The following is a 47,131-nucleotide window of genomic DNA, read 5'->3' as shown; positions in this document are numbered from 1 at the left end:
CCCCCCCCCCGCGCGGGCCGCGGCCGCGTCTCCCCCCCCCACCCCCCCCCCCCCCCCCGCCCCCCCGCCCCCCTACCTGGTGAACTGGTTGATCACCGCCCTGTACGGGCTCCGGCGGGAGGACCGGGAGTTGCGCGCCGGCATGGTGGGCGCATTCGCCGAGGGCAAGCGGCCCGAGAGGATTCCTGAGGTGGCCGCCACGATTATCAACCGGCACGCGCCGGTCGCCGCGGCGATGTCCGCGTTCATGCGTGCGTTCCAGCACAAGAGCCGGAGTACCCCGTATCCGGACGAGGAGATCCGCCGCCTGCTGCGCGGCCGGGGCGCTGCACTCCTCGGCTCCGCGGTCAGCGAGCCGGATCCGGATCGCTGACCCGGGTCAGCTTGGCGGGATTGGTCACCGAGTAGACCCCGATCACGGTGTCGTCAGGGGCGATATCGAGCACGACGACCGCCAGCGGGGCGGCACCGTCGAAGATCACCGCGCACGGATCGCCGCTGACGGTGCGCCAACCCACCCGGTAACCGTCCAGTCCCGCTGCGGCAACGGACATGAACACCGCGGCGACCGCGGTACTTCCGTGGACCGGCTGCAAAGAGGTGGCGACTCCGGCGCCGCCGCTATCGGTCCAGAGGGTGACTCCCGGCGCCAGTACCGCGAGTAGTTTCTCCAGGTCTCCGCCCATCGCGGCCTCGACGAAGCGTTCGGTCACCTCCCGGCGGATCCGCGGGTCCACCTGGGTGCGCGGCCTGCGCGCCCGGACGTGGGCGCGGGCGCGATGAGCGATCTGGCGCACCGCGGCCGGTGAGCGGTCGACCATGCCGGCGATCTCGGTGTGCGGGTAGGCGAAGACCTCGTTGAGTACGAACACCGCCCGCTCCAGTGGAGTCAGCGATTCCAGGACCACCAGCATGGCCATCGACGACGATTCCGTCCGCAGCACGCTCGTCGCACCGTCGTCCCCGGTGGTGTCATTGTCGAGTAGTGGCTCCGGGAGCCACTGCCCCACATAATCTTCGCGGCGCCGGGCCAGCGCGGACCGGCGGGCGAGCGCTTGGTTCACCGCCATCCGGGCGAGGTAGGCACGGACGTTGTCGATCGGCCCGGCACCGCGAACGCGCGCCTGCCATGCCAGCCACACCTCTTGCAGGACGTCCTCGGTGTCGGCGACGCTGCCGAGCATGTTGTAGACCACCGAGAACAGCAGCTCGCGGTAGCCGGCGAATGTCTCGGTCGCGTTGTCGATGTCCTCGTGCACGGCAGTCCTCCGGTCCAGCAGGGAGATGGTCTTTCTACGAAGAGGATGGCGGCGACGCCGAGTGTGACAGATACGCCGGAAGCTGTGATCCATCCCACAGGATCGCCATTTCGGAGTCACATTCGGCCCACGTCGCCGACTCCTAGCCGACGAAATCCTTCCCCAGCTTTCCTGCCAGGAGCTCCCATGCGCACCCGCATCACCGATGTCCGCGTCTTCGACGGCGAACAGCGGATCGACCGCACCACAGTCCTCATCGAGGACGGCATGATCGTCGCCGCCGACGACGCGCCTGCCGACCTGGAGATCGACGGGACCGGCCGCACCCTGCTCCCGGGACTGATCGACGCCCACACCCATATCTTCGACGGCGACCTGGCCGCCGCGCTCACCTTCGGCGTCACGACCGAGCTCGACATGTTCTGCCTCCCCGAGATCCTGACGGACCAGCGGGCGGCGGCCGGCCTGCGCGACGATATCGCCGATTTGCGCAGTGCCGCCACCCTGGCCACTGCACCGGGCGGTCATCCGAGTCAACTGCTGGCCGCACCGGATATCGCCGCGCTCGGCCTCCCTCCGTTCGACACCATCTCCCGCCCCGAGCAGGCGGCGGATTTCGTGCGGGCCAGGCTGGCCGAAGGTGCCGACTATCTGAAGATCGTCATCGACGACGGCGCCGTGCACGGCACGGGACTGCCGGTCCTGTCGGCGCAGACCGCGCAAGCGCTGACCTCCCACGCCCATGACGCGGGATTGCAGGTCATCGCGCACGCGATCACCGAGCGCGAGGTGACGATCGCACTCGACGCCGGGGTCGACGGGCTGGCACATGTGTGGACCGATTTCACCGACCACACTCTCGATCTCGCCGATCGGATCGCCGCGCAGGACGTGTTCGTGGTGAGCACCCTCGTGTACTTCGAAGCCATCACCGGGCAGCGCGAGCTCACCGCCGACTGCGCGGTACCCGGCTCGTTCGCCGACGCGATCCGGGTGGCACGGGCGTTGTATCAGGCCGGGGTGGCACTGCTCGCCGGCACCGACGCGACTCCGTATGTACCCGCCCACGGCTCGGGTCTGCATCGGGAAATGGTGCTGCTGATCGGGGTCGGTTTGAGCCCGCTGGAGGTGCTCGCGGCCGCGACGAGCCGGACGGCCGATCGTTTCGGGCTGTCGGATCGAGGGCGCATCGCACCGGGATTGCGTGCGGATCTGCTGCTCGTCGACGGGGACCCGACCACGGATATCACCGCCACTTCCGAGATCGCCGAGGTGTGGCGTCGCGGTGTGCGTCAGGTCCGCCGATGACGGCGGCCGTGGTCGCCCGGTGGCCGCTGCCGCTGTTCCGGGCGACGGTGACGACGGCGGCGGTGCTGGTATTCGCCCAGGCCGCCTTGGCCGGCGGTTTCCTGGCCGGACATTTCGAAGCCTTGGCGATGCACAGCCGCAACGGCGGCCTCGTGGCCCTGGTGTTCCTCGGTCAGCTCGTCTGCGCGGTGCTGCTGTGGCGCAAGGGTGGTGGCCCGGCGTGGCCGGCCCGGACCGCGGTGATCCAGTTGTCGATCGCAGCGGCGCTCATCCCGCTCGGTGAACAACGGGTGCTGGCGGTGCATATTCCGCTCGCGGTGGGGTTGTCCATCGGCTCGGCGCTGCTGGTGAGCTGGGCGTGGCGGTGGCAGCGATGAGCATCAGCAGGCGAGGATTCCTGCGCGCGGGAGCCGCGGCCGGAGCGGCTGTCGCCGTCGGCGCCGCGGGCTGGGCGACGGTGCCGAGAATCGTGCGGCCGGGTGAGCCGGGTTTGCTGCTGCCCAGCGCGGCGCCGCTGCCGCGGCCGTTCCGGGCGCGGCTACCGATTCCACCGGAGCTTGCTCCCGTCGGTTCCGATGCCACCACCGACCACTACGAGATCATCCAGCGCACCGCGCATCTCGATATCCTGCCGGGTCTGCGCACCGAGGCATGGACCTATCACGGCAGCTTCCCCGGCCCGACCATCCGGGCGAGGTCCGGCCGGGCGACCTCGGTGCGCCATCGCAACGAACTGCCCCATCCGACGGTGGTGCACCTGCACGGCGGGCACACACCCGCAGACAGCGACGGCTACCCGATGGACCTGGTCCTGCCGGTCGGCTCGACCGCCGCACCCCAGCACAGCCACGGCAGGCACGGCGTCGCTCCCACCACGGGCGAGCTCTCTCACGGCGAGCGCACCTACCGGTATCCGAACCGCCAACGCGCGGCGTCCCTGTGGTACCACGACCACCGGCACAGCTTCACCGGCCCGGCGGTCTGGCGTGGGCTGGCCGGTTTCCACCTGATCGGCGACGATGTCGAGGATGCCCTGCCGTTGCCACGCGGCGACCGTGACATCCCCCTGCTCATCAGCGATCGTTCGTTCGCCGCCGACGGCTCGTTCGCCTACCCGCTGATCGACCCCGACCTGCACACGCCCGGTGTCACCGACCCATATATGAACGGCGTCCTCGGTGATGTGGTGCTCGTCGACGGCGCACCCTGGCCGCGGCTGGAGGTGTCGCCGGTGCGCTACCGATTCCGGTTGCTCAACGCTTCCAACGCACGCCGCTACCGGCTCACTCTCGAAACGCCTGGAAGTGGTTTCGTGCAGATCGGCAGTGATGGGGGCTTGCTCGACCGACCGGTCCGGCACGACCGGATCGATATCTCCCCGGCCGAACGTTTCGACGTGATCATCGACTTCGGTGCGTACCCGCCCGGAACCTCGGTTCGATTGCGCAACGCCCTCGACACCGGACCGGCCACCGACATCATGCGTTTCGACATCACCGGCCCGCTGCGATATGACGACACCACCGTCCCCGATCGGCTCGCACCCATGGAGCGCCTGGACCCGGCCACCGCGGTCGCCGAACGCACCTTCCTGTTCCAGTTGGGCCCGGCCGGGTGGTCGATCAACGGCGCACCGTACGAACCTGGCCGGGCCTTGGCGAACCCGCGCCTGGGCACGGTCGAGCTCTGGCGCTTCATCACCGATTTCCATCATCCGGTTCACGTCCACCTCGACCCGTTCCAGGTCATCTCCCGCAACAACCGCCCGCCCGGCCCCTTCGACGCAGGCTGGAAGGACACCGTCGATGTCCGCCCTGCCGAAGTCGTCGAGGTGGCGGTCCGCTTCACCGACTACCCCGGCCCGTTCATGCTGCACTGCCACAATCTCGAACACGAGGACATGGCGATGATGGCCGACTTCCTGGTGACGTAGTTCGCCGCCCTTGGCGCAGTCGGGGGCGAGCGATCGCGAGGCTGCCGATGCCGATGTCGGTATCCGCGAGTGAGCGAATTCTCCGGACGAGAACCACTACAGTCCTGAGTGTGGGTCAGCATGAGGAAGATTCAGCGCCACCGACGATATTTCGGGCTTCGTCGGGCGTCCACGTATCGATGGTGGTGCTGGGTCTGATCGGAATCGCGAGCGGCTGCTTGCTGCACGTGATCATGTCCGCCGACACGACGCCGACGTTCCCCGTGGTGGCTCCCATCGTCGCGGGTGCCCTCTCGGTTCTGCTCGGACTGAGCTATTTCATCAGTCCCTCACCGGCTGTGACAGTCGACGATCAGGGGCTGGTACTCAGGCCATTCGGTCGAATCCCATGGGCTGCGATATCCCGCGTCCATCTGGTCACCGCGAGAATCGACCCGAACACGCGATACCTGGCCGTCGAACTCGTCGAACCCCTCCCGAAGTTCGCTGAGAGTCATTGGCCCAGATGGGTCTACGGCCCGATAGGCAAGCTCTTGTCCGGTCATCCGGTGACTGTGCCGGAACGTTCGCTGCGCCCGATATCCCTGGACGAAATCGTCGCCGAACTACGAAGGCGAAACCCGGGCCTGGTCTTTACCAGGTCCGGGCAGCTACCGCCGGCAAGCGACAGTTGCGGTCGAGGTTCCTGAACCAGTTCTGGCTCGCCCCGTGGAAATGCGGCGTCAGCGGGTCATGTATCGGCGGGTGAGACCAGGGTCGTGACCGCGTCCAGCCCCACACACCCGTAGAAGCGTTCGTCGTCCACCCCGGTTCGGCGATGACCGGCCTCCAGCAACACGGCACCGGACCACTGACGCGCCTGTTCACTCCGCTCGCAGCGAGCTTGCTGATGGGTTCCGCCGCCGGCGCCGCCTGGCCCTCCCTCTACGCCGCCACCAGCCCCGATGTCACCACGGGAGAATTCATCGGTCCGGCCGGACGCGACCAGACCTCCGGCACCCCCGAACCCGCGAAACTGCCGAAAGGCGCCGACAATACCGACCTGGGCGCACGATTGTGGGCCGACAGCGAACGACTCACCGAGGTCACCTTCGAGCCCTGACCCTGCTCGGGACGCTACTCGGGGATCACGCCGATCGGCCGGCCTGTACCTGGCTTGTCGGCGGCGGCCAGTTGCAGGATTTATCGATATTTCGTGTGGAGTCGCGATGAGTTCTGCCCTCCGGTGCAGTCTGATCTCCATGGGTAAACTCATCTATGGCTTCAACGTGTCGGTGGACGGGTACATCGCCGACGCGCAAGGCAGTATCGACTGGAGCGATCCGAGCGAAGAAGTGCACCAGTACTGGAACGACTTCGTGCGGGAGACCGCCCTGTCGTTCTACGGGCGGCGGCTCTACGAACTGATGTCCGCGTACTGGCCGACCGCCGACAAGGCTCCGGACGCCACCCCCATGATCGTCGACTACGCCCGCGCCTGGCGCGCTATGCCCAAGGTCGTGTTCTCACGCACCCTGGAGTCGGTCGACTGGAACTCCCGCCTGGAACGCGGTGACCCGGTCGAGGTGGTGCGGAAACTGAAAGCCGAAACCGACGGCAGGCTGGAGGTGACCGGCGCGACGCTGGCCGCACCGATCGTGCAGGCCGGGCTGGTGGACGAGTTCCGGCTCGTGATCGCGCCCACCGCCGTGGGCGGCGGCACCCCGTTCTTCCCCGCGCTGCCGTCATGGATATCGCTGCGACTGCTGGAGAACCGCACCTTCCCGTGCGGCACGGTCCTGCTGCGCTACGAGGCGAAACACGACCGACACCGATGAATTTGTGGCCGCCGGCCGGTCAGAGCTCGTGACACCGTAGGAAAGGACACCGCCATGTCGGAGCTGCTCGTCGACTTCATCACCTCGCTCGACGGCTACGCATCGGGCGAGGGATGGCCCGGGTTCTGGGGCCTCGAGGGCCCGGAGTATCTCGCGTGGCTCGGCGAGCAGCCCGAGGTCACCTACCTGATGGGAGCGAACACCTACCGCCTGATGTCGGGCTTCGCCGCCGGTGAGGTCCCGGATGGTCAAGACGAGTTCAGGCCCGAAGAAGAGGCGTCCGTCGACGAGCTCACGCAGGCGTCCAAGGTGGTGTTCTCCTCCTCACTCGAGGCGCCGCTGACGTGGGCCAACTCCGCGTTGGTCCGCGACGACGCCGTCGAGTCGGTCCGCGCCATGAAGTCGAGCGGCTCGGGGCTCCTCAGTACGATCGGCAGCCTCAGCCTGAGCCGGTCCCTGCTCCGAGCCGGACTCGTCGATCGCTTCCGGGTCGTGATGTTCCCGGTGATCACCGGGGCCACGGGTGCAGAACGCATCTACGACGGCTATCCGGACGTCGCCCTCGAGATGATCGAGCACCGCACCTTCGACGGCCGCATCCAGCTGGTCGAGTACAAGCCCCGCGTGCTCGACCACCCGCCGCTCGGCGCCCCTGCGTGACGTCGCCCCGTCCGCCTGGGGTCGGTGGGTACCAGCGCGAGGCCGACCCGGTCATACCCGAGGTCGAGCTGCATCGAACCGGGCTCTGACGCGAGCCTGTCTCGATTCACCTGACTCTTCTCGGCAGGAACAGATCGGCCGTCGCCGGTATGCTTCGATCTCATCCGGTGTCTTGCCGGGTGAGATCGAAACATTCTCCGGAACAGTGCCGGTGTCAGTCGATACCGGAATCCTTTCCGGTATCGAAAGGTACGACCATGCGAAAAGTATCCCTCGCCGTGGCATTCATTTCCCTGCTGGCCGCCAACGCCGTGGCAGGTGCCGGCGTCGCCGCTGCGGGCCTCGTCAGCGATCGTGAGATCAAGCGGGACGTCACCCCCGTTCGGTGGGACCGCTGAGCTTGATCGGTCGGCTACGGCAGTTGGCGACGAAGCCGACTGCCGTCCGGTCGCCGACTGCCGAGCCGGTGAACGGCTATGACATTCTCGCGACGGTCGCAGAGCTGCCGATCAGTACGTGGCGGTACGAGTGGGAACCCGAGCATGTACGCCACCTGGGCCCGATGGCCCAGGATTGGAAGACCGCCTTCGGGCTGGGCGATAAGGACACGGTGATTCCGGCGGTGGATGCCAGTGGTGTCGCATTGGTGTGTATTCAGGCATTGCATCGGGAGATCGAGGAATTGCGGGCCGAGGTGCAACAGCTCCGATCCCAGCACCCGGGGTAAGCCATGCCGTTCGCGGCCCGGGGTAGGTGGTTGGTGGGGAATCGCGGCTACCAGGAATTCTGCGGGGCGGCCAGTGCGCCATCGCGGTGTCGAGTGCGGTGGTGTCACGCAGCTGCACCACCGTGGGATCCAGCTCACCAGGATCACCGGCGGTGATCCGTTCCTCGCTCCACAGCTCCAGCCACGGTCTCCAGTTCATTCCACGAACGCTACGAGTAGCCGCCGACGATCTCGGCATGCGTTCGTGGGGCGTCACCTGCCGGACCGCACCACGCGCAGTTCAGCCGTCGAGGAAACGCAGTAGTTCCGCGGTGACGAACCGGGGGTTCTCCTCGATGAGCCAGTGCCCGGCGTTCGGGACGTCCATTGCCCGGACGATATCGGCTATCCGCGGGGCCACGGTGGCGCGGACCGGATCGAGCTGTCCGTGGGCGGTCAGCAGCAGCGTCGGGACCCGGACAGGTGCCGCCGCGACAGTAGTGCGGACGTCCACGTCGAGGGTGCGGTACAGCTCGAAGCCGCCGGTCAGCGCCTCGGGGCGGGCGTATGTCCGCGCGTACTCGTCGATCTCGGCATCGGTGAACGGCGAGCGGGTCGACGTACCGCCGAAAGCTGTTCCGCCGAAGGCGACCTGAGGATAGAACAGGGCAAGGTATTCCCGGACGTCGTCGCCCACCACCGTCTCGGGAACCCGCCGCTGGGAATGGAAGGCGATATGCCAGCTCATCGTCCGGTAGGTGCCGGCATCGATCGCGGGGCCGGGTAGCGGGAGATCGAAGTAGCCGAGTCGCGCGGTGTCGTCCGGGAACTGGGCGGCGTACTGGAATGCCACCGCGGCACCGAAATCGTGTCCCACGACGCGCGCGTCGCGTACTCCCAGCCGCTCGGCGATCAAGGTGTGGATGTACCGGGCGAGGGTGGCTTTGTCGTAGCCGGTCGGCGATCCGGTGCTGTCACCCAACCCGGGAAGGTCGACAGCGTAGACGGTGTGGTGTTCGGCGAGGTCGGGCATGATCGGCCACCAGCCGTACCAGGTCTGCGGCCAACCGTGGATCAGCACCACCGGTGTACCGCTGCCGCCTGTCACGTAATGCATGCGGACGCCGTCGATATCGGCGAATTCGTGGCGGAAGGTGCCTTCGAAGTCGGGGTCTTCGTGGGTGGCCGCGGCGTATGGGGGAATCTCGGCGGCGCCCGGCGCGCCGCATGCCGCGGAGAAGAGCGTGAGCAGGCAGGCGAGCGTGGCGGCCGCCGCCATGCGCAGAGCCCGACGTGCAGGTGGTCTGGTTGCGGTGGTCATCGTGATCCGTTCTGTGGAGGTGAAGCCATCGAAGCCCCCTGATAACAGGGCCGGTTCAGTCTCACCGACCATGCCGCCACCTGGCACGAAGTCTTGCGGTTCCGGCAAGATGCCCGGATGGACCGGGAAACCGAAGAAGTACTCGATGTGGTGGGTCCGCGGTTGCGCGCGTTGCGCCGTGACCGCGGTATCACCCTCGCCGACCTGACGGAAAAGACCGGAATCTCCGAGAGCACGCTGTCCCGGCTGGAAAGCGGGCAACGCCGGGCCAGTCTGGAATTGCTGCTACCGCTGGCGCGTACCTACGATGTTCCACTCGACGATCTCGTGGGCGCTCCGCGCACCGGCGATCCCCGGATCCACCTGAAGCCGATTAAGCGATCCGGAATGGTGTACATCCCGCTCACCCGGCGCCCGGGTGGGGTGCAGGCGTTCAAGATGATGATTCCGGCCCGGTCGCAACCGCCGGAACCCACACCGCAGACGCACGACGGCTTCGAATGGCTGTATGTCCTCAACGGCCGCCTGCGGCTGATCCTGGGCGACCGTGACCTGACGTTGCCGGCCGGTGAAGCCGCCGAATTCGATACGTCCCTGCCGCACTGGCTGGGCAGCGCCGACGGGGGTGCGGTCGAGTTGCTGATCCTGTTCGGCCCGCACGGAACGCGCGCGCATGTGCGCCCCGGTTCGCAGCAGTCCCCCTGAGCAGGTTTCCAGGAGGTCTAGAGGTGAACTGGTCGGCGCCGGGTAACGAGCTTCGCGCTGCGAAGCAGCCACACCGCCGGAACCAGGCAGCACAGCAGCGCGAAGAGGCTCGCTTCCGGACCGAACGTCCCACCGGTGAGCACCTCCGGTCCGGAAAGGACGGTGCGCAGCAGGCCGGGTTCGCCGTCGGCGCCGGATACCGCAGTGCCGAACACGCCGGACTCGGTGAAGTTCCAGGCGAAATGCAGCCCGATCGGCAGCCACAGCGACCGTGTGGCGGTGTAGGCAATGGCCAGCAGCGCGCCGCCTTCGACCGCGATGGCCAGAGTGCCCCACAGCGTGGCGTTGCTGTTGACCGCGTGGGTCAGACCGAAGATCAGTGACGAAACCGCGATCGCGACGATGCTGCCGGTCCGTTCCTCCAGGATGCGGTGCACCACGCCCCGGAACAGCAGTTCCTCGGTGACCGCCACCGAGGCCATCGAGCCGGCCACGCCCAGGCAGGCGCCGAACGAGCCGCTGGTGATGTCGGCGTCGGTGAACAGGACCGCGAGCAGCATTGTCGCGAGGAAAGCTCCGGCGCCGACGAGCGCACCGTGCCCGAGCCCGCTCCACCGCCCCGCGGCGGCCAGTTCGGTGACCTCCAACCGGTTCTCGACACGGCGGGAAAGCCACGTGTAGGCGAAGATCGCCCCGGCGGCCGCGCCGATCCCGACGAATAAACGCAGCACAGGCACACCCGAAACGAGCCCGTCCAACCCCCGGGCGGCGATCAGCAACACGACCGTCCCGACGAGCAGAACCGGCACCCGGAACCGCTGCATCGGCGTTCTCCGCCGGGTGGGGATGGCCATGGAAAGTCCTCTCGCCGTTGTGCAGTACGGCGAGACTACGAACGAGCCGAGCCGCGCCACATCACTCCGCGGGAGACATTCTCGGTAGTACTCGAGAGTGACACCGTATTGTCGGCTCGCTCTCCGGTCAGGCCCTCGGGGGCGATGGCGCGCTCGGCACCTCGGGCCGAACTCCACACCGGACAGCGGCGCGACTGTTGTCGATCCCGGATCAACCGATCACGCTCTCGAGGCTTCGCGAGGCGTGCAGGTCCGGCGTCGGCGACACCGGTCGGAACGCCACGACCGCGTGCTGCTCGCTACTCGTAGGAGTGTCGTCGCTATCGTGAACGACGAGGTCACCACTCAGCCGCTCGGATAGTGGACTCGCGAATCGGAAAGACGGCATCGGATCATGGCAGCAGACCTGACCGTGACTCGGACGCTGGTGATACCCGCATCCGAGTTACACGAGCGGTTCTCACGCTCGTCCGGCCCGGGCGGGCAGCACGTCAACACCACCGACAGCCGGGTCGAGCTGTCGTTCGACCTCGCCGGCTCGCCCTCCGTGCCGGAGTGGCTGCGCACCCGGATGCTCGATCGCCTGGCCGGCCGCCTGGTCGGCGGGGTGCTCACGATCGCCGCTTCGGAGCACCGCGCACAGCTGCAGAACCGGGCAGCCGCCCGCGAACGCCTGGCCGCGTTACTCCGTGCGGCCGCTGCCGCCCCGCCGCCCGTTCGCCGCGCCACCAAGCCCTCGCGCGGCGCGAAGGAACGTCGCATCGCCGCGAAGAAGCGGCGCGGCATCACCAAGCGAAACCGTCGTGCCTTTCCCGACGACTAGTGGAAGGTGGGTTGAGCCGGTAATTCGGGCGTCGGCTGCTGCAGTGGTGTGGCGACGAAATCCTGACGTCACTGCGCCTCGGTGAGCGATAGGTCGCATATCCGATGGCGTCGCGATCGGATATGCCAGCACAATGGACCGATGACGCGAATGGAGGCGGTGCGCGGGGACATCACCGAACAGCAGGTCGACGCGGTGGTCAACGCGGCGAATTCCTCGTTGCTCGGGGGCGGTGGCGTCGACGGCGCCATTCACCGCAAGGGTGGACCCGAGATCCTGTCGGAGTGCCGAGACCTGCGCGCCGCGCACCTCGGTAAGGGGCTGCCGACCGGCCGGGCGGTGGCGACGACCGCGGGCCGGCTGCCCGCGCGCTGGGTGATCCACACCGTGGGTCCGGTATGGTCGGCCACCGAGGACCGCTCGGCGTTGCTCGCCTCCTGCTACCGCGAATCCCTGCGCGTGGCAGCCGAACTGGGCGCCGAGACCGTGGCCTTTCCCGCGATCTCCACCGGCATCTTCGGCTGGCCGATGGACGACGGTGCCCGAATTGCCGTCGAGACCGTGCGTACCGCCGAAACGGCCGTCGAATACGTGCGGTTCGTGCTGTTCGACGAGCGAGCACTCGCGGCCTTTGCCGGAGCACTGGAATAGCTCGGGCTGTTGGTGCGGCGACGGTAGGGCAGGCATTTTCTTGTCGCGCAACTCGTCCTCGATTCCCGGTCACCGGGTAGCCGAATTCGGTGGCGATCCGACGCCGTGAAATCTGTGGTCTGAGTAGAGTGATCCTGGGAGTGTGGGTGGCGGAAGGTGCTGAACCGTGGGCGATGTACTTCTGGCGATAGATCCCGGGCGGGGACGAGGGGGTGATCGGCTGGACGAGCTCGTCGGCGAGTTGCAGGCCGATCTGTGCGAGATCAGGGGAGTGGCCGCTCGACGAGTGACGACCGATGCACAACCCGGGGAGAAGTCCGGCGCGGTGGAGCAACTCGGCCAGCTGCTGCTCACCGGCGGTGCCGTCGGAGCGACAGCGTGGGCGATCCGCGATGTCCTGCTGCGGTTCATGGAACGAACCAGGGCGGAATCGGTCACGATCAAGAAGGGGGACCGGGAGATCACCATCGTCCGGCCGGACCGGGGTCAGGTCGATGCGATCGTCGAGCAGGTCGACGCACTGCTGCGTGATGACTAGTCCGAACGGCCGGCGGCTTGCTCTTTTCGTAGCGAACGATACCTACCACTTCGACGGGTTGCCGCGGCTGTATGCACCGATCTCCGATGCCGAGCAGCTTCGGGAACTGTTGCGCGACCCCGAGATCGGTGAGTTCCGGCCGACCGAACTGCTGGTGAACGAGTCCAAGGCGGAAATCGAGCGGAGTATCGAGCGGCTGTTCCGTGGGGCCGAACCGGAGGACGTAGTCCTGTTCTATTTCTCCGGTCACGGCCTGCGTACCCGGCAGAATCTGTATCTGGCCGCCGGTAACACCGATCCGCAGATGCCGAGCAGTACGGCTGTGTCGTCGGCATTCATCCGCGAGTTGATCCGGGAGTCCGCGGCCGCGGCCAAGATCATCATCCTGGATTGTTGCTACAGCGGAGCATTTCTCGGCACCGAAGTGATGAAGTCCGTGCCCAATATCGATGATGTTGCCCAGGATCTCGCGGCAGGCGACGGTATCTGCGTACTGACGGCGTCGAGCGGCGTGGAGACCGCTACCGAGCGACGCGGCGGCGATTCCGCGCCGCTGTCGGAGTTCACCTCGGCACTGATCAAAGGAATCGACACCGGTCTGGCGGATCGCGGCAGCGGAAAAATCGGTGTGCACGACCTGTGGGTGTACGCCAGTGAGGAGGTTCGGAGCCGGACCCACCGGCAGACACCGAACCATTACGGAGTGTTCCGGGACGAGGTGCATATCGCCCGGGTGCGGCGGCGGTACTCCACTATCCTCGAGGTCGGTGACCGGGTGCAGCTCGGCACCCTCGTCGGCCGGCTCGAACAGGACTCGCTCGGCGGATTGCGCGCCGCCAACTGGTGGGGCACGGGGAAATTGAAGATTCCCGTGGGGCAGGAGCGGCGCACCGACGGAGTTCCCGGCGAGACGGTGTGGCTGGATCTGGCGGACGCGGACCGGAACTCGGTCATCATCGGCCGTGCGGGCTCCGGGAAAAGCACCTTCCTGCGTACGCTCGCAGGATCCTTGGCCTTGACCCATTCCTCGGACGAGGCGACGCTATACGTGCTGGAATCCGGAAACCGGCTGGGCTCGATGAGTGCATTGCCGCATATCGCGAGCGCGGTAGGCGATGACGAGCCGGAGAATGTGGAGGCCGTTCTCGACCGGATCGCCGGTGAGATCCGCCGCCGCAGGAACATTTATCGGAAGCACAGTATCGATTCGCCGGCGAGTTTGCGGGCCGTGCGATCCACCCTTGCCGAGCCGGTTCCCGATATTTTCCTGTTCATCGACAGGCTGGAGGATTTTCGAGAGCACATCCCAGAATTCGATCGCCGAGTCAGACATCTCGCGAGTGCGGGTCCGGAGTACGCCGTACATCTGGTGGTGACCGCACGTGACTGGACCGAGGTGCCCGGTGAACTGGCCGACTTGTTCTCGGCGCATATCGAACTGCGCTTGAATCGCCCGAACGATTCTCGCCTGCACCCGGAGCGTGCCGCCCGCCTTCCGGACGGGCCTGGCTGGGCGTTGTTCAGACAGCGGCCTTTTCGAATCGCCATGCCCGATCTGCGGGAGTTGGACCCCGAGCTGCTGGCTTTGTCGGAGATATCCGATGGAGCAGCGGAATTGGTCGAACGGGTCCGAGGGAATCGTCATGTGCCGTACTTGTCCGATGCGCAGTACCCTCGCGCTGAGGCCGAGATCGACTTCGCCGATATGCTCGGACTGGCCCCGGGGGACGAACTCGATATCGCTGTGCGGTGGCAGCCCCGGACTGGGCGCGACCGATTGCGCGTACCGATCGGTGTGACCGCCACCGGCGATATTGTCGAACTGGATCTCAAGGATGCGGCCGAAGGGGGAATGGGCCCGCACGGCTTGTGTATCGGTGCGACCGGTTCCGGTAAGTCCGAGCTCCTGCGCACGCTGGTGCTCGCATTGCTGACCACGCATTCGCCGGACGCGCTGAACCTCGTGCTGGTCGATTTCAAGGGCGGTGCGACCTTCCTCGGCCTGGACTCACTGCCACACGTTTCCGCGGTGATCTCGAATGTGGAAGAAGAGCTCGCGCTGATCGACCGCCTGAGAGAGGCCCTGGCCGGGGAGTTGAACCGCCGGCAGGAGCTGTTGCGCTCCGCCGGTCGATACGCCAATGCCGCCGACTACGAGAGGGCCCGGGCCGCGGGCGCTCCGCTCGAACCGCTGCCCGCACTGTTCGTTGTCGTCGACGAGTTCTCCGAGTTGCTCTCGCAGAAACCCGAGTTCGTCGAATCGTTCGCGATGATCGGCCGGTTGGGCCGGTCGTTACATGTGCATCTGCTGCTCGTTTCGCAGCGGCTCGAGGAGGGCAAGGTCCGCGGCCTGGAATCACTCCTGTCCTACCGAATCGGTCTGCGTACGTTCTCGGCCAACGAGTCCCGGGCCGTCCTGGGCACCCCCGACGCCTATCAGCTGCCCGGTATTCCCGGCTCCGGCTACCTCAAGGCCGGTACCGGCGAGTTGATACGGTTCAAGGCTGCGTATGTGAGTGGGCCGGAGCGGCTCACCCCGGGCGCGGATACCGATAGCTTCGAGCAACGATCGGTACTGGACGCTGTTGTCGCCCGAATACCGAGGGACGGAGCGCCGTCGCATCAACTGTGGCTGCCGCCGCTGGACGAGTCCCCGACGGTCGATATGTTGCTGCCCGATCCGGACCGCTCCCCACCGGTGGATCGGCACGACCAGGTGCGGATAGCGATCGGCGTGATCGACAAACCGTACGAGCATCGCCGTGATGTGCTGACCGTCGACCTGTCGGGCGCACGAGGCAATATCGCGGTGGTGGGCGGCCCGCAGTCGGGTAAGTCGACCACACTGCACACGATCGTCATGGCGGCAGCGGCTCGCTATGCCCCCGAGCAGGTGCAGTTCTACTGCCTGGACTTCGGCGGCGGCACTATGGCCGGGCTGGCCGGGATACCGCACGTCGGTTTCGTGGCCGATCGGCGCGATTCCGAGCGGGTGCGCCGGACGATTGCCGCATTGACCACTCTGCTGCGGCAGCGCAGCGAACGCTTCGCCGAACTCGGCATCGCATCGATGGCGGAATTCCGGCGGCGCACTATCGCCGCACTCGAAGGCGGCGCTCCGCCGGCGGTCGATCAATTCGGTGACGTGTTTCTGGTGGTCGACGGCTGGCGGACGATCCGCGACGAGTACGAACTGCTGGAATCGCAGATCACGGCCCTTGCCGGACAGGGCTTGCCGCTGGGTATCCACGTGATCATCACGGCCGGCCGATGGTCCGAGATCCGGCCGGTGCTGAAAGACCGCTTCGGCACCCGGCTGGAATTGCGGCTCGGTGACCCGTCCGAATCGGACTTCGGCCGGAGTACGGCCCATCAGGTGCCGGCCGGCCGGCCCGGCCGTGGTATCACCGCGGACCAACTGCACATGCTGGTTGCGCTTCCCCGCTTGGATTCCGACTCGGACCCGGACACCGTGATCGATGGGATGGCCCGCGGTGCCGAGGTGCTACGCAGCAGCTACGGCAACCGGCGTGCCCCCGAAGTCCGGATGCTGCCTGCGCATCTCCCGCGCGAGCAGGTGCTGACGGAGGCCCGTGATCTCGGTATCCGATTCGGGGGGAGCAAAGTGGTGGTCGGCCTCGGGGAATCCGAGTTGCAGCCGGTTCTCCTCGATTTCGAGGCCGAACCACATTTCATGGCCTTCGGCGATATGGGATGCGGTAAAACGACGCTGCTGCGCACTATCGTGGCCGGCATCACCGAATCCAATTCGCAGAGTGACGCCGCGCTCATCCTGGTCGACTTCCGGCGCACTCTGCTGGGTGCTGTCCCTCTGGGGCAGCTTGCCGCCTACGCGACCGGTGCCGAGGGTCTCAGAACCAATATGCGCGATCTGGCATCGCTACTGCAGTCGCGGCTGCCCGGTCCGCAGATCACCCCCCAAGAGCTGCGCGAGCGCAACTGGTGGCACGGACCGGAGATCTACCTCGTGGTCGACGACTACGACCTGGTGGTCACCAGTGGCGACAACCCGCTGGCTCCCGTGCTCGAGTACCTTCCCCAGGCCCGCGATGTCGGCATGCACCTGATCGTCGCGCGCCGGATCGGTGGGGTCGCCCGTGCCCTCTACGATCCGATTCTCGGTGCGTTGAAGAATCTCGCGGTGGAAACACTGATCATGAGCGGTTCCCGCGACGAGGGAATCGTGATGGGTGACGTCCGGCCGGCGAAACTACCTACCGGCCGTGGGATTCTCGTTTCCCGCACGCGCGAGCAAGAAATGGTGCAGATCGCCCAGACGCCCGCTGAGTAGCGCGTCGTAGCCACGATCGCGGTCACATCGCGTGCGGCTGCAGCTGGATGATCTGCAGATAGTTGCCGTCGGGGTCTTTGAAGGTCGCGAACTTTCCGGATGGCCGGTCCTCGGCGGCTGCTACCCATTCGACCCCGGCGGCGTTCAGCTGGTCCTCGTAGGTGGCGAAGTCGTCGACGTGGAAGTTGAGGATCGACCTGCCGGGCTGGGGGTTCTGCTCGCTGACGTCGTCGCGCTGCTCGATGACGAGCCATAGATTCCCGGCGACGATCGGACCGTCACCGGTGTGATCGGGTGCTATCGCGGTGCGATACCAGGCGCGCAGGTCCTCAGCTCTGGCGCTTCCGAGCAGGATACTTCCGGCGGGCATCGTAGGCATTTCGTTCACTCTCCATTTCGGTGGTTCTCTTGTGCTCGGTTCGGCTCACGACGTCGAAGACGATTTCCGGCGACGCGTCGATGCTGATCTCGCGCTCCAGGTTTCCGAACTCCATCGCGGACTTCCGAATAAGCAACAATTGGTTGCGTAATACGTTGTCACAGTGTGCGTCGATGCGCAACACTTAGTTGCGTGATCGTTCAGGACGTACCACCTGACATCGACACACCGGAAGGAACTCAATTGCACGAGCTGTTGCAGTCACTGCCCGTCGCGGCACCGGATCATCCCATCGGCAAGGACGGCGCACCGCCCCTGCGCAGCGCCGCCGACGTAGTGGCTGCGTCGATCAGGCCCGTCGCGTTCACCCTCGAGCGCAGCCGAGCCGGTTTCACCCGGCCGGCGGCCCGGCTGAACAAGCTCGGCGGGCGGGGCGGATCGCGATCCCTGCGAGGCATCGCGGTCGTGGGGGCCGTGGTCGTCGGGTGTTGCTCGTGTGGCGGCACAACCGAGCCACAGTATCCGTCCGGATACTCGGCACTACCTGCATCGTGCGCTGAGGTCGGCACTGCGGCGGGCGATACGCTGCACCGATTCGCGGGCGACCTGCCGATCGTGGATGCGCGGCTTGTCACCACGTCCGAGTTCGATACCGGGGTCGGGCAGACGCTCACCTGCACGGTCACCTACGAGGATCCGATTCCGCACCTCGACAGGGTGTCCACCCCCGAGCCTCTTTCGCGCACTGCGAGGATCGATCTCTTGGTGTGGACAAACCCGGCCGTGCTCGGGCAGACCACGACGTCCGCCGAGACCGAACCCACCTCGGCAAGTGAAGCCCCGACACCCATACGCGGCCTCGGTGATCAGGCCGACATCCGTACCCTGCCCATAGGGAAGAACCAGGTCGCGGTGGGGGTGCGGACCATGCTCGGGAACCTCGCCGTCAACGTCCACACCCAAGGGCTGAACTGGTCCGGGGAAAGTGGCACACCGCCCACCGGCGACTCACCGGGATTGCGCAACGACCTCGCCTCCGGCGCCGAATCCATCGCGGCCGCACTCGTCGACAATCTTTCGGTGAGCCTGTCACGCACGACGTTTCCGCCCGAATCCGCGACCGCCTCCGTTGGATCCACGACCTCGACCCTCACGACACCGACTGCGCCCCAACCGATGTGGGATCCGTGTACGATCCCCGACGCCGACGTCGCTGCGGCGGGGCTGAATCCACAGTCCGAGAAGACGGGGACCCCGAATCCGGAGGTGGCACAGTGCCGGTGGACCGGCCCATCGCACGATGTTGCCGTATTCACGCGGAACAGTCGGTACACGGACTGGGCCTACGGGGTCTTCACCCAACCCAGGCCGGTCATGGTAGGCGATCGGCGTGCCCTGTTTGCTGTGCCCGGCGACGTAGCCGGTAATGCGTCGTGCACCCTCCTGTTCGACATCCCTCAGGGCACACAGGACGGCATCGAGACCGGCGTTGTCGAGGTGCAGGCATCGACCGAAACCCCGGGAAACCGGGACGCCTTGTGCGCCGACCTCATCCGCCTGGCAGTTCCGCTGACCCAGCACCTCCCCGCCGGTCGTTGACCCGTGGCATGCTGTCCGCAGAACTCGCCTGATATCGAGAGTTACCAACACATTCAGGGGCATACTCGCGATGTTCTGCCCGGGGTGAACACGGGCCCGACCGGGCTCGACGATCACTACAGTCGAATCTCATGACGACGGTGACAACGCGCACGGTCGAGTACCCGGCCGACGGCCTGACGATGGTCGGGCACCTCGCGCTTCCGGCCGGTGCCGACCGGCGGCCCGCGGTGCTGATCGGCCCCGAGGGGCCGGGGCTCAACGACTTTCAGCGCCGCCGGGCCGACGCCCTGGCCGAGCTGGGGTACGTGGCGCTGGCCTTCGACATCAACGGCGGTCGCTGGTTCACCGACCCCGAGGAGATGCTGGCGCGCATCACCCCCTTGCTCGCCGACCCCGACCGGATGCGGGCCATCGGCCATGCGGCGCTGGATGTGCTGCGCGCCGAGCCGCGAACCGACCCCGACCGGATCGCCGCGGTCGGCTACGGCACCGGCGGCGCGGTCGCGCTGGAACTCGGGCGCGACGGGGTCGACCTGCGCGCGATCGGGACAGTCAACGCACTGACCACGGGCCGGCCGGGCGAGGCCGCGCGCATCCGGTGCCCGGTGTGGGCCGGGGTCGGATCGGAGGATCCGATCATGCCGCCCGCGCAACGGGACGCCTTCACCGCCGAGATGCAGGCCGCGGGCGTCGACTGGCGTCTGGTGGTCTACGGCGGGGCCCTGCACGCCTTCCATCATCCGCCGATCGACCCGCCCCAGACCCTGCTGCCCGGCGTCGGCTACCACCCACGGCACGCGCAGCGAGCCTGGCGCGACATCGTCGACCTGCTCAGCGAGTGCCTGCCCGTAACGAAGTGATCCGGTCGGCAATCACCTGCCCGGTCCTCACCGCCACCGAACCCGTCTGCGGCAACCGCCTCGCCCTGTCCCAGCTGACCGCCTGCACCCTCGGCCACGGCCTCGGACTACTGGGTATCGCCGCGCCGGAGCGGCTCTGACCGCAGGGAGTGACTCTGTCGTGGTCGGGCGGGACTCAGTCGTCGGTGGGCGCCCGTGGGGCGGCGTACCGGGCGGCGATGGTGCGGACGGCCTCGTCGACGACCTGAGCGACGCGTTCGGCGCTCACCTCCCAGCCCGGCACCAGGAGTGTCGGCCAGAAGACATAGTTGGAGATCATGCCCAGGAACTGGGTGGCGGCAAGGTCCACGTCCTCGACCCGCACCGTTCCCGCCTCGTGCTCGGCCAGGAGGTAGCCGCGTACGGACTCGAAGTAGGGCATCTTCCCTTGTGAGAACTGTGCATGGGCCAGCTCCGGGAAGCGCGGCAGCTCGGCGATGACAATTCTGAACAGGTCGGTCATCTGGGGACGGCCCAGCAGCTCGGCGTAACGGCGACCGATGATGCCGAGCCCGTCGACGATGTTGCCTGTCGGCGGAGGATCCTCCTCGTCACCGGTCGACCAGGACTCCGTCACGATGGCGTCGAACAGGGCCGCTTTGCTCGGAAACTGTTTGAACAAGGTGGCCCGCGAAACGCCCGAGCGCTCCGCGATCCGCGCCAGCGACGTGCGGTCGTAGCCCAACTCGAGAAACAGTGCGGTCGCGGCTGCCACGATCAGCGCGCGTTTCTCCTGGGCGACGCGCTGGTGATACGTCGATAGGCCGCTGCTCATGAGTGGAGCATACGAGGTGAGTGGCTTGACTCACCTGTGCCGCCGACCTAGTGTCGGAGTAATGGTGAGTCGCCCGGCTCACCACTGGCCGCCGTTCATCACTGGTGATCCCGGTCATCCAGCCACGTACCGAAGGAACACCTGATGTCCCGCTTCGACAACCAGACCGTGCTCGTGACCGGTGGGACCGGCGGCCAGGGCTCGAGCCACGTGCGCGCGTTTCACGCGGAGGGGGCGAACGTGGTGATCGGCGGCACCGACGCCGAACGTGGCGCCGCGCTCGCCGACGAACTCGGGTCCCGCGCTCGCTTCACCCGCCTCGACGTGAGGGACGAAAGCTCGTGGTCCGCCGCCGTGCAAGCAGCCGAAAACGCCTTCGGCGCCCTGAACGTGCTCGTCAACAACGCGGGCGTGCAAAACCCGCCCGCGACAATCGAAAACACGGACCAGGCCACGTGGTCGCGAATCCTCGACGTCAACCTCACCGGGACCTTCCTCGGCATCAAGGTCGCCGCCCCCGCTCTGCGCCGCGCAGCAGGGGGAACCATCGTCAACATCGCCTCGACCATGGGCCTGGGCGGCACGGCACACTACGCGCCGTACGTCGCCGGTAAGTGGGCCGTGCGAGGCCTCACCCGAACGGCAGCACTCGAGCTCGGCCGCGACAACATCCGGGTGAACACCATCCACCCCGGCGTGATCGCGACCCCCTTCATCCACGAACCAGCAGCGGGCGCCACCGCGGCGATCGCGGACTTCTACTCACCCGAGCCGTTCGCCATCCCCCGGCTCGGGGAGCCGACCGACGTCACCCGGCTTCTTCTGTTCCTCACGTCGTCGGACGCGTCTTTCATCACGGGGTCGGAGTACGTCATCGACGGAGGACTCCTCCTCGGCCCCGCCCTCCAGGCCGAGACCGTATGAGCACTCCAGACACGACCGGGTCGAACGACTCCGCACGGGACAGTTCGCCGGAGTGGGTTCGGCCGAGTTTTCAGGCCAGTCCAGGGACTGGCAGATCAGTCGTACCAGTCAGCAGGCGCTGGAACCGAACTCTTCCAAGCTTTTTCGAACTCCGCCGCGGTGATCTCCTGATCGGCCAGATCCGGATCCCACAGGTCGATCGGCGGGTTGAGCGGGAAATCGTCGAGGCCGGTCCGGACCGCCTCGCCGGTGTCGCGCACCTCGACCTGGCGGGTGCGGTAGCCGTCGGTGATCTCGAGCAGGTAGTCGGCGGCCGAGTCACGGTCCTCGTCCCAGCGCTGACGGACATACAGCAGCTCGCGGCCGGCCAGTACCCCGAAACCCTTCCGCTTCCGCTGGATGTTCCGCTGCGCGCGAAGTTCCTGCAACTGCGAGTCGGCGTGATCGTCGATATCGACATTGTCCAGGTCCCATTCCTGGGCGTCCGCCAATTGCTCCGGATCGTCGATGACCCAGGTTTCGGCGAAGGTCTCGGCGATCTCGCGGGCCGAGCGTGCGTCGACCCACCACCAGCTACCACCCATCCCGTAGTCGTGGCATACCAGGAAACGGTGCTTCGGGGTCGCGTCCACAGTCACGGTCATCAGCGTAGTGAGCAGTTGCGTCGACCGGGATCAATGTCACTCCGGCGGGGTTTTCCGGCGGCGCGGTCGATGGGCGGGGTCAACAGTCGGTGCAGGGCAGTGGGGGTGTGGCCCAGGTGTTCGCGGACGGTGCGGGTCAGGTGTGCCTGGTCGGCGAAGCCGAGGTGGGCGGCGAGGTCGGCGAGGCCGGTTTCTCCGTCGGCGATCCGGTCGAGGGCTTGCCCGACCCGTATTCGGTTGCGGTAGCGGGTCAGCGTCACTCCCATGTGCTGGGAGAACACGCGGCTCAGCCGATACGGCGAAACCTTCAGCAACACGGCCAGAGAGCGCAGCCCGCCCGATTCCGGTGCCCCGTTGATGATCGCCTCGCGGGCCGCGGTGACCAGCATTCGGTCGGCGGGGCGCGGCCGTGAGGTCGGCCGTTCGGCGGCGAGTGCGACGAGCCGGACCAGTTCCTCGGTCACCGCGTAGTCGATATCGCCGCCGGCGGCAGCGGTGAGCATTCGGCGGTGCGCGAGCTCGATCCGCGCATCGACGTAGACAGCCCGCGAGCTCACCTCACCTTCCAGAAGACCGGGCTCGATGGTCACCGCGGTGCAGACGTCACCGCCGGCGGGGTGCGAGAACCCTTCCTCCTCACTCGGTGCGCCGATGTAGCCGACAGTGCGGTCCAGGTCGGCGAGTTCACCGTCGGCCTGGCGCCGGAACCGGCCTCGGCGCACGAGCACGAGACGATGGTCGTCGCGGGCTTCCGGAGCCGAGAAGTGGGTGTGGTCGGAGCGGCAGTTCACGGTGGTCACGGTGAACTCCGGCCGGGCGGCGAGGGTCGTGGCGGACAACACTCACGGGACCGTACGCCCTGGGTACGACAAGAAACTGCCCGCAAAAATCTTCAAGACCTGCACGGGGTCGGGCACGGATGCTGAGACGGCAACACCGACTACGTCAGGGAGATGAACGAAATATGACCGTCCACGCGAACCGTGGACGGTTCTCGCCGATCCCGAAGGTCATCTTTTCTGCCTCGCCGCTGCCTGATCAGGAGGATCCCATGGCATCCATTCACAAAGAATTCGTCGTCGACGCCACCCCCGAGCAAGTCTGGGATGTGCTCGCCGATTTCGGGGCGGTGCACGAGCGTCTCGCCCCGGGCTTCGTCACCGATACTCGCCTCGACGCCGACACCCGCACAGTCACCTTCGCCGACGGCACCATCGTCACCGAACGACTCATCGATCTCGACCCGGCGAGCAAACGGGTCGCCTACTCGGTCGTCGGCGGGCATCTCCACCCCGCCCATCACCATGCCTCGATGCAGGCCCTGCCCGCCGAGAACGGCAGAACCCGGTTCGTCTGGCACACCGATGTCCTGCCCGACGCTCTCGCCGCATCGATGACCGAATCCGTCGAGGAGGGATCAAAAGTCATACACAGGGCGCTGGAGACGGCAGCCACCCTCACCTCGTGACTATCGGCCGGTGAGCTCGGTGACGACGGGAGCAAGACCATCGGCGGAGTCGGCGGCGAAAACGACGTAAGAGAAGCCGCACTCTTCCCGGCGTCGCCCGATTTCCTCGGCCGCGGCTACCGGATCGTGCGGGAGGACGGTCATCGCGTCTGCCGCGCGAAGCGTGGCGGGGTCGGTGTCGGGGCCGGTCGTATACGGAACGACAGAGTCCCCGATCACCGGCACGGCCAGCGCGAGTTCGACGTCGGCGCGGTACTCGCGCGCCATCTGCGCGACTTCGTTTGCAACGTCGATCCGAGGTACAGTCACTTTTGTTCGTTAGTTCGTAATTCCGGAATAAGAAAGAATGCCGATGCGGATTCGGATGGTGCTGGCCACGATGTTGATTCCACTGGCCACGGGATGTTCAGGAACAGAGCAGGCGGCGCAGGCATGCGGACCGCCACCGGAACCGGGCGTCACCTCGGCCGACGGCTGGCTGGGGCGTATCGACGCGGAACCGGAAACCATCTCCGTGTACGTCGACGACGGGCGGGGGCAAGTCGTGCAGCGGCGGGACGGTGAACCGCAACCAACGGCGTCGGCGAACAAGGTGGTGCCGCTGGCGGCTTATGCCCGCGCGGTCGCGGACGGCGAACTCGACCCGCAGGAGCGGGTGCCGGTCGCCGAGTGGGAGCGCTGGTATCTACCGGGAACCGATGGGGGAGCCCACGAGCGGGCACGGGCCCGGCTCGGCGGGGAAACCGTGACACTGGACCAGCTCGTCAGTGCGATGATCCGGGAAAGTGACAATGCCGTACCCGACTACCTGCGCGAACGTCTCGGCGACCAGGCATTGATCGACGCCGCGGCCGCGGGCGGATGGGAGGGGTACCGGCCCTCCAGCAAGCTCGGCGAGATCATCCGGCTGCTCGAGCCCGGCGGCGACGAGTGGGACACCGCCCGCCGCTACGCCGGCGACCCCACATACCGCGCAGATATTCGATCACGACCGCTACCTGCACCGGAAGCGCAAACCCGATGGGCCGAAACCACGGCCACCGCTTCCGCCCGCGAACTCGCGTCCATTCACCGAGCCATCGCCGACGGCAGTTTCGGCACCGGCGCCGACGTCGCCCGGGCCCAACTGGAATGGCAGCAACCGCCACCCGGGTACGAGGCGATCGGTTTCAAGGGCGGAACCTACCCCGGTGTACTGGCCGACGCGATCTACCTACGTGCCGCCGACGGGACGGTGGCCACCGCCGTGTTGCTCGACCATCGCATGTCCATCGACGTATGGGCGGAAGCGATATCCACACTGAGCCAGCAGCAAGTGCTGGTCGGCGCCATGACGGACCCGGAGATGGCGCGCCGGTTAGCATGCGCGGTATGACCGATACACCCGCCGGCCCGGCCGTATCCGCGGCATGTCCCAGGACGGCGCCGTGACGGATGTCGACGCCAAACTCGCCGAGCTGGAGGCGCGGATCGCGGCCCTCGAAGGACCGGCACCCGCCGACCGCGGCGAACAGGGCTTCGTGGAATACGGCGGCAGCGTCGATTTCGGTGGCTCGGTGGACTGGACGATCCGCTACAGCGCCGCCGCGATACGCACGTTGCCCGCGCATGCCCGTGTCGAGGTCCTGGCCGCCCTGGGCCATCCGGTCCGACAGGCATTGATCGAGGCTCTGCTGGACGGCCCACGTACCGGTGCGGAACTCGCGGAGGCGGCGGGCCTCACATCGCAAGGACAGCTGTATCACCATGTCCGCGCGCTGATATCGGCGAAGGTGATCGAACAACACGGCCGCGGCTCCTACCGTATACCGGCCCCGAAACTCGTCCCGACCCTGATCATCATGACCGCCGCCGCAGACATCGCCGAAGTCCTGCGCTGAGCCGACCGCCGATGCCGGGACGAACCTGCGACGGCTAGGAGATGAGCTGGCGGCGAAACCACCGCGTCAGGATCTCGTCGACCGCCTTCGCTTCGGGGCGCTGCGGCGCCGGTTCGAGACCGGGTTCGTCGGCCAGCGGGTGCGCGAGATCCGGCACGGAGACCAGTTCGGCGTTTTCCGGCTGTGCACAGCGGTGCTTCAGGGTGTCGACCAGCGCAGCCGCGTCGGCGCGAAGGTCCGGGTGATCCTCTTCCCCGCTGACGACCAGCAGCGGCGGCGCAACGGTGAGTTCGGCGGCACGGGCTACAAAGTCCAATCTGTCTGCGACACGCTCGGCCTCGGCCGTCCATTCATACGGATGACCGGCGATCCCCTCGGTCAGCGGGACCACCGAGCGGATACGGACGGCCGGGTTCACGAGCGCGACGGTCCGGATCGGGATCGACTCTGCGCACAGCACTCGGAGCGCGACGGTGCCGCCGAGCGAGGCGCCGAGAATGCCGATCGGTCCCTCCTCGACCGGAAGCTGATCGCGAAGTGCCGCCAGGGCTGCCGGGAACTCGTCGGCAGCCTGCTGCGCGAACGGTGCGAGGAACGCGAGTAGCGCGTCCCGGCGGGCGAGTTCTAGCACGGCGTCGACGCGGCCGTCGACCATCCGGGCGCCACACATCGGCATGCCCAAGTGGACCCGCCAGGCCGGCGCCGCGGCCATCGGCAGGGTTGCGGCGAACGCCGCATCGGTGCGCGGCGCATCCAGCATGTGCCAGGACACAATCAGTGGCGCCGGAGCGTCGACCCTGCCGTCGGGCGGCAGCGCCGTGTAGGGGACGCCCGCAGCGGTTCCGGTGATCGTCTCCATCACGCTCCTTGTTTCGCGTAGCGACCACAATGCACCCCGGATCGGCCGGTGTGGCCGGATCCTTTCGCAATCCGAACGCCCGCCTCCGGTCGCAGTCTGCGATCTACGGCAGTTTCGTCCCGAGACCCTACCCCGAGTCGAGGTACGTGCCCGGTCGGCATGAACGAGAACGCAAAGACCGTGTCCGACAAAGTTACCTGGGACGACAAGGTCGCCCTGACGGCGAAAGGCGCCTGTGGCAAGAGATGGGAACGCGCGGCAGCCCGTGCGAGTGTGGGCACGTCTTACGCCGGTCGGCCGGAAACCATCCCGCTCGTCCGAGCCGAGGATGATCAACCCGCCGCCCGGAAGGTTCGCCAAGGCCGACAACGTGTTGGTCAACGTCTGGAAGTTCGCCATCCGCGGACTCCGTCTCGATGTTCGTACAGTCGTCGCCGGCGCCCACAACGCTGCGATCGGGGTGCCGTCGATATCCCAGATGACGAGTCCCGGGCGCGCCGCAGTCGTAAGGGCATTCCGACAGACTCGACCCGCCCCCACGAGGCGCCGGCGGCCGATTCGAGAGTCGGACGGCAACTCCTTCGAGCCGACGACATGGGGAGGACGGAAATCAGGGTCTACCTGCGCAGGAGGGGTAGCGGGGTAGGCCGGATCATCGGCGAGCACGGTTTCCGGCCTGCTCCGAACGAGATACCGAAAGCGAGCATTACACCGGCCGATACGACATTATGGTCGCAGATCTGGCTACTCAGGTCGCACATTTGTTTTCGACTGATCAGGGAACTGCGCGCATATGTTGAAGATATCGACCCGCACCGTGCTCGGCAGCGCCATTGCCGGGCTGCTCATTGTCGGATCAGGGGGCGTCGCGGCGGCCGCGCCCGCCCCGGTGCAAGCACCCGATGCTCCGGGGTCCGGGGCGGTGGCGCCCATCGCGGCGTGCATGGCGCCCGGCGACTCCATCGAACTCCGGGCCGGCCTGGGCGCCCTGCTGGGGACCGGGAGCGGCGCGATCGCGGGTCTGCCCGTCTTCTTTGTCGGGGCCATCCCGTTCGGGATCATCGGCGGCGTGATCGGCGCCATGGTCGGCTCGACCACCTACGCGCAGGACGCCTGGCGGGCTCCGCAGAACTGCTGATCGGACGGGGCCGCGGGGTCAGCCCTTGACCGGGTAGGTGGCGTCGTGCCGTTCGGTGAACGAAGGGTCCGCCGATTCGGGCGTGCGGCCGGCCACCACCCCGCGGTCCTACAGCAGCGCCCGATACACACCGACCACGGTCGCGGATTTCAAGCGCGGAACACTAGGCCGCCCGCGCACGCACCGAGCCCAGCCCTGCCGCACGGGATACGCGGTCGGTTGCGGCGTCGAGCTTCTTCGGCAGCGGCGCACCGTCGAACATGCTGACGACCACCTCGTCGCCCTTCAATTCCCAGGTGCCCGCGATCCGGCCGTCCACCACGACGATCGGTGCGATCCAGCCCGCGGTCCGGCTGACCAGCGCGCGGTGCGCCTTCGGCAGCAGTTCGGTGTCGCCGGTGCCCGGGCCCAGCACGTACTGGTCGAAGGGGCCGAGCAGGTGCACCGAGGTAGCCGGTTCGGTGGCGGCGAGCTCGTCGGCGTGTTCGGTGAGTACGTAACCGGTGCGTCCCTCGACCTCCACCGGCGTGAGCGCGTCGCCCAGCTCGGCGAACCAGCCGCGCACGGTGGTCTTGCGCAGACTGTTGCGGCTCAGCCAGGCGTCGAAGATCTCCGGCGTCGCGGGACCGTAGGCGCCGAGATACGCGGTGATGGCGGCCGGAGCTGCGACGTCCGGTTCGGCCGGTCCCGGCCAATCGGGGATCAGCCGTGCGGGACTGGTGAAGGTCACCTTGTTGCCGCGCGGCGGCCCGTGGCAGATCGCACCCTGCCAGGCCAGCGGCTTGAGCAGCGTGCCCCAGCCCGAGCGCAGTTCCTTGCCCAGTTTGTGAAACGCCTTGTCGGCGAGCAGTGCCTCCACCAATTCCTCGCGGGTGAGTTCGGCGTCGCCGAGTATCCCGCCCACCGCCTCGGTCAATGCGGCCACCTCCGCGGGCGTGGCGCCGAAAGTGCGCTGCCACGAAGGCTTTTCCCAGGTACGGGCGGACGCTATGAGCGGGAGCACGGCGGCGGCACCCGCAGGTGTCATGGCGTGCAGGGTGCCGCGCATGGCCCAGGTCTTGATCAGCGTGCGGTTCGACAGCGCGCTCACCACGGCACCGTCCTCGGGCGCGACGCTGCGCAGCGCGACCGCAGTTTCCGCCGCGGAGGTGACCTGCGCTTGCACACCGCACAGGCGTCCGACGAGATCAGGCACGCTCGACGCGATGGGGGACGCGACGAATTGGCGGGCGAGCCGCCAGCCGAATATCTGTTCCCACGTGACGCGCACCCGATCCTCCTGTGTCGAACGTCGATCGTGCTCCGGCACGCTACACCGGCGGTCCGACACTCGGACCCGACGCCACCGCACCGCTCACCGTCCCCGTCTCACGCACCCACGCCGAAAACGGCAAGAAACAGCAGAGCAATCCGGTGTGGCTCACGGCCTCTGTGATGGCCGGCCTTTCGTGCCTGGATGCCGGGCGGCTACCGATGCCGGACGACGTTCCGCCTTCCGAGCTCCGGGAGCGCAAGTTATCGACTTGGATAATCTGAGTGGTGGCTTGCCTGGTCAGGGCTCGGGGGACAAGTTATGCAAGGAGGTCCCGGTGGATCGATCACTGCTCGCGCGAGCAGCTCGCTCGAGCCTGCTCGGCGTGTTGGTGCCGTTGCTGCTGGTCGGTGCGGCCGTGATCTGGCTGCTGACCTTCACGAGGATCATGATCAACGAGCTCGGCTGGGCTGTTTTGAGCCCACTGGAATGGATCGCGGAGGTCAGCAGGACAGCACCTGACGACAAGCAGTGGATGGGCGTGCTGTTCGGAGTCGTGACCTGGCTGTTGATGTCCACGTTCCTGGTGGTGGTCCCGGCCGTGGTCCTGGTCGTGGCGACGCTGCGGATCGTACGTCGGGTGCGTCGCGGGAACGCGCTGCGCCGCTTCGATCCGGATGCCGCACCTGACCTGGTCTTCGTCCGGGCAGAGGGGAGCTGGATGGCTTCGCGCGTTGCCGGGAACCCGCTGCGGGTCGCGGTGCCCGGGGTGCTCGAGCAGCTCGCCCCCGACAGCGCTCTGGCCGCCGCGCTCGCCGGCGAGACCCGCGTCGTCCTCCTCGGCGACCGCGCGACGGTGCCGACCCTCATCTCCGCCCGCCTGGACGGGTATCTCCTGGACCGCAGTTCGCGGTCCAGCGCGGTCATCGTGGTCGACCGGGCGAACAACCGGTGCTGGCTCATGGGTCGCGTCGTGCCGCAGTTCGTGCTCGTTGCCGACCCGTCCGGGCCGCGGACCTTCCGTTCCCGCGCTGCGGGAGCGACCTCGCTCGCAACGGGCGGCGGGATCGCCCTGGTCTGGGCCGACGATGCCGGAGGTTGGGAGGGGTCCGACGGCGGCTGGGGGGACGGCGGCTCCGACGGTGGCTCCGACGGCGGCTCGGCCGGTGGAGGCGACAGCGGAGGGGGTGGCGGCGGCGACGGAGGTGACGGCGGGGGCGGCGGCGGAGGCGGCGGAGAATGAGCGAGGTCGTGGTCGATCTCGATGCCGCGCCGGCACTGCAGGAGCGTGCGCTGCTCCCGCAGCGGACAGAGGAGGAAAGGCGATGAGTAGCTTCTCCAAATGGGATCGTGAAGGCTATCGCCGCCAGGTGGGCGAAGAGGAGGCCGCGCGTCGTCGTCGGTCGATCATGGCCGAGCATTTGGGGTTACCAGCTTGCCGAGGAGCGGAAGCGGCTGGGGTTCACGCAGGCGGGTTTGGCCGAGATCATGGGAGTCAGCCCGGGGCGGGTGTCGCAGATCGAGCATGGTGAGGTCGCGACGGTCGAAGCTCTCGCCGCGTATGTTTCCGCGTTGGGCGGGAAGCTGGAGCTGCCGGCGGACATCGGTGGACATCTGCTGAAGATGCCGACCGACCCCGCTGCGTGAGGGCCTGCCGCCGTCAGCGTGCTGCACCGTCGCATTACGGCGTTCGAGCCGGGACTGGAGTGGTTCTTGCTCCGGGTTTCTTTCGAAAGCCGGAATAGCAAGTTCCCGAATCCCGCTTTCCGGAGTTTCCAGGTTCCGGCAGGGTGGTCGCGGAGCATCGTGGCGTCGGCAACCTGGGTGCTGCTGCCGGTGGCCCGTTCACGACGCGACGATTAGGGCCACCAGATCGTCGCCGCGATCACCAGCAGAGGCAGTCCGATCGCGATCGCGAAACCGGCTGTTACCAGTGCGCTCATGGTGTCACCTGCCGGGGTGTCCAGCGGGCGAAGCTGAGGCGGGGTAGTACGGTCTCGACGTCGGCGATGTCCAGGACCTCGTTGAGTTCGAGGGGGCTCAGGTGGCCGGGTGCAGGCAGGATCAGCAGGTCGGCCTCAGCGTTGCGTACCTGATCGACCACCCGAAGCGCCGATCGTTCGCAGGGCCAAACGAGTCGGTAGCCGAGTTGGTCGGCGAGGCGGCGTATCCGGTCGCGGTCGGATTCTGGGGTGCGGCTGATGTCGTAGTCGATCCAGCCGAACGCGATCGAGTGGCTCATCGCGCGATATCGGCGGCGGCCGCGGTTTCCGGGATATCGAGTGTGGCCCGGAGGCCTGTCGCCACTCGTTCCAGCACGGCTGTCTCGACGGTGTATTGGTCGCGCCACATCCGGATGGCCGCTTCGATTGCCTGGTTTCGCGCGGGACGCTTGGGCAAAGTTGGTCGTTCGCGCACGGTTCCTCCTCATCAGGTTTGATGGCAGGCACCCGGCGCCAGGGAGTGTGACGCGGTCGGCAACTCCTAATGTGCTGTCCACCGGGTGATTCGACTCGGCGTCGGGGCCGAATCAAGCCTTATCGACCGAGGCGGGCCGTCCCAGGTACAGCAGTGATAGGAAACTGGTACCTTTCCGCTAGGTGCGGGGCAGAGGGCGATCGGACCGAGACTGGTGAGAAGCCCTGCGGGGGTGAAGGAATCGATCGATTGAGTGCTCAACCGTGGGCGAGGGAGCGGTATACCGGGCTCAGGTGAGTGTGAGAGCCCGATACACACCGACCACGGTCGCCGCGCCGACGATCTCTCCGCGATCGATCATCTCGACCGCCTCATCGAGTGGCGCCCAGCGGATTGCCTCGGCCTCGTTGATGTCCGGGCGGGTGTCTGTGAGCTCGGCACCCCGGGCCAAGTAGATCTCCTGGGGATGATCCAAGGTTCCGATCGCAGGCTGATACGTCACGAGGTGTTCCATCGTGCGCGGACGCCAGCCGGTTTCCTCTTCGACCTCGCGGGCCGCCGCGGCGGCGACATCTTCGGCGTGGTCGACGTACCCTCCCGGTAGCTCCCACACCCACTGGTCGATGATCCACCGGTACCGGTACATCAGCAGCACTTCGCGGTTGTCGTTGAGCACCAGCGTCATCGCACACCGCGGCATCCGGGCAATGTACTGGGTGAACTCCACCCCGTCCGGGAGACGAATGTCTGCCGTCGACAGCCGGATGTGCCGGTTTTCGTCGACCAGCTGCTCACCGAGGATCGTCCATCGGGTATCGCTCACCTCCTCGACGGTAGCGGAACCGGTCCGGAGGCGGATGTGTACGGACACCGTCAGAATAACTGCGGGTTCATCGACCCGGCGGACACGGTTCGGCGCGAGAGCGGCAGGCTTCCGCCGGATTGCGCTGGACGCGTCCCCGTGTACTCTCCTCGGTAGGGAGGTGGGAGGCAGTGTTTCTGTGCAGCAATATGTTTTCCGGTAATCCTGGATGTCGGAAAGCGGTGAGGATCGGGTGACCAGCGTATCGGTCGACCTGGCGAGCCTCACTGGATTCAAACTGGATTTGCAAGATCTCAAGAGTGTGCATTCGTTGAACAGCGCCCGCCTGTTGGCGGCAGTCACGCTGCCTTCGGAGTCCGCTGGGCTGATAGCGACCCTTGTGCCGGGGTTCGGCAAGCTCAACAGCGAACTCACTACGGCGCAGCAGACGTGTTCGATCGTGCTCGACGGTTTCGGGAACGCTCTTTCGACGACCGCGGCCCAGTATCAATCCACCGACTCCGCCACTGCGGTGGCGCTGGTCGCGGCCTCCGATGGTGGACGCGGCGATGAGAAAGCCGCCGTGGCCGGTCCAGGGGTTGCGCGGTTCGGCGGACTGCAGCTGCCGAGCCTGCCTGACGTTCCGGAGAACCAGTACACCCTTCGACAGGCAGTCACTTCGGCCCTCGACCTGATATCCATCTACGACGACCGGTTCAACGAGGCGATCGGCGTCAAACCCGCTGCGGACTTCCTTATGCCGCTGGTCGGGGATTGGGAGGCACTGCAAGCGATCGGTAGGCGGATCGGTTTGGTCGGCATCAATGACTTCGTCGCGTCGCAGAATCTCGCCGGAGGCACCCGCTGGTTGCAATCCGGCTGGTCCGGCGATGCCGCACAGGCATTCGGGGTGAGTACCGGTGGACTCGGCGACACACTGAACGGCCGAAGCCTCGACCTCGAGGCCGTATCGAAGATCGTCGAAAACGGCGGAATGTACCTGGAGCGATCGGTCTACAACCAGGCGGCCGAGCTGTGCTCCGAGATTCTGCGGCCGATGACCTTCCTCGGTTCCACTTTTCCGCTGGGCGGGTGGGCACCGTATGTCAACCGGCCGATCCGGGAATCGGTCAAAACCGAGATAGCGGCGGCCCTCGAGGCCATGCAGACCTCGGCGCGGTCTCGACAGGATTCGATCCAGTCGATGATAGATCGGATGAACCGATCGCTGGACTATTCGCCGGGGCGCCCGATCCCTGCCTTCCATTCACAGGATTTCGATATTCCCGAGAAAGTGGTCGTCGACGTGGGTGTCCGGAAGTACGGCTACGGCGACAATCTGTGGTGGGAGGACCGTGTTGACTCTGTTGTGTGATCCGACGGGTGAAAGATGACGCGCGAGATTCCGCCGATGCCCGCGTATCCGCCGACCGATGCGGGGCAAGGGGCGCACGGTTCGCAGCCGTGGTACAGCCGGGGCGACGACGTCAAGTTCATGGATACGATCATCGTGGCGATTGCAGGGGCGGACGCCGCGGGGCTTCCTAACGCCGGGGATCACCTCGATCACTACATGCAGAACACCGGCGAGGACCTCCAATTGGATCCCGACCGGATCATGAACGACGAACCCGGGTTGAAACTGCACTTCGACGCAATCGTCACGAAGGCTGTTCGGGAGATCGCGGCCAGGCTCGGCACGGTCAGCACTTCGGACAGCATCACGGCCGAATTCCAATCCGCGTGGGAGGACTACACCTTCGCCGGCCGCGACTGGTGGTTGGCCATCGGTTCGGTGGAAGCGTCGGCCTGCGGTGTGGTCACCGTCTACGCGGCAAGCGGGTCGGAACCACAACAACGAATTGTTCTCGACTACCAGTGTCACCTTTTCGACCGGTACAACTGGGACGGCACCAAAGAAACCGAGATCGCCGGAATGACCTGGACTGATCGTGAGTTGGGGGCCTTGCACACCGCGGGTCTGGCGAAGGAATTCAATATGATCGGTTCGTCTACCGTCAAACATTTCGAGGGGCCCATACCGACGGCCGAAACGCTGGTCCTGCCGCCACCATCCGGGACCGGGACTCCGCCGCGATGATGTCGCCGCCGCACTCCTCTGGAAAGGAACGTTCGATGCGAGGTCGGTGGATGTGGCCGGCCGTCGCCCTGGGCATACTCGCGGCCGTCACTCTCGGCATCTACGGCTGTGCGCGGGTTGTCGACCGTTCGATAGAGCAGGCGATGATCCCGGATATCGAGGCATCGACCAGTCCGGCTCTGCTGGCGGAGGCGACCGAGTACGGAGGGTGGATACTGCCGGCGAACAGCAAGGTGCTGCTGGTCGAGCGCAGGAACGACCGCGACCGCCGGTATCGGATCGCGGTCGAGCTTTCGCCGGCCGACCTCGTCTGGATGCTGGAGCAATCGCGATTCCCGGTGACATTCGCGAAGGAGTATCCACCGTTCCTACAGCAACCGATCGCCGGGCCGTCGCTGGAATCGTCCCCGAATGTTGTCCGGGCTCAGGAATGGTTCACTTCCCCGGCGGGCACGGTGATGATGCGCGATATCACTGTCGACGAGCGGGATGTGAATACGCGCATCGTGCATATCGATTTCCGCGGCGTCTGATTCTGCCGAAGCCGGAACAATTGATCTCTTGAAGAAGTTCGCCGATGAGACAAACGAACAGAGCGGGCGAAAGGCAACCTCGCGATCGCTGAGCTGCGCGACCGGATGCGCCTGCTGGTCAATGCACAGGAGTGAAAATGCGGGTCGCTGTGACCGGGCACATGAACATCACTGAGGAAACTGCGGTGCTGGTGCGTGAAGAGATCGCTCGGCGTCTGGCCGAGGTTTCCGATTTGGTGGGCGTGAGCTGTATTGCCCGGGGAGCCGATTCGGTATTCGCGCAAGCGGTGCTCGAGGCCGGTGGTCGGCTCGAAGTGGTGCTGCCCGCTCGGAACTACCGCGAAACCAAGGTGAAACCCGATCATGCGCCCGTGTTCGATGAGCTGGTGGCGCGTGCGTCCGAGGTCCAGGTGATGGATTTCGAGGAGGCAGGCCGGGAGGCGTATGAAGCGGCGAACGAGGCGCTCCTCGGGTCGGCTGACCGGTTGGTCGCGGTATGGGATGGGGATGGCGGCGAGGCCGGGGGAACCGGCAGCGTGGTGAAGTTGGCGCGGGAGCATGGGTTGGCTGTGGACGTGGTGTGGCCCGAAGGCGCGGCGCGTTCCTGAGCTCTCATTAACCGGAACAATTTCCCCATGGGCCACAAGACCGGGGACACGTGGTGGCGGTACGGCGCGGCGAAGGAAACCCCCAGCGAGCTCCGACGACAGATGCTGCATCGCATCGGGAGTCGCGTCTCCGGCCTGCACTCGCGGCAGCCGCGAACCAGGACTATTCGCCGCCGTCACCGCCGTCCCCACCCTGGCCGTCCGAGCGGGAAGCACTATTCGAGGCTTTGACCTGCGCTGCCAGCCTCCGATCGAGTGTCCGCAATGCTGGGACTCCGAACACGGCAGCGGCCATGGCGGCTCCCTCCGGCCCGTACTGTTCATATGGCTCTGACCCCTCCGACCACCGCTGTTGTTGCGGTCGGAGGTGGCACAGTTCGCGTGTCGCGCGCTGCCGGGCCGCTGTGCCCAGCGATGTGAGAGTAACCCGCAGCCTTCGGCTCATAAACCGAGTGCCGTACAAGCTGAGGATCGGCACGAGTGGGTAGAGATTGTGGTAGACGCCGTCGTCGGGATAAGCGGCAACAACCATGACGGTGCCGAGCAGGGTCGCGACCCACAGCGGAATCAGCGCTCTGCGCGCTTTCCGCTGGGCACGGCCGTCGGCCAGATACCCGCGCTGTGTCAGCACTTCCTGGAGTTGGGTCAGCCGCCCATGCACCATCGACGTCAGCGTGCCGATGGTCTGCCCTGGCATGTGCAGGTAGTTGAACACCGCTCCGGTGAGCGGGTCGAACTGTGCGTGCTCCTCAACGCTGCACCGCCGCAAGGGCAATCCATCCGAGCCGATCAATGCTTTGGCGCGCAATAGTGTCACCGCGGCGAGTACGGCGCGCTCCTCACCGTACAAAAGTGCGATCTCGTACACGGTCAGCTGCCTGCTCGGCGGTTCGACAGCGGCAGGTGTCACCCGGCGCAGCAGCCAGAAGGTCAGCCCCACAGCGGATGCCGTCATCGGCAAAATGAGCCACAGGAACTCGTCGGCTGGGTTTCCTGCACCAAGGGCGTAGTGGCTCGGGACCGCTTCCGACAGTTCGACAGTAGGCACTCTCGACCTCCGAATCATCTTCCGTACGGCTCCTGCGGCCGTGTTCCCCACGCGCACAGGTCACTTCGTCACTCATGCCGGTTATCACCGGCAGACTTCCGAGTGTTATCGCACGAGCATCGAACGTGGCACGGTATCGTCGGCGGTCGGAGTCCGGTGCTTCTGTCCAGCACCACGCGGGTTGTCACGAATCCGGGGCGCGCAGATTTCGCACGGAGTGGAACCTCCCTCGGCTCCACCGCGCCCGGCGCCGGAGCGGCGCGGTCGTCTGCCACGTAGGTTATATTCGCTGACGTCACATAGGTATTCGGTCGGCGCGGGTACGCAAGACACCCGAAAACTCAGGAGCCGAGGTGGTTTTGCATTCGGGGGATGAGTTCGGCGGGTTCGTCATCGATCGACCTCTCGGGTCCGGTGGGATGGGCGTGGTGTATCTCGCTCGCCATCCGCGGCTGGAACGTCATGTGGCGCTGAAAGTGCTCAACGATGCCTTGGCCACCGATCCGAAAGCGCGTATCGCCTTCGAGCGGGAAGTTGCGCTGGCGGCACGCTTCGACCATCCCAATATCGTTGCCGTCTACGATCGCAGCGACCCCGGCGATCCTGATCTATGGCTGTCGATGCAGTACATCAGCGGCGGGGACGCCAACGCCCTGCTCGCGGCGTCCCCGGACGGTCTTGCCCCGGATCTGGCGGTGGAACTGATCGCCGACGCCGCGGACGCGTTGGACGCCGCCCACGCCGCAGGCGTCCTGCACCGCGATGTGAAACCGGCCAATCTGCTGATCGGGCCCGATCCACGCCGGCAGTGCCGGGCGGTACTCACCGATTTCGGCATCGCTCGTGCACTCGACGAATCGGTGACGGCGTCCACGCTGGCCGTCACGTTCGCCTACGCGGCACCCGAGCGATTTCTCGCTCAGCCCTCCGAGCGCCGCACCGATGTCTACTCCCTCGGCTGCACACTGCATCACCTGCTCACGGGGCAGCGACCGTTTCCCCGTGATACGCACGCCGCCGTGATGGCCGCCCACCTGAACGATCCGCCGCCGCGTCCCAGTGTCTTACGTACGGAACTGCCGGCGGCGCTCAATGTGGTCATCGCCACCGCGCTGGCCAAACGACCCGCCGACAGGTATCGCTCCTGTGGTGAACTTGCCGCAGCGGCCCGCGCGGCGCTCGCGGGCACGCCGTCGGTCGCGGCCGGCATCGTGGAACCCGAGCCGACAGCCGCAGACGCAGCACCGGTTTCAGCGCATCCTCACACTGCACCGCCTCCGTATCCACCCGACGCAACCACCGCACCTTCTCGCAGCTCTCCATCGGCCTCCGGTTTACCGAGCCCCAGGCGGAATCCGGAGACGAGTTCACACAGCCGGAGGGCCGGGGCGGCCGGTCGGCGGAAAGTCGCCTCGGGCGCCGCGGTGATCTTCGCGGTGGTGACGATGGTGGTCGCTGCGGCGATTTATCTTCCCGGCCTCATACACAGCGATGGTGACTCCACTGCGCAGCAACCACCTCCGCAGCCGACCACTGCTCAACCGACACAGATTCCACCTGGCTTCGTGCCGCCGCCTGTACGCCCGACTCCGTTACCCGATCCGGTGTATTGCCGGTACAAACCGGATGGCAAGGCACCACGGGTGAAACGCCCGGACGATGGCCCGGTTTCTTCCAAAGGCACCGTCCGGGCGACGATCAACACCAATGCGGGAGCGATCCCGCTACTTCTCGACCGATCACTGGCGCCCTGCACGGTCAACAGTTTCATCAGCCTGGCCGAGCAGGGCGAGTTCGACCGAGTCCGCTGCGCTGGAGGGCGCGTGGAGTGGATTTCGTGCGGCGACAGTGAAAGCCCTGGTTACGATCTGGATTCCGAGGCGTTCATCGAGTTGCAGTACCGTCGCGGCTATCTGGTGATGAGTAACCTTTCCTTCTTCGGCGGTACTTTCGACTTGTTCTTCGCCGACGGACAACTCAATCCGGAATACACGGTGTTCGGCACAATCTCCGACGAGGGGATGAAGATCATCGACAGTCTCATACCTCCGGACTACGACGGCGAAAGCGAACGACTGAGCCACCTCGTCTTCAACAGCATCGATATTCTGGGCTGACTGCGCAACCGCTTCCTCCAGAGCGTGTACTCGGCGTGGCGCCGCGTGTGCGCCTCCCCGGCCTGTCCCGATGAATGCGACCGCTGACGACATTGCCCGCGGGACCGAGCCGATCGATATTTTCACCGCGGCTACCGACGGCTCGCTCACCTGCGGACTCGTCGAGATACTGACCCGGCTCCCGTTCAGCGTCAAAGTGTCTCTGTGGTATCGATCGGACGGTCCGACCAGTGCAGACCGCGTGGAACACCCGCTACGCCATCACCACACGATGCTGCACCCACTCGGTCCCGTCCAGGAGTCGTGCATCATCGCCGACAGCATCGTATGGTCTACCACCCGGCCGACCCTGGGCACTACATGGGCACGCTGCTGCGCACCGAGCACACCGCGTTCGCGGCCACGGTACGACGGCAGTTACTACGCCGAACCCTCAACGACGCGCCGGGCACCGGCGAGCACGGCCTACGGTGCGGGTGCGGACGAATCCGCGTGCGAACCGAAGTTCGTGGTGGTCCGCGCCAAGGCGTGTGAAGCGTGTGCCGAGACTGACCCTCTGATCCGGAAGTGGCGCGGTGGATCGAGCATCAGGGCCACCAGATCGTTGCCGCGATCACCAGCAGCGGTAGTCCGATCGCGATCGCGAAACCGACCACTACCAGGGCGCTCATGGTGTGTCCTGCGTGGCGGTCCAGCGTGGGAAGCTGAGACGCGGTAGCACGGTTTCCACGTCGCAGATGTCCAGTACGGCGTCGAGTTCGTGCGGGCCGAGGTGGTCGTTCGCGCACAGTGCCTCCTGGGTGGGATGTCTTGGCGTGCACCCGGCGCCGGGGATTTCCGCGATCGGCGGCCTCGTAATGTGCGGGCCGTCAACGCGGTTCGACCCGGCGCCGGGGCTGGATCAAGCGTCATCGACCGGCCTTCGCGGTCCCAGGGACAGCAGTAATAGGAAACTGCTACGCTTCCGCTCGGTATGCCGGTGCACAGCAGTGCGCCGACCAACAATTGAATGCCGCGTTGCTCCTGGCCGAGAGACAGGAACCAAGCCCGCCGAGTTGGCAGAGTCGCTGGTGCGGCATCTCGACGCCGCTCACGTCGATATCGTCGAGTCCTTGATGCCTTCGGGGCAGGGGTTCGTCACCGTCACCGATGCCGATCTGGTCGCACGACCCTGATCGGTAAGGAATTTCGAGGAAGGCCAGGCCGGCACCCACCGGCCGGCCGATTGTGTCGTAGCCCGCTCCTACTCGGACATCTGGAGCAGTGCGGGGTATCCGTCTGCGGTGATCCGGACACTGCTGGAGTATTCACCGGGCTGGAGCAGGTCGGGGGTGATGTAGGTTGCCCGCGAGATCTGACCGTTTTTCAGGAAGACGAGAATGTTCCCTCGTTGCATGAACGTCTCGTCCATGTCGATCTTCCCTCCGACTTCGCTCTCGAGGTAGTCGCGGGAGACCGGTTGGTGCGACACATAAACCGAGTCCCAGTTGCCGCCGGTCAGCTCGTGCAGGCTGACCGATCCGCCGTTCTGGCGCAGTTCGGCCAGTTCGGCCGAAAGTGCCTGGTCTTCCTCCAAAGCAACCCCTCTATCATCTGAACATGCGGTCAGCGCAACAGCGGCGCACACCAACAACGCGAGCAGGACCTTCCTAGCTGTCATAGGTGCCGTAACTTTCGCCGTCGCTTCCCGGGTTGTATCCGCCCGAGGTGAACTCCGTATCGGTCGGTGGAGGTTTGGTGCCGCCCGTTGCCGGTGGCCCGTCGGCGCGTCCGGTCTCGCCGATGGCGACCTGGTCGCTCGGTGTCAGCATGCCGTCCGGCCCGACGACGACCATATCGCCCCGGAGAACCGCTTCCTTGACGTAGGTCGCCAGTTCTTCCGGGCTTCGCATCGGGGTGCTCGGCGGCAATTCTTTTCCCCACCGCGTTGTTGTGGAGGTCCATCGCTTCGGCGGATGCCGAGTTCGTGTCCACACCTTCGTGAGCGTTCGTGTACTCCTGCGCGAACTCCGGCCCGAACCGGTTCGCCAGCATGGCGTTCCAGTAGGCGTGCCGGAACGCGTCCGAATGGCCATCGGTGATCCCGGCCCTGTCGAATACGTTCTCGGATTCATGGATAGCGGTCTTGTAGATGCCGTAGGCGTCGCGGGCTCCCAGGAGCCCTAGATCGTCCAGAAGACGCGCTTCTTCGGCTGTCATCTTCTGGCTGCCGAAACCCCAATTGAGCGGCGGCTTGGGCCAGGTGGTCATGCCATCGGGGTCCACTGGGACGTTGAACCGGGCGAGCAGGTCATCGTGGAAGAGCTTCGCGAGTGCTTGTCGTCGATTATTGGTCGACTGCTCGTCGATGAAGTTTCCGGATCCGAGCAGGTCACCCGCCGCGCGTATCAGGCCCGCCTGGTTCAGGAGGTCGATCCGAAGCTGGGAGACCTCCTGGGTCAGCGCATCGTATGCGATCCGTATCGCATCTTGATGGGGCTTGACCTGTGCCTCGTCGGTTCCGTGCACGGTCCAGTCGTCGTCGACGCGGAGACCCGCTTCTACTGCGTCGTCGGCCTTGCCGCGGAGTACGCCGCGAAGAGAAGTCAGGTCGGTTGCCGCGTTCTTGATGATGCCGGGCACGTCGGAGATTTCGTAGTAGACGCGGCGGGATTGGTCGTGGTCTTCGGAGACGCGCTCGTACGCGGCGTTGAAGGCGGCTCCCTGCCAGTGGGTTCCGGCGTCGGTGAAGTAGTTCCGGGTGCTGTCGATGGCCTGTATCGCCTGCTCGTTGATGTTGTTCAGAGCGTCGGCCCAGTCGTTCATGGCTGTGAGGTCCCAGCGCTCCAGCTGGGATTTCGAAATCCTCATTCAGCTCTGCGCAGGCTTGAAGTCGAATTCGTTCATTCTGGCCGCGAACCCTTCATCGGTCATGCTCAAGTCGTTGGCGCACGCTCTCGTCGCTCCGGCGACAGCTCGCATCCGGTCGGCGATTCGTAGGTAGGCGCCTTCGGTCTTCTCGGCCAGTTCGGCGAACGACTGATCTATCTCGATCCCGGGCAGTGACGGGGCTCGGCCTGGTTCGGATGTCCAGATCGTCGACAGCCTTACCGTTCTGTTCGAGCTTCTGCGCGAGCTCGTTCAGCTTGTCTATGTCTGCCTGTAACAAGGTGCCTCTCTATGCCCTGCGGCAGTGCCGACTCAGAAACTGCGGCCTCGAGCGCACCGCCTTCGAGCCGGGATACAGCCTACCAAGGCTGCCCTGACCGAACGGCTGGCTGAATCAGGTCCCCGCGCCTTCCCGTAGCCGTCGACTTCGTAATGTGCTGGCCAGAACAGCGATACGATGGGAGGCCTGTGCGGCGAGGATCATCGGCCGGGATCCTCATCTCGAGGACAGCCGTACGGGGAGCCGATACGCTTCCGGCAGGAATGCATGGACAGGGGGCGTCGCATGATCGTGGAGGTTTGGACAAGGGTCGAGGTGCGGGCGCTGCGTGACGCGGCGTTGCGGATGACGCAGGAGCAGTTCGCCGAACAGATCGGGTGGTCTGTGGCGACCGTGCGAAAATGGGAACGTGCCACCGAATTGCGGCCGGTGCGCGGGCAACGTGCCGCCGACCTCGATAGTTGGCTCGCCAAGCTGAGCCCGGAGCAGATGCGTCGATTCGCTCTCGCCGTATCCGCTCCGCGGGCCGCAGCACCGCGACACTCGCCGTCTGGAGGCGTAGAGGATGAGGCAGACGTGAACCGCCGCGAATTCAGCAAGGCTGCCGCGCTCACCGTCGCGACGTTGCCGCAATGGAATCCGTCCCGCATCGGCATGGCGGATGTGGACCGCCTCAATGCCTTTACTTCCGAACTCGGTAGGTTGGACCAAATTGTCGGTGGTGCCAACCTCCTGCCCGCCGCTATCGACTCGTTGACAAAGGCCCAGGGTCTACTGCACAGCGGGATATTCGACGAGAAGACTGGCCGAGCGTGGATGTCGGCGGTGGGGGAGTTGGCGGTCAAAACGGGCTGGCTCGCGCATGATGCGGACCGGACCGATCTTGCTCGGCGTTGTTACGCCGATGCGCTGTCACTGGCGTCCGCGGCCGACGACGATGATCTGACCGTCCACGCGGCACTGAATGCCGCCCTGCAGACCATCCATTTGGCCCGGTCTGGTGCTGCCTCCCCGTCGTATGCCCATATGCTGCTTCAGCGCACTGGACATCTCGTGCGGCGGCGACCGCCGGGGCGGATTCATGCACTGATCGCCGCTCGGGAAGCAGCCGTCTGTGGTGTGGCCGGCGACCGCCATGGTGTTGCGCGCGCAATATCCACAGCCTGGCGTGAGATGGACTCCGCCGCCGAGTACGAGTCGGCCGATGAATGCGCGCCTTGGCTGCGGTTTGTCACACACGCCGAAGTACGTGGCCATGAGGCACGGGCATACGCTGACACCGGAAGCCACGGACGTGCATTGACTCTGTACGAGGTCGCGGCAGCGGAGCCGGCGGGTGTCCGCAATGCTGCGCTCGCCGTCGCCTGGTTCGCGGCTACGCTTGCCCACACCGGTGACATACCAGGCGCCATTGATGCGGCGCGGCCGGTCCTCGACGTCCTGGAGGAATCGGTTGCGTCCCCGCGGACCTTGCGGGTGCTGGAGCCGATCCGGCTCGCGATAGACACCGGTTCCGAGGGTGAAGAGTTTCAGGCGCGGTTCGACGCCCTCGCCACGACGAAAGGCCTGACAGTTGACTGAATTTCGTCGGCACGATCCTTCAGGCGCTCGTGAGATTCGCGACACCGTTCAGGATGTGTACGCGCGTGCCTACGCAGAATCCATCGCCAGTGGCGATCCGTTCGAGTCGCTGGAAGTGGCCATGCGCCGATTCGACGCCTACACGAACAGTGCCGGATTCGATCTGGTGGTGCTGTACTCCGATGGTGAGGCGATCGGGCAGGCGTGGGGGTGGCCGATCAACGATAATTCCCGCTGGTGGAACGGTCTGCGACTCGACAAAGACGAACCCGAATTCACGAAGGAGGACGGGACGCGGACGTTTGCGCTGTCAGAGATCATGGTCGTGCGTGAGCACACCGGCCGAGGTCACGCGCGAGCCCTGCACGACGAGTTGTTGGGTGGCCGGCGGGAACGGCGGGCGACGCTGCTGGTGGACCCGACAAACGAGAACGCTTACGCGCGATATCGGAAATGGGGCTGGTCCCGGATTGGTTCGCTGCGACCCAATTGGGAGGGCGCGCCGACGTTCGACGTTCTGATTCGCGCACTGCCGCTGTGATCGGAAGTGCATACTGCTCCACGGACATGAGAGAATCCCACGAGTTGCTGTGAATTGCGTACCGAACATGACTGACTAATCCTTGTCGGAATTGCGTGGTCGCTTGACCGGAAATTGCTCTGGCTCCGGAAGCCAGCACCGGAGTTCGTGGTGATGGCCGGTGTAGCGCAGGCCTTGGTGAATCTCCAGGCAGGCATCTTGACAACCGGCGGTGTGCCGGGCAGGGTATGCAACGGTCGAATAGAGCTATGAGGTAGGGGGATTCGGATTGAACATGAAATATCGCAATTCGTCTGTCTCAGCCTGTAGAAGATCTGTGAGGTGCCGTGATGCCTGTATCGCATCATGACCCATTCGCTGATGGCACTGATCATCCGAACAATCCGGGTAACCTGTATTCGTCGCTCAATCTCGGCGACGCGCCGGTTGCGCCGCCGCCCTCTCCAACTCCGGCCTCCCAGGAGCCTGCTGCCCATCGGCCGACGGAGGCCGGCTCCACGAGCCAAAGCGACCTCGGGCCTGTCACCGCGCCCGCAACCAGACTGTCTCCGGAGGAAGCATTCGCGCGACTCCGTCCCCCGAGCACCAGCTATTCAGCGGCGAGCTATGGCATGTCACCTTCGGCTACGTCAGATACGCCGGCTGCCGATCGGGAGAACCACGACGCTCATCGGGCGAACAACGAACCAGTCCTTGCCGGGCGGAGTGATGCCGCCGAGCCTGCCCAACCAAGTGGACGTCGAGACGATTCGGGTGCCACCTCGATTCCGAAGAACTTCCCGCCTGTTGTCTATCTGCCGACCATGACTCATGTGGACAGGGTCGAGGATGCGCGAATCATGCTGCGGCAGATGCGCGACGGTCGGGTGGCCTGCCTGGCGTACTCGGCGCTCGACCGACTCCTGACATGCTGCGGTGATGATCAGCCGTGGATGTGGACGCCCACGGTGGCACTTGATTCGGTGCAGCAGGACCAGCCATTCGATGTTCTGCTGCTCGATATCCATATTCCGGATGAACACCGGGGGAGTTTCCCATCATGACAGAGTTGTATATCGACCAGAACGCGCTGGCGACCATCGCGAACACGCTGGCGACGTCCAGTACGGAACTCGATGCGACCAACGAAAAGACACCGGACACCCTGGATGCCGGTGTTATCACACCGTCAGTACTCGCCCTCCTGTCGGTGATCATGGATGGTGCGGGACAGCTCGTCGTCGGCATGGCGGCCAGTGGCTCCGCGGTGACCGATGCCGCGAACAAATACAAGGAACAGGACGACACGACCGCCGATGACGTTCTCCGGAAAAGCTGGGATGCGAGCTGAGCCGTGACTATCGATACGAAGATCGAGGGGGATCCGGCAAGCATCCGTGCCAGCGCAGCGTGGCTGCGTGACACGCTCGGCAATCAACTCTCAACGGCTGTCAATGATCTCGACAAGGTCCGCGGCCTTGCAGAATCCGGCTGGGATGGGGAATCGGGAGACGCCTTCGTCACAAAGACACGCGAGGCGGCCACCAAAGCGAATACCTTTCTCACTGAAGTGCAGAAATATGCGACAGCGCTCGAGACCCTGGCAGGGCAGGTCCAGCAGGCGCAGCTCGATATGTCGACAGTCAGAACCCATGCCACCGAGGCTGGGTTGACCTTGACCGGCACCACAATCGAGAAGCCCTCCGATGACGACGCCACGAAGGTCGCCGCCTACAGCACAGTATCCGCGGAAGCCGAGAAGGTCCGGGACACCGAAGAATTCTGGGGCACCACCTGGAACAATATGGTCAACGACGTCAAAGACAAATGGTTCCTCGTCATCGGTGACATGATCAATGGTGCGGCTGGAGTGATGGCTACAAGACATGCATCGAAGCTTCTGCAGAGTGCATCGAGCGCTTCTTCGCTTGCGACCGCGTTGATGGACGACGCCAGGTTCGCGCCGGTCGGGTCGCCGCGTGAAGTTGTTTATCGCAACATGCATTTCGCGCGTGATTTTTCGGGCACAGCCACCGCTCTCAATGAGCAGGCATCAAATGCGAAGACCAAGTCCGCGAAGATTGGATTCAGGGTAGGCGGCGCGCTTGCGATTGCAGGTGTCGTTTACGACATCCACAACGGCAAACCTGTTGAGCAGGCAGTTGTATCGGGCGCGGCGGGCTTCGGTGCATCCGTTGCTGCGGGCGCTGCCACGGGAGCTATCCTCGGCAGCTTCTTTCCGGTGGTTGGTAACATTGGCGGTGCCGCAGTGGGCACAGTCGTCGGCGCCGGCGCTGGGCTTTTCACTTCTGGTGCTGTCGATGCTCTGTACCAGGATGGCCTCAGCGTAGGCAGCGCGATCAACGGAGGTATCGATGCGTTCGAGGCTACGGGCGATGCCATCGGTGGTGGGGTGTCGAAGGCGTGGAATGCGATCTTCTGACCGAATGATGAGTCCTGCCGCCTGGCGGACCTCGGGTCGCTATGTCGGAACAATACTGCTGTCGACCGTCTTGTTGGCCGGGTTTGCGGCCATGTGCTTCGTGCTGGCAATGGCCGGCTGGGGGAGCGCCGACAAGTTCGGCCATGCCGCCTCGAAATACGTGGCTCTACTGGGAATCTCGATGCTCGTCCTCGCGGTCACGGGAATCGCGGGGCTTGTCACGCGAACACGTAGCACCAGCAGGATCCGACTGGACTCGGTGGACGGCCTAGGCGCCACTGCCATTCCCGGCGCGATTCCAATCTTCGCTTTGAACCAATTGATGTGCTTCTGTTTCGCGGTGCTGCTGCTCGGAGCGAGTCTCGAAATCGCGGTATCGGGGCAGCCGATTCTCTGGATTCCTGCGCTCGCGTTGTTCTGTATGGGATTATTCTTCGCGTCGACACCGGGTCTCGCTCTGGCCGGTCGGATTCGCAGGGCGAGTCTCGTGCTCACGCCACAGGAGATCGTATACGAGGGCTGGAGTTCCCGGATGACTCTGCCGTGGTCGGATGTGACCGGTGTGCTTGCTTCGTCGATGGAGAACACCCCGTTGATATGCGTTATCGGCTGGGAGGGAGCTGTACGGAATCACCTGCGCACGCCATCCATCCGATTCGGAAGTAATTCGTATCGGTTCTGGAAACTGGAAGTTCAGGCGCCAGACGGAGCGGTCGTCCTCGAATGTCCTCGTCTCGCCGCCGATGCCCACCGGTTGTTCCGATTCCTGACCTATTACGCCCACACTACCGAGGCTCGGATGGAACTCGGAACTCCGGCGGCACTGAACCGCTGGGCCACCATTTAGCCGACCGTTCGAGGTCCGCGCGCAGGCTTTTTTCGGGTAACCCGCACTGGCTTCGCCGCCATGATGATGGCCGGTCTGAACGGTGTGTCCGGTCCGGCGCAGCACGATTGCCATGACCGGGACTATCTCGCTAAAGGTGTTTCCGGCGGTTTCTCTCAGTAGGTTCGGGCGTCGGGCCAGCGGTCGGCGAAGGTGATCGCGAACGCGTTGACCGCAGGCTTCCAGCGCATCATCCATCGTGCCCGACCGGCACCGGTC

General features: G+C 65.8%; 51 protein-coding genes and 1 pseudogene. 36 read left to right on the top strand and 16 right to left on the bottom strand.

Annotated elements, in window-relative coordinates; genetic code table 11:
- A pseudogene (locus QH195_RS06145) lies at positions 1 to 373 on the top strand (hypothetical protein); the annotation flags it as partial.
- On the opposite strand, the gene QH195_RS06140 reads toward QH195_RS06145, so the two are convergent.
- Complete coding sequence (locus tag QH195_RS06140; RefSeq protein ID WP_280434641.1) at positions 348 to 1,259, bottom strand: sigma-70 family RNA polymerase sigma factor; 912 nt, start codon at positions 1,257 to 1,259, stop codon at positions 348 to 350. The pseudogene QH195_RS06145 and the gene QH195_RS06140 sit on opposite strands and share 26 nt — an antisense overlap.
- 186 nt (positions 1,260 to 1,445) lie before the next feature.
- Between QH195_RS06140 and QH195_RS06135 the strand changes: the two genes are divergently transcribed.
- From QH195_RS06135 to QH195_RS06100, 8 genes are all read left to right on the top strand, one after another.
- A complete protein-coding gene (locus tag QH195_RS06135; protein ID WP_280434640.1) occupies positions 1,446 to 2,567 on the top strand; it encodes an amidohydrolase family protein in 1,122 nt (373 codons plus the stop codon).
- Positions 2,564 to 2,944, top strand: coding sequence for a hypothetical protein (locus QH195_RS06130; protein ID WP_280434639.1), 381 nt, complete (start codon positions 2,564 to 2,566; stop codon positions 2,942 to 2,944). Before QH195_RS06135 ends, QH195_RS06130 begins: the two co-directional genes overlap by 4 nt.
- Positions 2,941 to 4,500 carry a multicopper oxidase family protein gene (locus QH195_RS06125; RefSeq protein ID WP_280434638.1) on the top strand — a complete coding sequence of 520 codons (1,560 nt, stop codon included), beginning with the start codon at positions 2,941 to 2,943 and terminating at the stop codon, positions 4,498 to 4,500. Before QH195_RS06130 ends, QH195_RS06125 begins: the two co-directional genes overlap by 4 nt.
- An 817-nt stretch (positions 4,501 to 5,317) precedes the next feature.
- On the top strand, positions 5,318 to 5,602 hold the full coding sequence (locus tag QH195_RS06120) for a hypothetical protein (RefSeq protein WP_280434637.1): 285 nt from the start codon (positions 5,318 to 5,320) through the stop codon (positions 5,600 to 5,602).
- Positions 5,603 to 5,741: 139 nt separating this feature from the next.
- Entirely contained in the window at positions 5,742 to 6,317 is a 576-nt protein-coding gene (locus tag QH195_RS06115; protein ID WP_280434643.1) for a dihydrofolate reductase family protein, read from the top strand.
- A 54-nt stretch (positions 6,318 to 6,371) separates the two neighbouring features.
- A complete protein-coding gene (locus QH195_RS06110; RefSeq protein WP_280434636.1) occupies positions 6,372 to 6,977 on the top strand; it encodes a dihydrofolate reductase family protein in 606 nt (201 codons plus the stop codon).
- A 257-nt stretch (positions 6,978 to 7,234) separates the two neighbouring features.
- Positions 7,235 to 7,375, top strand: a complete 141-nt coding sequence (locus QH195_RS06105) for a hypothetical protein (RefSeq protein ID WP_280434635.1) — start codon at positions 7,235 to 7,237, stop codon at positions 7,373 to 7,375.
- Between the two features lie 23 nt (positions 7,376 to 7,398).
- Positions 7,399 to 7,704 (top strand): tail fiber domain-containing protein, encoded by a 306-nt coding sequence (locus QH195_RS06100; RefSeq protein WP_280434634.1) that lies wholly within the window; start codon positions 7,399 to 7,401, stop codon positions 7,702 to 7,704.
- 280 nt (positions 7,705 to 7,984) lie between these two features.
- Here QH195_RS06100 and QH195_RS06095 read toward each other — a convergent pair whose 3' ends face one another.
- The gene (locus tag QH195_RS06095; protein WP_280434633.1) at positions 7,985 to 9,004 is read right to left on the bottom strand and encodes an alpha/beta fold hydrolase; all 1,020 of its coding nucleotides are present in this window, start codon (positions 9,002 to 9,004) and stop codon (positions 7,985 to 7,987) included.
- Between the two features lie 117 nt (positions 9,005 to 9,121).
- Here QH195_RS06095 and QH195_RS06090 point away from each other — a divergent pair, with 117 nt between their 5' ends.
- Positions 9,122 to 9,709, top strand: a complete 588-nt coding sequence (locus tag QH195_RS06090) for a helix-turn-helix domain-containing protein (RefSeq protein ID WP_280434632.1) — start codon at positions 9,122 to 9,124, stop codon at positions 9,707 to 9,709.
- Positions 9,710 to 9,726: 17 nt separating this feature from the next.
- Here the strand turns inward: QH195_RS06090 and QH195_RS06085 are convergent, their stop codons facing one another.
- On the bottom strand, positions 9,727 to 10,563 hold the full coding sequence (locus QH195_RS06085; RefSeq protein ID WP_280434631.1) for a CPBP family intramembrane glutamic endopeptidase: 837 nt from the start codon (positions 10,561 to 10,563) through the stop codon (positions 9,727 to 9,729).
- A gap of 394 nt (positions 10,564 to 10,957) precedes the next feature.
- Between QH195_RS06085 and arfB the strand changes: the two genes are divergently transcribed.
- The 4 genes from arfB (at position 10,958) to eccCb (ending at position 16,887) form a co-directional block, all read left to right on the top strand.
- Positions 10,958 to 11,386 carry an alternative ribosome rescue aminoacyl-tRNA hydrolase ArfB gene (gene arfB, locus QH195_RS06080; protein WP_280434630.1) on the top strand — a complete coding sequence of 143 codons (429 nt, stop codon included), beginning with the start codon at positions 10,958 to 10,960 and terminating at the stop codon, positions 11,384 to 11,386.
- A gap of 141 nt (positions 11,387 to 11,527) precedes the next feature.
- Complete coding sequence (locus QH195_RS06075; RefSeq protein ID WP_280434629.1) at positions 11,528 to 12,037, top strand: O-acetyl-ADP-ribose deacetylase; 510 nt, start codon at positions 11,528 to 11,530, stop codon at positions 12,035 to 12,037.
- Between the two features lie 166 nt (positions 12,038 to 12,203).
- A complete protein-coding gene (locus QH195_RS06070) occupies positions 12,204 to 12,575 on the top strand; it encodes a hypothetical protein (RefSeq protein ID WP_280434628.1) in 372 nt (123 codons plus the stop codon).
- Positions 12,532 to 16,887, top strand: a complete 4,356-nt coding sequence (gene eccCb, locus QH195_RS06065) for a type VII secretion protein EccCb (RefSeq protein ID WP_280434627.1) — start codon at positions 12,532 to 12,534, stop codon at positions 16,885 to 16,887. The genes QH195_RS06070 and eccCb overlap by 44 nt, the downstream gene beginning before the upstream one ends.
- Positions 16,888 to 16,909: 22 nt before the next feature.
- Here the strand turns inward: eccCb and QH195_RS06060 are convergent, their stop codons facing one another.
- The gene (locus QH195_RS06060) at positions 16,910 to 17,266 is read right to left on the bottom strand and encodes a VOC family protein (protein WP_280434626.1); all 357 of its coding nucleotides are present in this window, start codon (positions 17,264 to 17,266) and stop codon (positions 16,910 to 16,912) included.
- 165 nt (positions 17,267 to 17,431) lie between these two features.
- Here QH195_RS06060 and QH195_RS06055 point away from each other — a divergent pair, with 165 nt between their 5' ends.
- From QH195_RS06055 to QH195_RS06045, 3 genes are all read left to right on the top strand, one after another.
- A complete protein-coding gene (locus tag QH195_RS06055; protein WP_280434625.1) occupies positions 17,432 to 18,865 on the top strand; it encodes a DUF3558 family protein in 1,434 nt (477 codons plus the stop codon).
- Between the two features lie 131 nt (positions 18,866 to 18,996).
- Positions 18,997 to 19,728 carry a dienelactone hydrolase family protein gene (locus tag QH195_RS06050; protein ID WP_280434624.1) on the top strand — a complete coding sequence of 244 codons (732 nt, stop codon included), beginning with the start codon at positions 18,997 to 18,999 and terminating at the stop codon, positions 19,726 to 19,728.
- The gene (locus tag QH195_RS06045; protein WP_280420135.1) at positions 19,725 to 19,868 is read left to right on the top strand and encodes a DALR anticodon-binding domain-containing protein; all 144 of its coding nucleotides are present in this window, start codon (positions 19,725 to 19,727) and stop codon (positions 19,866 to 19,868) included. The genes QH195_RS06050 and QH195_RS06045 overlap by 4 nt, the downstream gene beginning before the upstream one ends.
- A gap of 35 nt (positions 19,869 to 19,903) precedes the next feature.
- Here the strand turns inward: QH195_RS06045 and QH195_RS06040 are convergent, their stop codons facing one another.
- Positions 19,904 to 20,542: a TetR/AcrR family transcriptional regulator gene (locus QH195_RS06040; protein ID WP_280420136.1), complete on the bottom strand. Its 639-nt coding sequence runs from the start codon at positions 20,540 to 20,542 to the stop codon at positions 19,904 to 19,906.
- 144 nt (positions 20,543 to 20,686) lie between these two features.
- Between QH195_RS06040 and QH195_RS06035 the strand changes: the two genes are divergently transcribed.
- Positions 20,687 to 21,466: an SDR family oxidoreductase gene (locus tag QH195_RS06035; protein ID WP_280434623.1), complete on the top strand. Its 780-nt coding sequence runs from the start codon at positions 20,687 to 20,689 to the stop codon at positions 21,464 to 21,466.
- A gap of 95 nt (positions 21,467 to 21,561) precedes the next feature.
- Here the strand turns inward: QH195_RS06035 and QH195_RS06030 are convergent, their stop codons facing one another.
- Both QH195_RS06030 and QH195_RS06025 read right to left on the bottom strand, forming a co-directional pair.
- Positions 21,562 to 22,110, bottom strand: a complete 549-nt coding sequence (locus QH195_RS06030) for a hypothetical protein (protein WP_280434622.1) — start codon at positions 22,108 to 22,110, stop codon at positions 21,562 to 21,564.
- Positions 22,110 to 22,952 (bottom strand): helix-turn-helix transcriptional regulator, encoded by an 843-nt coding sequence (locus QH195_RS06025; RefSeq protein ID WP_280434621.1) that lies wholly within the window; start codon positions 22,950 to 22,952, stop codon positions 22,110 to 22,112. The genes QH195_RS06030 and QH195_RS06025 overlap by 1 nt, the downstream gene beginning before the upstream one ends.
- Before the next feature lie 209 nt (positions 22,953 to 23,161).
- Between QH195_RS06025 and QH195_RS06020 the strand changes: the two genes are divergently transcribed.
- Positions 23,162 to 23,578, top strand: a complete 417-nt coding sequence (locus tag QH195_RS06020) for an SRPBCC family protein (RefSeq protein ID WP_280420140.1) — start codon at positions 23,162 to 23,164, stop codon at positions 23,576 to 23,578.
- Here the strand turns inward: QH195_RS06020 and QH195_RS06015 are convergent, their stop codons facing one another.
- Complete coding sequence (locus tag QH195_RS06015; RefSeq protein WP_280434620.1) at positions 23,579 to 23,887, bottom strand: hypothetical protein; 309 nt, start codon at positions 23,885 to 23,887, stop codon at positions 23,579 to 23,581.
- 43 nt (positions 23,888 to 23,930) lie between these two features.
- Here QH195_RS06015 and QH195_RS06010 point away from each other — a divergent pair, with 43 nt between their 5' ends.
- Together QH195_RS06010 and QH195_RS06005 are read left to right on the top strand one after the other, a co-directional pair.
- A complete protein-coding gene (locus tag QH195_RS06010) occupies positions 23,931 to 24,953 on the top strand; it encodes a serine hydrolase (protein ID WP_280434619.1) in 1,023 nt (340 codons plus the stop codon).
- Positions 24,954 to 25,005: 52 nt separating this feature from the next.
- Positions 25,006 to 25,458 carry an ArsR/SmtB family transcription factor gene (locus QH195_RS06005; protein WP_432278274.1) on the top strand — a complete coding sequence of 151 codons (453 nt, stop codon included), beginning with the start codon at positions 25,006 to 25,008 and terminating at the stop codon, positions 25,456 to 25,458.
- A 34-nt stretch (positions 25,459 to 25,492) separates the two neighbouring features.
- On the opposite strand, the gene QH195_RS06000 is transcribed toward QH195_RS06005, so the two are convergent.
- On the bottom strand, positions 25,493 to 26,317 hold the full coding sequence (locus tag QH195_RS06000) for an alpha/beta hydrolase family protein (RefSeq protein ID WP_280434617.1): 825 nt from the start codon (positions 26,315 to 26,317) through the stop codon (positions 25,493 to 25,495).
- A gap of 793 nt (positions 26,318 to 27,110) precedes the next feature.
- Between QH195_RS06000 and QH195_RS05995 the strand changes: the two genes are divergently transcribed.
- Positions 27,111 to 27,455 carry a hypothetical protein gene (locus QH195_RS05995; RefSeq protein WP_280434616.1) on the top strand — a complete coding sequence of 115 codons (345 nt, stop codon included), beginning with the start codon at positions 27,111 to 27,113 and terminating at the stop codon, positions 27,453 to 27,455.
- A 163-nt stretch (positions 27,456 to 27,618) separates the two neighbouring features.
- Here the strand turns inward: QH195_RS05995 and QH195_RS05990 are convergent, their stop codons facing one another.
- Entirely contained in the window at positions 27,619 to 28,725 is a 1,107-nt protein-coding gene (locus QH195_RS05990) for a winged helix DNA-binding domain-containing protein (protein ID WP_280434615.1), read from the bottom strand.
- Between the two features lie 11 nt (positions 28,726 to 28,736).
- Here QH195_RS05990 and QH195_RS05985 point away from each other — a divergent pair, with 11 nt between their 5' ends.
- From QH195_RS05985 to QH195_RS05975, 3 genes are all read left to right on the top strand, one after another.
- On the top strand, positions 28,737 to 28,991 hold the full coding sequence (locus QH195_RS05985) for a hypothetical protein (RefSeq protein WP_280434614.1): 255 nt from the start codon (positions 28,737 to 28,739) through the stop codon (positions 28,989 to 28,991).
- A gap of 53 nt (positions 28,992 to 29,044) precedes the next feature.
- Entirely contained in the window at positions 29,045 to 29,950 is a 906-nt protein-coding gene (locus QH195_RS05980) for a hypothetical protein (RefSeq protein WP_280434613.1), read from the top strand.
- 107 nt (positions 29,951 to 30,057) lie between these two features.
- A complete protein-coding gene (locus QH195_RS05975; RefSeq protein ID WP_280434612.1) occupies positions 30,058 to 30,354 on the top strand; it encodes a helix-turn-helix domain-containing protein in 297 nt (98 codons plus the stop codon).
- 292 nt (positions 30,355 to 30,646) lie between these two features.
- On the opposite strand, the gene QH195_RS05970 is transcribed toward QH195_RS05975, so the two are convergent.
- The 3 genes from QH195_RS05970 to QH195_RS05960 all read right to left on the bottom strand — a co-directional run bounded on the left by QH195_RS05970 (position 30,647) and on the right by QH195_RS05960 (position 31,948).
- A complete protein-coding gene (locus QH195_RS05970; RefSeq protein ID WP_280434611.1) occupies positions 30,647 to 30,949 on the bottom strand; it encodes a hypothetical protein in 303 nt (100 codons plus the stop codon).
- Positions 30,946 to 31,125, bottom strand: a complete 180-nt coding sequence (locus tag QH195_RS05965; RefSeq protein ID WP_280420151.1) for a hypothetical protein — start codon at positions 31,123 to 31,125, stop codon at positions 30,946 to 30,948. Before QH195_RS05965 ends, QH195_RS05970 begins: the two co-directional genes overlap by 4 nt.
- Before the next feature lie 289 nt (positions 31,126 to 31,414).
- Entirely contained in the window at positions 31,415 to 31,948 is a 534-nt protein-coding gene (locus QH195_RS05960) for an NUDIX domain-containing protein (protein WP_280434610.1), read from the bottom strand.
- A 232-nt stretch (positions 31,949 to 32,180) separates the two neighbouring features.
- Between QH195_RS05960 and QH195_RS05955 the strand changes: the two genes are divergently transcribed.
- The 4 genes from QH195_RS05955 (at position 32,181) to QH195_RS05940 (ending at position 35,169) form a co-directional block, all read left to right on the top strand.
- The gene (locus tag QH195_RS05955) at positions 32,181 to 33,302 is read left to right on the top strand and encodes a hypothetical protein (RefSeq protein WP_280434609.1); all 1,122 of its coding nucleotides are present in this window, start codon (positions 32,181 to 32,183) and stop codon (positions 33,300 to 33,302) included.
- A 15-nt stretch (positions 33,303 to 33,317) separates the two neighbouring features.
- Complete coding sequence (locus tag QH195_RS05950) at positions 33,318 to 34,028, top strand: hypothetical protein (RefSeq protein ID WP_280434608.1); 711 nt, start codon at positions 33,318 to 33,320, stop codon at positions 34,026 to 34,028.
- Positions 34,029 to 34,063: 35 nt separating this feature from the next.
- The gene (locus tag QH195_RS05945; RefSeq protein WP_280434607.1) at positions 34,064 to 34,561 is read left to right on the top strand and encodes a hypothetical protein; all 498 of its coding nucleotides are present in this window, start codon (positions 34,064 to 34,066) and stop codon (positions 34,559 to 34,561) included.
- Positions 34,562 to 34,698: 137 nt separating this feature from the next.
- Positions 34,699 to 35,169 carry a hypothetical protein gene (locus QH195_RS05940; protein WP_280434606.1) on the top strand — a complete coding sequence of 157 codons (471 nt, stop codon included), beginning with the start codon at positions 34,699 to 34,701 and terminating at the stop codon, positions 35,167 to 35,169.
- Positions 35,170 to 35,332: 163 nt separating this feature from the next.
- Here the strand turns inward: QH195_RS05940 and QH195_RS05935 are convergent, their stop codons facing one another.
- Entirely contained in the window at positions 35,333 to 36,217 is an 885-nt protein-coding gene (locus QH195_RS05935) for a TIGR04222 domain-containing membrane protein (RefSeq protein WP_280434605.1), read from the bottom strand.
- A gap of 353 nt (positions 36,218 to 36,570) precedes the next feature.
- On the opposite strand from QH195_RS05935, the gene QH195_RS05930 reads away from it, so the two are divergent.
- The gene (locus QH195_RS05930) at positions 36,571 to 38,334 is read left to right on the top strand and encodes a protein kinase domain-containing protein (RefSeq protein ID WP_280434604.1); all 1,764 of its coding nucleotides are present in this window, start codon (positions 36,571 to 36,573) and stop codon (positions 38,332 to 38,334) included.
- 1,243 nt (positions 38,335 to 39,577) lie between these two features.
- On the opposite strand, the gene QH195_RS05925 is transcribed toward QH195_RS05930, so the two are convergent.
- Positions 39,578 to 39,994 (bottom strand): hypothetical protein, encoded by a 417-nt coding sequence (locus QH195_RS05925; RefSeq protein WP_280434603.1) that lies wholly within the window; start codon positions 39,992 to 39,994, stop codon positions 39,578 to 39,580.
- The gene (locus tag QH195_RS05920; RefSeq protein ID WP_280434602.1) at positions 39,991 to 41,139 is read right to left on the bottom strand and encodes a DUF6973 domain-containing protein; all 1,149 of its coding nucleotides are present in this window, start codon (positions 41,137 to 41,139) and stop codon (positions 39,991 to 39,993) included. Before QH195_RS05920 ends, QH195_RS05925 begins: the two co-directional genes overlap by 4 nt.
- Before the next feature lie 520 nt (positions 41,140 to 41,659).
- Here QH195_RS05920 and QH195_RS05915 point away from each other — a divergent pair.
- The 6 genes from QH195_RS05915 to QH195_RS05890 all read left to right on the top strand — a co-directional run bounded on the left by QH195_RS05915 (position 41,660) and on the right by QH195_RS05890 (position 46,873).
- Positions 41,660 to 43,063: a helix-turn-helix domain-containing protein gene (locus QH195_RS05915; RefSeq protein WP_348537344.1), complete on the top strand. Its 1,404-nt coding sequence runs from the start codon at positions 41,660 to 41,662 to the stop codon at positions 43,061 to 43,063.
- Between the two features lie 55 nt (positions 43,064 to 43,118).
- Entirely contained in the window at positions 43,119 to 43,604 is a 486-nt protein-coding gene (locus QH195_RS05910; RefSeq protein ID WP_280434601.1) for a GNAT family N-acetyltransferase, read from the top strand.
- A gap of 329 nt (positions 43,605 to 43,933) precedes the next feature.
- Positions 43,934 to 44,647: an SAV_915 family protein gene (locus QH195_RS35045; protein ID WP_348536804.1), complete on the top strand. Its 714-nt coding sequence runs from the start codon at positions 43,934 to 43,936 to the stop codon at positions 44,645 to 44,647.
- A complete protein-coding gene (locus tag QH195_RS05900) occupies positions 44,644 to 44,934 on the top strand; it encodes a hypothetical protein (RefSeq protein ID WP_280434599.1) in 291 nt (96 codons plus the stop codon). Before QH195_RS35045 ends, QH195_RS05900 begins: the two co-directional genes overlap by 4 nt.
- A gap of 3 nt (positions 44,935 to 44,937) precedes the next feature.
- Complete coding sequence (locus QH195_RS05895; protein WP_280434598.1) at positions 44,938 to 46,026, top strand: hypothetical protein; 1,089 nt, start codon at positions 44,938 to 44,940, stop codon at positions 46,024 to 46,026.
- 4 nt (positions 46,027 to 46,030) lie between these two features.
- On the top strand, positions 46,031 to 46,873 hold the full coding sequence (locus QH195_RS05890; protein ID WP_280434597.1) for a hypothetical protein: 843 nt from the start codon (positions 46,031 to 46,033) through the stop codon (positions 46,871 to 46,873).
- The last annotated feature ends 258 nt before the right edge of the window (positions 46,874 to 47,131 follow it).

Source organism: Nocardia carnea, from assembly GCF_029868855.1.
GTDB classification, from domain to species: Bacteria; Actinomycetota; Actinomycetes; order Mycobacteriales; family Mycobacteriaceae; genus Nocardia; species Nocardia carnea_A.
This window is presented reverse-complemented; position numbering and strand designations above follow the sequence as displayed.

Bases quoted from the DNA above. Each gene is read 5' to 3' on its own strand.
- QH195_RS06040 (WP_280420136.1), bottom strand. From the start codon at position 20,542: ATGAGCAGCGGCCTATCGACGTATCACCAGCGCGTCGCCCAGGAGAAA.
- QH195_RS06075 (WP_280434629.1), top strand. From the start codon at position 11,528: ATGACGCGAATGGAGGCGGTGCGCGGGGACATCACCGAACAGCAGGTC.
- eccCb (WP_280434627.1), top strand. From the start codon at position 12,532: ATGCGATCGTCGAGCAGGTCGACGCACTGCTGCGTGATGACTAGTCCG.
- QH195_RS06115 (WP_280434643.1), top strand. From the start codon at position 5,742: ATGGGTAAACTCATCTATGGCTTCAACGTGTCGGTGGACGGGTACATC.
- QH195_RS05920 (WP_280434602.1), bottom strand. From the start codon at position 41,139: ATGAACGACTGGGCCGACGCTCTGAACAACATCAACGAGCAGGCGATA.
- QH195_RS06085 (WP_280434631.1), bottom strand. From the start codon at position 10,563: ATGGCCATCCCCACCCGGCGGAGAACGCCGATGCAGCGGTTCCGGGTG.
- QH195_RS06135 (WP_280434640.1), top strand. From the start codon at position 1,446: ATGCGCACCCGCATCACCGATGTCCGCGTCTTCGACGGCGAACAGCGG.
- QH195_RS05995 (WP_280434616.1), top strand. From the start codon at position 27,111: ATGTTGAAGATATCGACCCGCACCGTGCTCGGCAGCGCCATTGCCGGG.
- QH195_RS06020 (WP_280420140.1), top strand. From the start codon at position 23,162: ATGGCATCCATTCACAAAGAATTCGTCGTCGACGCCACCCCCGAGCAA.
- QH195_RS05950 (WP_280434608.1), top strand. From the start codon at position 33,318: ATGACGCGCGAGATTCCGCCGATGCCCGCGTATCCGCCGACCGATGCG.
- QH195_RS06105 (WP_280434635.1), top strand. From the start codon at position 7,235: ATGCGAAAAGTATCCCTCGCCGTGGCATTCATTTCCCTGCTGGCCGCC.
- QH195_RS06000 (WP_280434617.1), bottom strand. From the start codon at position 26,317: ATGGAGACGATCACCGGAACCGCTGCGGGCGTCCCCTACACGGCGCTG.
- QH195_RS05900 (WP_280434599.1), top strand. From the start codon at position 44,644: ATGACAGAGTTGTATATCGACCAGAACGCGCTGGCGACCATCGCGAAC.
- QH195_RS06060 (WP_280434626.1), bottom strand. From the start codon at position 17,266: ATGCCTACGATGCCCGCCGGAAGTATCCTGCTCGGAAGCGCCAGAGCT.
- QH195_RS06125 (WP_280434638.1), top strand. From the start codon at position 2,941: ATGAGCATCAGCAGGCGAGGATTCCTGCGCGCGGGAGCCGCGGCCGGA.
- QH195_RS06090 (WP_280434632.1), top strand. From the start codon at position 9,122: ATGGACCGGGAAACCGAAGAAGTACTCGATGTGGTGGGTCCGCGGTTG.
- QH195_RS05940 (WP_280434606.1), top strand. From the start codon at position 34,699: ATGCGGGTCGCTGTGACCGGGCACATGAACATCACTGAGGAAACTGCG.
- QH195_RS06110 (WP_280434636.1), top strand. From the start codon at position 6,372: ATGTCGGAGCTGCTCGTCGACTTCATCACCTCGCTCGACGGCTACGCA.
- QH195_RS05915 (WP_348537344.1), top strand. From the start codon at position 41,660: ATGGGAGGCCTGTGCGGCGAGGATCATCGGCCGGGATCCTCATCTCGA.
- QH195_RS05945 (WP_280434607.1), top strand. From the start codon at position 34,064: ATGCGAGGTCGGTGGATGTGGCCGGCCGTCGCCCTGGGCATACTCGCG.
- QH195_RS06050 (WP_280434624.1), top strand. From the start codon at position 18,997: ATGACGACGGTGACAACGCGCACGGTCGAGTACCCGGCCGACGGCCTG.
- QH195_RS06030 (WP_280434622.1), bottom strand. From the start codon at position 22,110: ATGACCGTGACTGTGGACGCGACCCCGAAGCACCGTTTCCTGGTATGC.
- QH195_RS06010 (WP_280434619.1), top strand. From the start codon at position 23,931: ATGCGGATTCGGATGGTGCTGGCCACGATGTTGATTCCACTGGCCACG.
- QH195_RS05970 (WP_280434611.1), bottom strand. From the start codon at position 30,949: ATGAGCCACTCGATCGCGTTCGGCTGGATCGACTACGACATCAGCCGC.
- QH195_RS06120 (WP_280434637.1), top strand. From the start codon at position 5,318: ATGACCGGCCTCCAGCAACACGGCACCGGACCACTGACGCGCCTGTTC.
- arfB (WP_280434630.1), top strand. From the start codon at position 10,958: ATGGCAGCAGACCTGACCGTGACTCGGACGCTGGTGATACCCGCATCC.
- QH195_RS35045 (WP_348536804.1), top strand. From the start codon at position 43,934: ATGCCTGTATCGCATCATGACCCATTCGCTGATGGCACTGATCATCCG.
- QH195_RS05890 (WP_280434597.1), top strand. From the start codon at position 46,031: ATGATGAGTCCTGCCGCCTGGCGGACCTCGGGTCGCTATGTCGGAACA.
- QH195_RS06095 (WP_280434633.1), bottom strand. From the start codon at position 9,004: ATGACCACCGCAACCAGACCACCTGCACGTCGGGCTCTGCGCATGGCG.
- QH195_RS06130 (WP_280434639.1), top strand. From the start codon at position 2,564: ATGACGGCGGCCGTGGTCGCCCGGTGGCCGCTGCCGCTGTTCCGGGCG.
- QH195_RS05925 (WP_280434603.1), bottom strand. From the start codon at position 39,994: ATGACAGCTAGGAAGGTCCTGCTCGCGTTGTTGGTGTGCGCCGCTGTT.
- QH195_RS06035 (WP_280434623.1), top strand. From the start codon at position 20,687: ATGTCCCGCTTCGACAACCAGACCGTGCTCGTGACCGGTGGGACCGGC.